The 57,671-nt window shown below is 37.9% G+C and carries 49 protein-coding genes and 1 riboswitch (1 of these 50 only partly in view); of the genes, 19 read left to right on the top strand and 30 right to left on the bottom strand.

The features are described from left to right. On the bottom strand, positions 1–755 hold the 5' portion of the coding sequence (locus tag AC4D4B_RS07250) for a DEAD/DEAH box helicase (RefSeq protein ID WP_490995107.1). 445 nt of this gene lie to the left of the window's left edge; the window shows 755 of its 1,200 coding nt (coding positions 1–755); its start codon is at positions 753–755; the stop codon falls past the left edge of the window. 134 nt (positions 756–889) lie between these two features. After that, positions 890–1,249: a DUF4183 domain-containing protein gene (locus AC4D4B_RS07245; protein ID WP_490995108.1), complete on the bottom strand. Its 360-nt coding sequence runs from the start codon at positions 1,247–1,249 to the stop codon at positions 890–892. Positions 1,250–1,415: 166 nt separating this feature from the next. On the opposite strand from AC4D4B_RS07245, the gene AC4D4B_RS07240 reads away from it, so the two are divergent. After that, positions 1,416–1,796 (top strand): DUF4183 domain-containing protein, encoded by a 381-nt coding sequence (locus AC4D4B_RS07240; RefSeq protein WP_490999540.1) that lies wholly within the window; start codon positions 1,416–1,418, stop codon positions 1,794–1,796. Between the two features lie 229 nt (positions 1,797–2,025). After that, a complete protein-coding gene (locus AC4D4B_RS07235; RefSeq protein ID WP_490995110.1) occupies positions 2,026–3,675 on the top strand; it encodes a glutamine--tRNA ligase/YqeY domain fusion protein in 1,650 nt (549 codons plus the stop codon). Positions 3,676–3,748: 73 nt separating this feature from the next. Here AC4D4B_RS07235 and AC4D4B_RS07230 read toward each other — a convergent pair whose 3' ends face one another. After that, on the bottom strand, positions 3,749–4,618 hold the full coding sequence (locus AC4D4B_RS07230; RefSeq protein ID WP_490999539.1) for an AraC family transcriptional regulator: 870 nt from the start codon (positions 4,616–4,618) through the stop codon (positions 3,749–3,751). Positions 4,619–4,736: 118 nt separating this feature from the next. On the opposite strand from AC4D4B_RS07230, the gene AC4D4B_RS07225 reads away from it, so the two are divergent. Next, on the top strand, positions 4,737–6,002 hold the full coding sequence (locus AC4D4B_RS07225; RefSeq protein WP_490995207.1) for a dicarboxylate/amino acid:cation symporter: 1,266 nt from the start codon (positions 4,737–4,739) through the stop codon (positions 6,000–6,002). 541 nt (positions 6,003–6,543) lie between these two features. Here the strand turns inward: AC4D4B_RS07225 and AC4D4B_RS07220 are convergent. Then, on the bottom strand, positions 6,544–7,257 hold the full coding sequence (locus AC4D4B_RS07220; RefSeq protein WP_490999538.1) for a class I SAM-dependent methyltransferase: 714 nt from the start codon (positions 7,255–7,257) through the stop codon (positions 6,544–6,546). Between the two features lie 159 nt (positions 7,258–7,416). Here AC4D4B_RS07220 and AC4D4B_RS07215 point away from each other — a divergent pair, with 159 nt between their 5' ends. Continuing rightward, positions 7,417–7,647: a hypothetical protein gene (locus AC4D4B_RS07215; RefSeq protein WP_490995113.1), complete on the top strand. Its 231-nt coding sequence runs from the start codon at positions 7,417–7,419 to the stop codon at positions 7,645–7,647. A gap of 38 nt (positions 7,648–7,685) precedes the next feature. Here AC4D4B_RS07215 and AC4D4B_RS07210 read toward each other — a convergent pair whose 3' ends face one another. Next, positions 7,686–8,891 carry a class I SAM-dependent rRNA methyltransferase gene (locus AC4D4B_RS07210; protein ID WP_490995114.1) on the bottom strand — a complete coding sequence of 402 codons (1,206 nt, stop codon included), beginning with the start codon at positions 8,889–8,891 and terminating at the stop codon, positions 7,686–7,688. Positions 8,892–9,040: 149 nt separating this feature from the next. Between AC4D4B_RS07210 and AC4D4B_RS07205 the strand changes: the two genes are divergently transcribed. After that, positions 9,041–9,706, top strand: coding sequence for a lysoplasmalogenase (locus AC4D4B_RS07205; protein ID WP_490995115.1), 666 nt, complete (start codon positions 9,041–9,043; stop codon positions 9,704–9,706). A gap of 89 nt (positions 9,707–9,795) precedes the next feature. Here AC4D4B_RS07205 and AC4D4B_RS07200 read toward each other — a convergent pair whose 3' ends face one another. The 6 genes from AC4D4B_RS07200 to purU form a co-directional block, all read right to left on the bottom strand. Further along, on the bottom strand, positions 9,796–10,980 hold the full coding sequence (locus AC4D4B_RS07200; protein WP_490995116.1) for a NupC/NupG family nucleoside CNT transporter: 1,185 nt from the start codon (positions 10,978–10,980) through the stop codon (positions 9,796–9,798). Positions 10,981–11,167: 187 nt separating this feature from the next. Next, entirely contained in the window at positions 11,168–11,566 is a 399-nt protein-coding gene (locus tag AC4D4B_RS07195; protein ID WP_490995117.1) for a cytidine deaminase, read from the bottom strand. Between the two features lie 30 nt (positions 11,567–11,596). Further along, entirely contained in the window at positions 11,597–12,271 is a 675-nt protein-coding gene (gene deoC, locus AC4D4B_RS07190; protein WP_066109538.1) for a deoxyribose-phosphate aldolase, read from the bottom strand. Between the two features lie 30 nt (positions 12,272–12,301). Continuing rightward, a complete protein-coding gene (locus tag AC4D4B_RS07185; protein WP_490995118.1) occupies positions 12,302–13,603 on the bottom strand; it encodes a pyrimidine-nucleoside phosphorylase in 1,302 nt (433 codons plus the stop codon). A 256-nt stretch (positions 13,604–13,859) separates the two neighbouring features. Then, a complete protein-coding gene (gene deoR / locus AC4D4B_RS07180; RefSeq protein WP_490995119.1) occupies positions 13,860–14,798 on the bottom strand; it encodes a DNA-binding transcriptional repressor DeoR in 939 nt (312 codons plus the stop codon). Positions 14,799–14,846: 48 nt separating this feature from the next. After that, positions 14,847–15,746 (bottom strand): formyltetrahydrofolate deformylase, encoded by a 900-nt coding sequence (purU, locus tag AC4D4B_RS07175; protein WP_490999537.1) that lies wholly within the window; start codon positions 15,744–15,746, stop codon positions 14,847–14,849. Positions 15,747–16,141: 395 nt separating this feature from the next. On the opposite strand from purU, the gene AC4D4B_RS07170 reads away from it, so the two are divergent. Further along, complete coding sequence (locus AC4D4B_RS07170; protein ID WP_490999536.1) at positions 16,142–17,605, top strand: alpha-amylase; 1,464 nt, start codon at positions 16,142–16,144, stop codon at positions 17,603–17,605. Positions 17,606–17,714: 109 nt separating this feature from the next. Here AC4D4B_RS07170 and AC4D4B_RS07165 read toward each other — a convergent pair whose 3' ends face one another. From AC4D4B_RS07165 to AC4D4B_RS07155, 3 genes are read right to left on the bottom strand one after another with little or no spacing between them, the layout of a single operon-like run. Further along, entirely contained in the window at positions 17,715–18,497 is a 783-nt protein-coding gene (locus AC4D4B_RS07165) for an ABC transporter ATP-binding protein (protein WP_490995122.1), read from the bottom strand. 17 nt (positions 18,498–18,514) lie between these two features. Further along, the gene (locus AC4D4B_RS07160; RefSeq protein ID WP_490999535.1) at positions 18,515–19,519 is read right to left on the bottom strand and encodes a FecCD family ABC transporter permease; all 1,005 of its coding nucleotides are present in this window, start codon (positions 19,517–19,519) and stop codon (positions 18,515–18,517) included. Then, positions 19,516–20,544, bottom strand: coding sequence for a FecCD family ABC transporter permease (locus AC4D4B_RS07155; protein WP_490999534.1), 1,029 nt, complete (start codon positions 20,542–20,544; stop codon positions 19,516–19,518). Before AC4D4B_RS07155 ends, AC4D4B_RS07160 begins: the two co-directional genes overlap by 4 nt. Positions 20,545–20,706: 162 nt before the next feature. Between AC4D4B_RS07155 and AC4D4B_RS07150 the strand changes: the two genes are divergently transcribed. Further along, positions 20,707–21,648: an ABC transporter substrate-binding protein gene (locus AC4D4B_RS07150; protein ID WP_490995125.1), complete on the top strand. Its 942-nt coding sequence runs from the start codon at positions 20,707–20,709 to the stop codon at positions 21,646–21,648. Between the two features lie 53 nt (positions 21,649–21,701). Here AC4D4B_RS07150 and AC4D4B_RS07145 read toward each other — a convergent pair whose 3' ends face one another. The 6 genes from AC4D4B_RS07145 to AC4D4B_RS07120 form a co-directional block, all read right to left on the bottom strand. Then, a complete protein-coding gene (locus AC4D4B_RS07145; RefSeq protein ID WP_490999604.1) occupies positions 21,702–22,484 on the bottom strand; it encodes a carbon-nitrogen family hydrolase in 783 nt (260 codons plus the stop codon). Between the two features lie 143 nt (positions 22,485–22,627). Next, entirely contained in the window at positions 22,628–23,656 is a 1,029-nt protein-coding gene (gene galE / locus AC4D4B_RS07140) for a UDP-glucose 4-epimerase GalE (protein ID WP_490995126.1), read from the bottom strand. A gap of 176 nt (positions 23,657–23,832) precedes the next feature. Beyond that, positions 23,833–25,041, bottom strand: a complete 1,209-nt coding sequence (locus tag AC4D4B_RS07135) for a M20 family metallopeptidase (protein WP_490999533.1) — start codon at positions 25,039–25,041, stop codon at positions 23,833–23,835. A gap of 56 nt (positions 25,042–25,097) precedes the next feature. Further along, entirely contained in the window at positions 25,098–25,967 is an 870-nt protein-coding gene (locus AC4D4B_RS07130; protein WP_490995128.1) for a MetQ/NlpA family ABC transporter substrate-binding protein, read from the bottom strand. Between the two features lie 20 nt (positions 25,968–25,987). After that, the gene (locus AC4D4B_RS07125; RefSeq protein WP_490995209.1) at positions 25,988–26,638 is read right to left on the bottom strand and encodes a methionine ABC transporter permease; all 651 of its coding nucleotides are present in this window, start codon (positions 26,636–26,638) and stop codon (positions 25,988–25,990) included. A 17-nt stretch (positions 26,639–26,655) separates the two neighbouring features. Further along, positions 26,656–27,675, bottom strand: coding sequence for a methionine ABC transporter ATP-binding protein (locus tag AC4D4B_RS07120; protein ID WP_490999532.1), 1,020 nt, complete (start codon positions 27,673–27,675; stop codon positions 26,656–26,658). A 122-nt stretch (positions 27,676–27,797) separates the two neighbouring features. After that, positions 27,798–27,909: riboswitch (SAM riboswitch) on the bottom strand. A gap of 229 nt (positions 27,910–28,138) precedes the next feature. Here AC4D4B_RS07120 and AC4D4B_RS07115 point away from each other — a divergent pair. The 3 genes from AC4D4B_RS07115 to AC4D4B_RS07105 all read left to right on the top strand — a co-directional run bounded on the left by AC4D4B_RS07115 (position 28,139) and on the right by AC4D4B_RS07105 (position 32,676). Beyond that, the gene (locus tag AC4D4B_RS07115; protein ID WP_490999531.1) at positions 28,139–29,821 is read left to right on the top strand and encodes a YrzE family protein; all 1,683 of its coding nucleotides are present in this window, start codon (positions 28,139–28,141) and stop codon (positions 29,819–29,821) included. A gap of 694 nt (positions 29,822–30,515) precedes the next feature. Continuing rightward, a complete protein-coding gene (locus AC4D4B_RS07110) occupies positions 30,516–31,961 on the top strand; it encodes an amino acid ABC transporter substrate-binding protein/permease (RefSeq protein ID WP_490995131.1) in 1,446 nt (481 codons plus the stop codon). Continuing rightward, the gene (locus tag AC4D4B_RS07105; protein WP_490999530.1) at positions 31,948–32,676 is read left to right on the top strand and encodes an amino acid ABC transporter ATP-binding protein; all 729 of its coding nucleotides are present in this window, start codon (positions 31,948–31,950) and stop codon (positions 32,674–32,676) included. The genes AC4D4B_RS07110 and AC4D4B_RS07105 overlap by 14 nt, the downstream gene beginning before the upstream one ends. 604 nt (positions 32,677–33,280) lie before the next feature. Here AC4D4B_RS07105 and AC4D4B_RS07100 read toward each other — a convergent pair. Further along, positions 33,281–35,455 (bottom strand): bifunctional glycosyltransferase/CDP-glycerol:glycerophosphate glycerophosphotransferase, encoded by a 2,175-nt coding sequence (locus tag AC4D4B_RS07100; RefSeq protein ID WP_490999529.1) that lies wholly within the window; start codon positions 35,453–35,455, stop codon positions 33,281–33,283. Between the two features lie 386 nt (positions 35,456–35,841). On the opposite strand from AC4D4B_RS07100, the gene AC4D4B_RS07095 reads away from it, so the two are divergent. The 5 genes from AC4D4B_RS07095 to AC4D4B_RS07075 all read left to right on the top strand — a co-directional run bounded on the left by AC4D4B_RS07095 (position 35,842) and on the right by AC4D4B_RS07075 (position 41,352). Beyond that, positions 35,842–36,666, top strand: coding sequence for an undecaprenyl-diphosphate phosphatase (locus tag AC4D4B_RS07095; protein WP_490999528.1), 825 nt, complete (start codon positions 35,842–35,844; stop codon positions 36,664–36,666). Between the two features lie 192 nt (positions 36,667–36,858). Next, on the top strand, positions 36,859–37,551 hold the full coding sequence (locus AC4D4B_RS07090) for a response regulator transcription factor (protein WP_066109590.1): 693 nt from the start codon (positions 36,859–36,861) through the stop codon (positions 37,549–37,551). Beyond that, complete coding sequence (locus tag AC4D4B_RS07085; protein ID WP_490999527.1) at positions 37,548–38,555, top strand: sensor histidine kinase; 1,008 nt, start codon at positions 37,548–37,550, stop codon at positions 38,553–38,555. Before AC4D4B_RS07090 ends, AC4D4B_RS07085 begins: the two co-directional genes overlap by 4 nt. 102 nt (positions 38,556–38,657) lie before the next feature. Further along, entirely contained in the window at positions 38,658–39,419 is a 762-nt protein-coding gene (locus tag AC4D4B_RS07080) for an ABC transporter ATP-binding protein (RefSeq protein WP_490999526.1), read from the top strand. After that, positions 39,409–41,352: an ABC transporter permease gene (locus tag AC4D4B_RS07075; RefSeq protein WP_490999525.1), complete on the top strand. Its 1,944-nt coding sequence runs from the start codon at positions 39,409–39,411 to the stop codon at positions 41,350–41,352. Before AC4D4B_RS07080 ends, AC4D4B_RS07075 begins: the two co-directional genes overlap by 11 nt. Before the next feature lie 1,050 nt (positions 41,353–42,402). Here the strand turns inward: AC4D4B_RS07075 and AC4D4B_RS07070 are convergent. Beyond that, positions 42,403–43,416: a CdaR family transcriptional regulator gene (locus AC4D4B_RS07070; protein ID WP_490995139.1), complete on the bottom strand. Its 1,014-nt coding sequence runs from the start codon at positions 43,414–43,416 to the stop codon at positions 42,403–42,405. A gap of 202 nt (positions 43,417–43,618) precedes the next feature. On the opposite strand from AC4D4B_RS07070, the gene AC4D4B_RS07065 reads away from it, so the two are divergent. The 3 genes from AC4D4B_RS07065 (at position 43,619) to AC4D4B_RS07055 (ending at position 50,652) form a co-directional block, all read left to right on the top strand. Further along, entirely contained in the window at positions 43,619–44,914 is a 1,296-nt protein-coding gene (locus tag AC4D4B_RS07065) for a GntP family permease (protein WP_490999524.1), read from the top strand. Between the two features lie 14 nt (positions 44,915–44,928). After that, a complete protein-coding gene (locus AC4D4B_RS07060) occupies positions 44,929–46,068 on the top strand; it encodes a glycerate kinase (protein ID WP_490999523.1) in 1,140 nt (379 codons plus the stop codon). Between the two features lie 1,068 nt (positions 46,069–47,136). Further along, positions 47,137–50,652, top strand: a complete 3,516-nt coding sequence (locus AC4D4B_RS07055; RefSeq protein ID WP_490995142.1) for a bifunctional 2',3'-cyclic-nucleotide 2'-phosphodiesterase/3'-nucleotidase — start codon at positions 47,137–47,139, stop codon at positions 50,650–50,652. A 47-nt stretch (positions 50,653–50,699) separates the two neighbouring features. Here the strand turns inward: AC4D4B_RS07055 and msrA are convergent, their stop codons facing one another. The 3 genes from msrA to AC4D4B_RS07040 form a co-directional block, all read right to left on the bottom strand. Next, positions 50,700–51,662 carry a peptide-methionine (S)-S-oxide reductase MsrA gene (msrA, locus tag AC4D4B_RS07050; protein ID WP_490999522.1) on the bottom strand — a complete coding sequence of 321 codons (963 nt, stop codon included), beginning with the start codon at positions 51,660–51,662 and terminating at the stop codon, positions 50,700–50,702. 242 nt (positions 51,663–51,904) lie between these two features. After that, complete coding sequence (locus AC4D4B_RS07045; protein WP_490999603.1) at positions 51,905–52,375, bottom strand: PaaI family thioesterase; 471 nt, start codon at positions 52,373–52,375, stop codon at positions 51,905–51,907. 130 nt (positions 52,376–52,505) lie between these two features. Then, entirely contained in the window at positions 52,506–53,240 is a 735-nt protein-coding gene (locus AC4D4B_RS07040; RefSeq protein WP_490999521.1) for a DUF2238 domain-containing protein, read from the bottom strand. A 197-nt stretch (positions 53,241–53,437) separates the two neighbouring features. On the opposite strand from AC4D4B_RS07040, the gene AC4D4B_RS07035 reads away from it, so the two are divergent. Then, entirely contained in the window at positions 53,438–53,911 is a 474-nt protein-coding gene (locus tag AC4D4B_RS07035; RefSeq protein WP_490999520.1) for a hypothetical protein, read from the top strand. 63 nt (positions 53,912–53,974) lie between these two features. Here AC4D4B_RS07035 and AC4D4B_RS07030 read toward each other — a convergent pair whose 3' ends face one another. The 5 genes from AC4D4B_RS07030 to AC4D4B_RS07010 form a co-directional block, all read right to left on the bottom strand. Then, entirely contained in the window at positions 53,975–55,195 is a 1,221-nt protein-coding gene (locus tag AC4D4B_RS07030; RefSeq protein WP_490999602.1) for a glutathionylspermidine synthase family protein, read from the bottom strand. Beyond that, on the bottom strand, positions 55,188–55,649 hold the full coding sequence (locus AC4D4B_RS07025) for an RNA helicase (protein WP_490995146.1): 462 nt from the start codon (positions 55,647–55,649) through the stop codon (positions 55,188–55,190). Before AC4D4B_RS07025 ends, AC4D4B_RS07030 begins: the two co-directional genes overlap by 8 nt. Positions 55,650–55,667: 18 nt before the next feature. Continuing rightward, positions 55,668–56,066, bottom strand: a complete 399-nt coding sequence (locus AC4D4B_RS07020) for a DUF350 domain-containing protein (protein ID WP_490995147.1) — start codon at positions 56,064–56,066, stop codon at positions 55,668–55,670. Positions 56,067–56,089: 23 nt separating this feature from the next. Next, complete coding sequence (locus tag AC4D4B_RS07015) at positions 56,090–56,425, bottom strand: aminotransferase yhxA (RefSeq protein ID WP_490995148.1); 336 nt, start codon at positions 56,423–56,425, stop codon at positions 56,090–56,092. A 217-nt stretch (positions 56,426–56,642) separates the two neighbouring features. After that, a complete protein-coding gene (locus tag AC4D4B_RS07010; RefSeq protein ID WP_490999519.1) occupies positions 56,643–57,638 on the bottom strand; it encodes a hypothetical protein in 996 nt (331 codons plus the stop codon). Positions 57,639–57,671 lie beyond the last annotated feature (33 nt).

Genomic DNA, 57,671 nt, shown 5'->3' with positions numbered 1-57,671 from the left:
CCGATGTCCTTTCCAAACACCAATGCACGCATTTCAGGCATTTTCACCAATTTTTCAAGAATATTGATTTTATCGCGCGCCTCGGTGACAAAATAAATATGATCCACCTTTGATTGAACGGTATCTTCCTTTTTAACCCGTACTTTAACAGGGTCATTCATCCATTGTTCGGCTTCTTCCTCTAACCCAGCCGGCAAAGTAGCTGAAAACAAAACGATCTGACGGTCTCTCATTGTACTTTTAATGATTGTCCCAACAGTTGGCAAATGCTCAGGAATCATGAGCTGGTCCCCTTCATCCAGCACAATTGTTTTCACTTCATGCATTTTTAGTTTTTTCTGCTTAATCAGTTCTTCTAGTCTGCCTGGTGTTCCAATGACAATATGCGGATGCTTTTTCAGCTTTTCCAATTGACGCTTTGGATTAGCACCACCGATAAACGAAGCAGCCGTAATGCCTGTTTCTTTCGCCCATGCTTGTACAACTTCAAAAATTTGCATAACAAGCTCTCTTGAAGGGGCAAGAATAACAGCCTGTACCTTTTGTTCGTCTGCTTTTATTTTATTTAAGATTGGCAGAACATAAGCAAGTGTCTTTCCTGTTCCAGTTGGTGACTCTGCCAAAACATCATTTCCTTCATATATAGGGCCAAAGGTCTCCTTCTGGACTGTAGTTGCTTCTTTAAACCCGGATAACTCCCATTGTTTTTTTAATCCATTTATTAACTCATTGACGATTGAATCATTTGTATTCATTAATTTCTCCTAACTAAACACATACTTGTATGATTCTTATTATACATATGCCAAACGATGATTATCAATAAAGGAGAGGCCCCTCTAAATAATAAAGAGGTCTCTCCTTACAAAGCCATTTTTATTTTAGATTTTTAAACCTTAACCATTTGAAGAATTAAAATGGTTTTTTCCAACGGTAAATCAACTGTTTTAAGTATTAATTTATCTTTTACCACTTTATAATTTTTAGCCGGCTGCAGAACTCCATTAATAAATAGATTCGTATATGATACGTCCTCTGGTGAAGGGATTTTGCTATCTCGATACTCGTTCACCTGATCACAGTAAGAGAAAACACGCTGGTTTTCTTTAGCATACATATAAAATTCATATAACTCGACCTTTTTCGGAATTTTATACCTATATGTCTCTGTCTCCAACATTGGATGCATAAGTAATGGCTTTGGCAAGGATGCGGTATAACTATAACAATCGATATCCGTTTTTCTCATTAGCTTCACTTCCCTCGTTATCTCCTCACCTCAAAATGGTTGCTCACTTATCCCATGAGGACAATTTCATTAAACCTTTTTATTCCTTTTTCATATATATACACATGGGTTAAAAGTTTAGTGAATAAAGATATTTTGCATTACCTGTTAGAAAGGAGTGTTTATTTTGCCTTTAGTAATTATGAAATTGGCAATTGATGCTACAACTACCACTGCGGTATCTCCTGTATCTACACGGTATTTTACAGTCGTAACAGGTGATGTTGCCGGGGGTGCTACACTTACGATTGATACTGCTGAATTTTTTGATGATGCCGGAAATACGCCAGCAGGCTTGCCTGCATTAAATCCAGATAATGCTGCCACTCAATTATTTATAAATGGGGTACTCCAAATGGATGGAATTTATGTCTATACACCGGGTGCTACAGGTGCAGGAAGTGTAGTGATTACCGTTCCTGAAGCGGGGTCTATTCTGGCTGGAAGTCCAATTGTGCTCGAAATTGTCAACTATACTCCTACTTCCATTACAGATGTCTCCACATAAACAACAAATAAAATGAATGATTATAGTCCGGATGGCTTGCTCCGGGCTATATTTTTAAGCATTATGATGTATTGGCAGGAGGAAATACAGTTATACTACATATAAACAATAAAATTACTATATTAGAAGAACGCACAAATAGTGAAAATGTAATTATTTTTAGGCTTCTTGCGACATGTGATTATTTCCATTAGAATGAAACTACTAGTTTATGCGAAAGAGGTTGAAGATGGTGGAGCACAATACGTCAAATTTTATTCGTAACATCGTTATTGATGATATAAAATCAGGTAAAACAGATCAAATTATTACTCGTTTCCCTCCTGAACCAAACGGTTATTTGCATATTGGACATGCAAAATCTATCGTTTTAAATTTTGAACTTGCTGATGAATTTAAAGGAAAAACAAATCTACGTTTTGATGATACAAATCCGTTGAAAGAAGATACGGAGTATGTTGAATCTATTAAAGAAGATGTCAAATGGCTTGGATTTGATTGGGACAACCTCTTCTTTGCCTCTGATTACTTTGAAGAAATGTATAATCGCGCAATTCTTTTAATTGAAAAAGGATTGGCCTATGTGGACGATTTAACCGCAGACGAAATTCGTGAATATCGCGGTTCTTTAACTGAACCAGGTAAAGAGAGTCCCTACCGTAATCGTTCTGTAGAAGAGAATTTGGAGCTATTTAAACGTATGCGCGATGGCGAATTTGCCAATGGTGAAAAGGTACTTCGTGCCAAAATTGATATGAGTTCACCAAACATTAATTTGCGTGACCCGGTTATTTACCGAATCGCTCATGCAACTCACCATAACACTGGTGATAAATGGTGTATCTATCCTATGTATGCTTTCGCCCATCCAATTGAGGATGCTATTGAGGGCGTCACTCACTCCATTTGTACGTTGGAATTTGAAGACCAGCGTCCTCTTTACGACTGGGTTATTAAAGAATGTGAGATGGAAAGCACACCAAGGCAGTATGAGTTTGGACGTTTAAATTTAACAAATACAGTTATGAGTAAACGTAAGCTAAAACAATTGGTTGAGGAAGGCTTTGTAGATGGTTGGGACGACCCAAGAATGCCTACTATTTCCGGTCTGCGAAGAAGAGGCTATACTCCAGAAGCAATTCGTAATTTCTGCCGAGAAATTGGTGTCGCTAAAACAAGCGGAATAGTGGATGAGAAAATGCTCGAGCACTTCGTAAGAGAAGATTTGAAATTAAAAGCACCAAGAACGATGGGAATCTTAAAACCATTAAAGGTGGTTATCACCAACTATCCGGAAGGACAAGTTGAAATGCTTGATGCAGAAATCAATCCAGAAAATCCTGAGATGGGAACTCGCCAAATTCCTTTCTCAAGAGAAATCTATATTGAGCAAGAGGATTTCATGGAAAATCCTCCAAAAAAATATTTCCGACTATTCCCTGGAAATGAAGTGCGTCTGAAGCATGCTTACTTCATCAAATGTGAAGAAGTTATTAAAGATGAGGAAGGCAATGTGATCGAGCTTCGTTGTACCTATGACCCTGAAACAAAGAGTGGAACTGGTTTCACTGGACGTAAAGTAAAGGGAACTATTCACTGGGTTGAAGCTACACAAGCTATTCCAGCTGAATTCCGCTTATATGAGCCGCTTATTCTTGATGAAGAAGCAGAGGAAGACGGAAGCTTCCTTGATCATGTAAACCCTAACTCTTTAATTATAGAAAACGGCTTTGTTGAACCAAATATGAAGGATGTTCAACCAAATGAGAAATTCCAATTCTTCCGTCATGGGTACTTTAATGTTGATCCTAAAGATACAACAGCTGAACATTTAATCTTCAACTTAATTGTATCTCTGAAGAGTTCCTTTAAAATCTAAGGCTATAAACACTGAAGGACCGTGGTCATACACGGTCCTTTGTCATGTTGATTTTGAATTGGAATCATGATTATTACTCATAATTGTTTGCTTTTAAATACTCCCTCGGTGACAGCCCAAATTCCTTTTTAAAGGCCCTTACAAAGGTTGAGTAATCATTAAAACCTGCACTTTGGGAAATATGTGTCATCGATTCTCCCTTCGAGAGCATCGATTTTGCCAGATATAATCTCTTCTGCAGGATATACTGATGTAACGTGTACCCTGTATAGGATTTAAACTTTCTCATTAAATGATACTTACTTAAATAACATTTAGAAGCTAATACAGGTACCGAGAGATCCTCATTTAAATGTTGATTAATATACGTTAGGACGTCTGTTATATTTTTATCAAAAAGGATATCCTGTGAATGTGTTGTTGCTTCATCATGGATAAAAATACGATTAAGAATAATCAGCAATTGCATTAACAGAGCTGATTTTAAAATATCGTCTCCAAAAGCAGCCTCCCGTTCAGTCTCTATTAATTCCTGAACAATGCTTTTAATTTTTTCAAGCGGCTTATCCGAAATCCGCATTAGATTAATTTCACGGCGGGCAGCCAAATTAAAACACATCAACAAATTGCTATTTTCTCTGCTATGCTTGGAAACCATAGCTGGGTCGAACCAAATGATAAAACGCTCATATTCTTCTGTTGGGTCGATAATAGGCTTATGGATTTGTCCATGCCCTATGATGAGCAAATCCCATGGCTTCAGTTTATAAGCTTTTCCTTCTATCATGTAAGTGACGTTTCCTTTAATAAAGATGATGATTTTATTAAAATCATGATAATGATATTCGAATTCATTCACAATTTGGTCCTTAATGTGAAAGACTTTTATTTCCTGATTTAGGATTCCCCTTCTCTCTGATTGCCATCTATTGAATTCATGCATGATATGATATTCCTCCTGTTTAAGAGCACTTTTTACCATGTTTTAAGCAATATTTTCATAGAACGTGGTAAAATAGTCAAGTATGCTTAAAGTACTAATTATTTGAGAGGCAGTGAAAATAGTGAAACAAGTTTTTTTGAATTATAAAGGTTCCATCATCTTACTGCTGGCGATTGCGATTGGTGGGGTAGCGGGATATCTTATCGGTCCCGATATAGCAGTTATTAAACCATTCGGAGATTTATTTCTGAACCTATTATTCATGATTATCGTTCCGCTTGTATTTTTCAGTATCACCTCCGCTATTGCAAATATGAGTGAAATGAAGCGTCTCGGGAAAATCATGGGCAGTATTGTCATCGTATTCTTCACAACCGCTCTTATTGCGGCTGTACTCGGCTTCATCGGTACAACTTTTATGAATCCAATTGGCGATTCCGATGTATCATCCATTAAGGAATTAATGTCAAACACTGAAGTGGTTGACACAGAAGAAATTTCTTTCCTGGGCCAGTTAGTTAATACTTTTACAGTAAGTGATTTCTCAGAGCTCTTATCCAAAAATCATATATTACAATTAATCGTATTTTCCGTATTAGTTGGATTGGCTACAGCTATGGCTGGGGAAAAAGGTCGGCCTGTTGCACAATTGATGAGCTCAGCAACTGAAGTATTAATGAAGGTTGTCAAAATTATCATGTACTATGCCCCTATCGGATTAGGCTGTTATTTTGCCACAATTATTGGGGAGCTTGGGCCGCAAATTCTTGAAGGATATGCCCGTTCATTTGCTCTGTATATGATTTTAAGTATCATCTACTTCTTTGGTTTCTTTACTTTATATGCTTATATAGCAGCAGGCAAAAATGGTATCAATGTATTTTGGAAGAATGCCCTTCCTCCATCCGTAACTGCTATAGCAACATGCTCAAGCGCTGCTTGTATACCTATCAACCTGGAAGCTACTAAGAGAATCGGAGTTCCAGACGATATTGCTGAGACAGTCATTCCTCTTGGTGCCAATACACATAAAGATGGATCTGTCTTTGGAGGGGTTTTGAAGATTGTCTTCCTATTCAGCCTCTTCGGCAAAGATATGACAAGCGTATCAAGCATTTTAAGTATTCTTGCTGTTTCCTTCCTTGTCGGAGCTGTCATGGGGGCGATTCCTGGCGGCGGTATGATAGGAGAAATGCTCATTCTTTCTGTATTTGGTTTCTCACCAGAGGTGCTGCCAATTATCGCTGTAATCAGCACAATTATTGATATTCCTGCAACCTTGTTGAACTCAACCGGAAACACAGTATGTGCGATGCTCGTAGCTCGTCTAGTTGAGGGTAAAAATTGGCTGCAAAACTCACTTAGTAAAACAGCTAAAGCGTAATATCTTCTTATGATTTCAGTGAATTAAAAAAACAGCAGACAAACTTCCTATGTGAAAGAAGTTTATCTGCTGTTTTTTCTATTGCTATAAGTCCCATTACTCTTATCCTTAAAAATCACATGTCATAGAAAAAGGATGGGACATAACTTATAAACAATCCAGAAAAGACGAACGATATCTAATTTATCGACTTTGTTACTTAAAGATTTAAGTTGGAAGAAAAGTTCGTTCCATTACGCTGCAGCCACTCGCTTTCCGCGGGGAGTAAGGCTTTAGCCTCCTCGGCTGCGCCTTGCTCAGGTCTCAGCCTTTCCTCTATTTCCCGCAGGAGTCGGTGGCTTCCGCTCCATTCCACTAAGTTTAATATAGGTATACAGAAGTAACCAATCTATTGAAAACAAATAAAAATCCGATCTATTAGGCGAAATATTTATTAAAATATCACCTAATAGGTCGGATTTATCATTGACTGAAATACTTATGTCCCAGCCTCTTTCTTCTATGAAACAATCTGCTTATAAAATCAGGGGCTGCTAGAACCTTATTTTTGTGCACGAATTATCCGATAGCCCATTGCTTCACGATATTGATGCAAAAACCTTTCATGCTGTTCCAGTAATTCAAATAAAGCATCAGGTATATCCTCTGATGGCTGAAATTCTGTCAGAGGATCATAATCATCATAAAAGGAGGGCAACTTTCTAATTTGTACGTCCGCAAACCCAGCCTTTTTCATAGCATCTTTCCATCTATCCTCGTTCCACATCTGTTGAAATCCATAAAACTGTCCAATCTGTTTTTGTTCTATTTCAGAAAGAGGTCCTTGCATGGTCAGTTCTATGGCATACAAAACACCATCAGGCTTTAATACTCTTTTTAATTCTCTAAGTACTGGCACTATATCAACAAAGGATAGAACGGATTCAGCCAGACAATAATGAACAGATCCCTCATCCATTGGGATGGCTTCCAATGAAGCCTCTACTGTCTGTATAGGTAATTGCAATTGCAAAAACCTGTTTTTCGCTTTCTGAATCATGAGCGGATGGGCATCGAGCGCTATGATGTTCGCATGATACGTATTATACAAATAAGCACCGGTTTGTCCCGTACCACAGCCCGCATCAAGAATGACGGTGTCTTGATTAATAGGCTCACCCTTCAGCATAATTTCTGTTGCCCTTAGCCCTCCCGGATGAGCTCCTCCAATTCCAAGCTTAGATAATAAATCCATATACGTAAATGTGGTCATCATCCACCTCTGTCAGTGTTTTACACATTGTATGCCTCTTCTTTTTTTTGGTTCTTGGCTTAGCATCGGATTTTTATTGGAATTATAGGTAAACAAACAGTCAAGTTGTCCATCTATCAATACAATACAAAGAAGACATTATTTGAAAGGGGCATCAGGTGAATGAACTATTACAATCTTTGCAATAAACATATTGGTAGAAATGTTCGCATAACTGACCGTCATAATCGTGTTCATGCCGGGACAATTACACGAGTCACTAGAAGTCATGTATGGATTAAGCCGCATGGCGGACAGTACGGCTATGGCTATTGGGGATGGGGCGGAGGATGGGGCTATCCAGTTGGACTTGGCCTTATTACCGGCTTTGCTCTCGGAGCTTTATTTTTCTAAAAAGAAGGCCTCGTATATTCATTACGAGGCCATTTTTATTATCTTCCTAATTGGATAAACACTACTTTTAAGTAATTACCTTCTGGGTATTCATTGATTGTTCTAAAATCATCAGGCAATGAAAATTCTTCAACAATTTTATATTTCTGATGCATTTCCTTACATGCACTATCGATAAAGGATTTAAATTTATCCATTCCAAACAGACTGCAGTTTGTTGAAGCAACAATCAGACCACCTTTTTCCGTGATTGCGATTGATTCCTTCAGTAGATTTGTATAATCCTTAGCTGCACTGAAGGTAAATTTCTTCGACTTGGCAAAGCTTGGCGGGTCGAGAATAACCATATCAAACTTTAACTCTTTTCTGCGTGCATATTTAAAATACTTAAATACATCCTCTACAATGATATCCTGTGCTTCATAATCAATGCCATTTACACTGAACTGTTCGATCGTTTTCGCCCGGCTTCTATTGGCAAGATCCACACTGGTCGTCTTTTTCGCTCCACCTAATGACGCAAACACAGAAAACGCTCCCGTATAAGAAAACATATTTACAACTGTTTTTCCTTTAGCATATTGGTCCCGGATTGTTTTGCGTACATCACGCTGATCTAAGAAAACACCTACCATAGCACCATCATTTAGATTGACTGCGAAGTTTACGCCATTTTCCTTTACGATGATCGGAAACTCACCTTCTTGTCCCTCAACGAAATCATCATCTTCAATGTATTTTCCTTTTGTATCGAAGCGTTTTTTTTCATAGATTCCTTTAAAATCTGTTAATCTGCGTAAAGACTCTAAAACATATTCTTTAAATGAGTAAATCCCTTGGCTGTACCATTGAATGACAAAGTAACCATCATAAAAATCGATAATGAGACCGCCAATTCCGTCACCCTCACTATTAAATACACGGAAAGCTGTCGTATCTTCCTGTTCGAAATAGTGCGCTCGCTTATCCAGAGCCTTTCGGATTTTTTCATCAAAGAAAGCTTGGTTAATAGATTCATTTTCCTGTCTTGTTAATACCCAGCCATATCCTTTGTTCTGCTTTCCAAAATATCCTTTGGCAACAAAACGACCTGAATCATCAACAAGCTTAAGAATTTGACCTTCCTCCTGCAGTTTTTGAGGAGACACAATAGCCTCCTTTAAAATAAGCGGAAATCCATTTCTTAATTTTTTGCTATCTCTTGGTTTTACTTCACAAATTATTTCCTTATTACTTGAATTCATCTATATTTCACATACTCTCTTTTAATCTTTTCTACTTACAGTATATCGAAAACTGCCTTCCTCTCAAAACTAATACTAAGCAAAATGAAGGATTTTCCGCTTTCTCCATCAAATACTTTATGTTACATTCACAGGAAGGAGGGAATTACATGAAGGTTAAATTACTTACTCTTCTCATTTTAGCAATGAGTATTATCTATATTTTTTTCATTCCAGCTGAGCCGTTTGGAATCAAAATGCTATTCAAGCTAATACCAATGTGGTTAATTATCTACTTTGCCTATCTTCAAAAACCTGCTGAAGGACACAAAAATAAAGGACTCATCCTTACCGGCCTGTTTTTTTGTATGCTCGGCGATGGACTGCTTCACTGGTTTATAATTGGGCTAAGCTTCTTTCTGATTGGACATCTCATTTATATTGCAGGTTTTCTAAAGAGATGGAATTTCTCTAAAATCCGCCTTTTATCCATTATCCCGCTCCTTACATTTGACCTAATCATCGGCAATAAACTTATAAATGCTCTTCAAGATGCGGGAAATGATGGGTTGATTATTCCTGTTGTTATCTATATTGGCGCTATTTCTTTTATGGCATGGGCAGCCTTCATGACCGGGAATATGTATGCGATAATCGGCAGCTTACTCTTCGTCATTTCTGACACTATATTATCATGGAATATGTTTATATCTGATGTTCCATACTCGCATTTTTTAATCATGTCAACTTATTATGCTGCTCAATACACAATAGCTTCCAGTATTAGCAAGACATCTGGTCTCACTTCTTTACGTATAAAGCAGTTAAGGGGATAATTTCTTAGTACTGTAAACTTCAAAATTTCAAAACCTATCAAAAAAAAAGCAGATTCGCACTCGAATCTGCTTTTTTCTAACTTATATGATTAGAGAACCAACCCTACAATGATACCGGATAATACGCTTACAAGCGTAGCTCCAAAGAGTAATTTTAAACCAAAACGTGCTACAACATTTCCTTGCTTTTCATGTAGACCTTTCACGGCACCGGATATAATTCCGATTGAGGAGAAGTTTGCAAAGGAAACAAGGAATACAGAGATAATTCCTAGAGTACGTTCACTAAACGTATTAGCTATTTCTGTCAGGCTGATCATTGCAACAAACTCATTAGTTACTAGTTTAGTAGCCATAATTCCACCTGCGGATACTGCTTCAGACCATGGTACACCCATTATGAAGGCAAATGGTGCAAAGATATATCCAAGTATTTGTTGGAAGGATACACCAATAGTCATATCAAACAAGGCATCTATACACGCCATTAATGCCACGAAACCAATTAGCATGGCACCTACGGTAACTGCGACTTTAAAGCCATCCATGATATATTCGCCAATCATCTCGAAAAAGGTTTGTTTTTCGCCCTCTTCTGCTACAACGAGAATATCATCTTTATCATCGACTTCATAAGGATTGATCAGTGAAGCAATAATAAATCCACCAAATAGATTGACCACTAAAGCGGTTACGACATATTTTGGATCGATCATTGTCATATATGCGCCGACAATCGACATTGAAACTGTAGACATAGCCGATGCACATAAAGTATATAAACGGTGAGGCGGTAACTGCCCTAATTGTTTTTTCACCGTTATGAATACCTCTGATTGTCCGACCATAGCTGAGGCAACTGCATTGTATGACTCAAGTTTACCCATTCCGTTCACTTTACTTAACAGAAGGCCAATTCCCTTCATAATAAAAGGAAGTATTTTGAAGTGCTGTAATATTCCGATTAATACGGATATAAAAACAATTGGCAATAGAACTGTGAGGAAAAATGGTGCTTCTCCTTCATTTGCCATTCCGCCAAATACAAATGATATCCCTGCTTCTGCAAATTCCAGTAAGTATCCAAATACAGTGGCAATCCCCTGGATTAAAACAAAGCCGAATTTAGTATTTAATAACAAAGCTGCTAATGCAATCTGAATAACAACCATTAACCCAATATATTTATATTTGATTTGTTTTCTGTTTGAACTCACTAACAAAGCCAATCCTACCACTGCAAGTAACCCGATGATTGAAATTAAATATCTCATAATTCCTCCACTAAGATGTTTAGATTGTTTTACGTACACCTTAACTAAAAAACCCATTCCACTTTACAGAATCCGGCTCCAATACTACTGTTTAGAGATTGGAGCCGAACACTGCTGTTGGTTAATGATTTAAATTATCCCGTTCAACTATTGGCCGGTGGGACCCCACCGAGGCATTAGTTTCACTTTATTTCCCCATGTCCGTCGATTTAAAAAATCCTGGCAGTAATTCTGCAATTGAAGTTTCCAACAAATCACCCTTCAAGTTGGATAGATAGACTTTTGTATTGTTATCACTAAACTCAGCTATTACTTGTCGGCAAGCTCCACATGGTGAAACCGGACCTTCCGTATCAGCAACAATAGCAATTGCCTCTACTTTTGGTTCACCTTCTGAAACAGCTTTAAATATGGCTGTGCGTTCAGCACAATTTGTCAGGCCGTATGATGCATTTTCGATATTACATCCACGGAAAACACGTCCACTTGTAGTTAAGACAGCTGCTCCCACCTTAAATTTAGAATAAGGTGTATATGCCTGTTTACGTGCTTCGATTGCTTCGTGAATTAAACTGTTTTTATCCATTAGGGAACCTCCCACATACTTCTTCTTTAATTAATAGTCTGAGTTTGCTGTTTCGCCTTTTGCAATAGAGACCCCAGAGCTTGCACCAATACGTGTAGCACCAGCTTCTGTCATTGCTTTAGCATCCTCAAGACTTCTAACGCCGCCGGAAGCTTTAACGCCAATTTCTGCTCCAACTGTTTTTCTCATTAGAGCGATGTCTTCCACTGTTGCACCGCCTGTAGAAAATCCAGTTGATGTTTTAACAAAATCTGTACCAGCAGAAACAGCCAGCTGACATGCTTTCTCAATTTCTTCTTTTGTTAATAGGCATGTTTCGATGATCACTTTTACTAATGCTTTACCTTTTGCTGCATCAACTACAGCTTTAATATCAGCCTCAACCTCGTCATAACGGCCATCCTTCATAGCACCGATATTGATTACCATATCGACTTCGTCTGCACCATTTTCGATTGCATTAGTCGTTTCAAACGCTTTTACTTCAGGTGTATTCGCTCCAAGAGGGAAACCAATTACTGTACATACTTTTACTTCCGGTGTATCTTTTAGCATTTCTGCACATTTTTTTACCCATGTTGGATTTACACATACAGATGCAAATTTATATTCCTTTGCCTCTTCAACAATTGTCGTTACTTGTTCTTCTCTAGCATCCGCTTTTAATAACGTATGGTCGATTAAAGATGTTAATTTTGTAGTCATGTCTTAATTCCTGCCTTCCAAAAACTTATATTAATGAATTTCTGTATAAATTAATGTTGGAGCTTGTACTTTTTCAGCACTGATGTTGTATGCTCCATAGATTTTTTCCAATACATTCGCGATTTCTTCTGAGTTGGAATGTACAGTTACAAGTGATTCGCCTTCCGCAACTTCATCGCCAACTTTTTTATTCAAAACAATTCCAACAGCCAAGTCAATTACAGATTCTTTCGTAGCACGGCCTGCTCCAAGCATCATGGCAGCAACACCAATTTCCTCCGCCTGAATACCAGCAACATATCCAGAAGACTTTGCAGGGACTTCAATAAGGTATTTAGCCGTTGGAAGTTTGGATGGATCATCTATCACAGATGCATCTCCGCCCTGTGAAGCAAGGAATGTTTTGAATACTTCAAGTGCTTTTCCATTATGCATAACTTCCTCAAGCATGCCACGTGCCTCTTCAGTTGTCTCAGCTTTACCAGCTAGTATAACCATATGGCTTCCCAATGTTAAGCATAGTTCATGTAAATCAGCTGGACCTTTACCTACTAACGTGTCGATAGCTTCTTTGATTTCCAATGCATTACCAACTGCAAATCCAAGTGGTTGACTCATGTCTGAAATGATAGCTTTTGTATTTCTGCCAACTCCATTCCCGATATCAACCATTGCTCTTGCCAATTCTTTTGCATCATCAAGGTTTTTCATGAATGCGCCATCGCCTGTTTTAACATCCAGGACAATAGCATCTGCTCCAGCTGCAATTTTCTTGCTCATGATGGAGCTTGCAATTAGAGGAATAGAATCTACTGTAGCTGTTACATCACGTAATGCGTATAACTTTTTGTCAGCTGGTGTTAAGTCACCACTTTGTCCAATAACAGCGATTTTATTTTTATTTACAAGATTAATAAAATCCTCATTTGAAATTTCTACATGAAATCCTGGAACAGCTTCCAGCTTATCAATGGTTCCGCCTGTATGACCCAGACCACGTCCGGACATTTTCGCAACCGGTACTCCAAGTGCCGCTACTAAAGGTGCCAACACAAGTGTAGTTGTGTCACCAACACCACCAGTGCTATGCTTGTCTACTTTTACGCCATTTATTTGTGAAAGATCAATTTGATCTCCTGATTCAACCATTAGCTCAGTTAGGTTAACTCTTTCTTCTTGAGTCATACCTTGAAAATAAATCGCCATAGCAAATGCTGACATTTGATAATCGGGTATACTTCCATTCGTAAATCCTTCAATAACAAACTGGATTTCACTTTTATTCAACTCATGACCGTTACGTTTCTTTTCAATAACGTCAACCATCCTCATGATTTTACACCTCATTTTTGAATTATCGTAAAATAGCCACCATTACTTGGAATAACCATGTAAGTGAAAATATTGGTAGCACTTACAAAACTAACTATACCATATTAATTGAACAAAAGTAACATTAAAGTATGAACAAATGTAAAACATTTTGTAGGCGTATCCTTATTGACCCCTTTATCCAATTTTTAACACCAAAAACCCCCTATTAGGATAAACAGGAGGTTAGAACCATATTCATATATAGTTGATATATTTATTTATCCAAAATAAACCTTGCCGTATATTGATCGGTGATTAATACATTGGCGAATTGCCCCTTTAGAGCCGCATGAATAGAATCTACCTTTTGGATGCCACCGGCAACCAATATTGAATATTCTTTTACCTTCAGCTCCTCGAGTTCGATTCCCAATGTACGTTGGTTCAATGAGTTGTTACATATATTCCCTTTTGAGTCAAAAAAGCGTGAGCAAATATCACCCACAGCCTTGGAATAAAGCATCTCCAAGTCTTCTTCCGTAAAATACCCAAGTTTAAAGAGCAGTGACTCTGGTTTAACCGGCCCACACGTGAATAATGCAATATTGGCCTCTTTTCCAGTATCAATGATGCCTTTAATATGTCTATCTGCCATCATTGCTTGTTTAACAACTACCTGATCGACGATCGCCGGTAAAGGTAAATGAAATGGTGTAGTATGGAAAGCCTTCCCGAATAAATAAAGAATTTCCGATACATACGTATGCGTCTCGGAATGGCTGATTCCACCTTTAAGCTGCACAATCTTCACATTATTTACTGCCTTTTTCTTCAACTCCACTGCTACATGATAGATAGTCGTTCCCCACGTTACTCCTATGATGTCCTCATCCTTGACGATTGTATCAAGATATTCTGCAGCCTTTAATCCGATGGAAGTTTTAATAATGTGATCCTCATATTGCGGTACAGGTGTTACTACTACCTTTTTCAACTTATATTTTTCCTTAAGTTTAACCTCTAGATTCTCCAAATTTTCTTCCATATCATCTATTTTAATTTGGACAATCCCTTCTCTTTTAGCCGTTTGCAGCATACGTGAAACTGTAGGCCTTGAAACACCGAGTTTTTTTGCAATTTCATTCTGTGTATAATCCAGTAAATAATAAAGTTTAGCTGCTTCTATCACTTTACTTTTTTTATCCGCTTCCATTTTGGTCCCCTAGTTTTCCACTAATTTTCACTCATTTATATGATTAGCCTAAAAAACAATTGTTTTATTCCCCTGAACAATAATCTTATCCTGCAAGTGCCATTTCACAGCCTTGCTTAGCACATTTCTTTCAATAGATTGTCCTATTTTCTTCAATTGCTGGACATTATCCTGATGATTAACCCGCATAATATCCTGTTCAATGATGGGTCCTTCATCCAAATCATCCGTTACATAATGACTGGTTGCTCCAATCAATTTAACCCCACGAGCAAACGCTCTTTCATACGGCCGTGCTCCCATAAACGCCGGCAGAAAGGAGTGATGAATATTAATGATTTTATTCTTATACATTTCAACAAAGCTTGGCGAAAGAATTTGCATATAGCGCGCTAACACGATCAAATCGATTTGATGTTTATCGAGTAGTTCCTTCTGCTTTTTCTCCGCATCATCCTTTGTTTCCTTTGACACAGGTATGTAGTAATAAGGGATGTGCAGCGATTCTACCAGCTCTTTAGCAGCCAGATGGTTACTGATTACGATTGGAATCTCTGTCAATAAATCCCCTGATTGCCACTCCCATAGCAGCTCTCTTAAACAATGAAGCTCCTTTGAAACAAATATGGCCGTTTTCTTTATGTGATAGTTAAAAACTATATCCCACTTCATCTTAAACTTATTCGCTATTGAAAGAAATTCTTCTTTTAGTTTCTTCTCGTTTTTAGCCAGATCAGGACATTCGAATTCAATCCTCATAAAAAATGTACCGCCATTACTGTCTGTTGAATATTGATTTGATTCCAGGATGTTAGCGCCTTGTTTAAACAAGACATCAGATACAGCTGCCACAATTCCTTTTTTATCCGGACAGCTAATTAGCAAGCGCCCTTTATCTCGCTGACTCTCTTTATACAGATTTACATGCTTTTCAGCGATTGTTTCCATTCCCTCACCATCCTGATCTGTCACAGATATATATTTTTCTGCTTACATTTTATCACAAATATTCCATCCTACCTGTTGATATATTTTTATACGAATAAATTAGTTATTTCGGTAAAAAGGCAAGATGAAGCGCTTCCTTACCATATCGTTATAATCGCTGATTTACCAGCATTATAATTTTATTCACTAACTTACTATATTTCACCATGTGAATGTTAATTCTTTATACATTTTGTCTATTTTCTTATTCCATCTTAAGAGATGCACTTCTCAAAACAAATACAATTTTTAATTATATTTTCATTTCATGTTTCTAAAGGTATGCCTTGTGGGTAAATAGGTAAATATTGTTTTATTAGCTGAAGCTGCTAATAGAGAAATGTGAGGTGGTACAAATGGGGCATAATCATACAATGATGCAATTTTTTGAGTGGCATATTTTACCTGATGGTACTCATTGGAAACGGTTGAAGGAATTAGCGCCAGTATTAAAAAACTGCGGAATAGATTCTGTTTGGATCCCACCCCCAACGAAAGGACAAACACCTGAAGATACAGGTTATGGTATATATGATTTATATGATTTAGGGGAATTTGATCAAAACGGCTCTGTACGCACGAAATATGGTACGAAGGATGAGTTGATAGAAGCAATTGAAGCATGCAAAGAGAATGATATTTGTGTGTATGCAGACATCGTTATGAACCATAAAGCAGGTGCAGATGAAACAGAGAGATTTAAAGTTGTAGAAGTTGATCAGAACGATCGTACACAAGAGATTTCGGAACCATTTGATATTGATGGCTGGACGAAGTTCACGTTTCCTGGACGCGGCAATACATATTCTGATTTCAAATGGAATATGGAGCATTTCAATGGAACTGATTATGATGAAGGAACCATTCGAACAGGTGTATTTAAAATTCTCGGTGAACATAAAGGCTGGAATGAACATGTTGATAAAGAATTTGGAAACTATGACTATTTAATGTTTGCCAATATTGATTATCGCCATCCAGATGTACGAAATGAAATGAAAAATTGGGGAAGATGGCTCGCTGAAACAATTAAATGTGAGGGATATCGCTTAGATGCCGTTAAGCATATTGATTATACCTTTATTAAGGAATTTGCCATTGAAATGAGAGAAGCTCACGGTGATGACTTTTATATGGTAGGAGAATACTGGAATCCCGATTTACAGGCATGCCAGGAGTATTTAGAAAAAGTTGATCATACACTTGATTTATTTGATGTGCCTCTCCACTATAAATTACATCAAGCTTCTCAAATGGGACGAGATTTTGACCTTACAACCATTTTTCATAATACTCTAGTAGAATCTAATCCATTAAATGCCGTTACCTTTGTAGACAACCATGACTCACAGCCGGAAGAATCTCTGGAATCATGGATCGAAGATTGGTTTAAACCGTCTGCTTATGCACTCATCTTACTTCGCCATGACGGTTACCCGTGTGTTTTTTACGGGGATTATTATGGCGTTGGCGGCGAAAACCCAGTTGGGCGGAAAAACAAACTGATTGATCCGCTTCTTTATGCCAGGGTCCATAAAGCCTATGGAGAACAGGTCGATTACTTTGACCATCCAAATACTATTGGTTGGGTAAGATTAGGAACGGAAGAAAAGGAGAACTCTGGCTGCGCTATTGTTATTTCAAACGGTGACGAGGGCGAAAAAAGAATGTATGTAGGAGCTGAACGAGCCGGGGAATTATGGACTGATTGTACAGGCAACCGACCAGATAAGATTGAGATTGACGAGGAAGGCTGGGCAACATTCCATGTAAATGGTGGCAGTGTTTCTGTGTGGACCAAGCCTGACCCAGAAGAATAAAAAGCTTAAGCTAGAGTAGCATCCAGAATTTATATAAACAGGGGGCTTATGAGTGATGAAACACTGTTTACTGCAGTGTTTCATCACTCATAGCCCCTCATATTTTTCATCATTTCACTAAATCATACGATATGATTGCCGGTTTACCGGTTCTGGGATCCTCTACAATAGAAGCATCAATCTGAAACACTTCTTTTAATACTTCCGCACTCATAACTTCATTAGAACTCCCCTGTAAAATTAACTGCCCCTTTTTAATGGCAACCAATTCATCTGCAAACCGGCTAGCATGATTCAAATCATGGATTACCATCACAATGGTTCGGCCATCCTCGTGATTCAGTTTTTTTAAAAGCTCAAGAACCTCCAACTGATGTGCCATATCCAAATACGTGGTTGGCTCATCCAGTAACAATAACCCCGTCTCCTGGGCAATTGCCATTGCAATCCACGCACGCTGACGTTGCCCGCCAGATAAGGAGTCCACTGCATGATCTTTAAAATCGCTTAATCCGGTAACACGAATCGACCAATCGACCATTTCTCTGTCATGTTCAGTTAAGCGTGAGAAACCGCCCTGATATGGAGTTCTTCCATAAGAGACCAAGTCGGCTACAGATAGACCGTTAGGAGCCTCCGGTGACTGGGGCAGGATGGCCATTTTTCTGGCAATTTCCTTTGTAGGTGTATTCTTAATATCTTTTCCATCTAAAATAACTGATCCATACATAGCAGGATGTAATCTTGCCATTGTCTTCAAAATGGTCGATTTCCCACAGCCATTTGGACCAATAATGGCTGTAATCGCTCCTTTTTTTATATCTAAATTCAGTGAAGGAACAATTACATTCCCGTCGTAGCCTATTTTTAAATTCCGAGCTGACAAATCCAAAAGGTTTACCCCTCCCCCTACTTTGATTTCATTAAAAGATAAATAAAATATGGAGCACTGATAATAGAAACAATCATCCCTGAAGGAATATCAACACGGAACATATTTTTACCCAGCATATCTGCCAACAGTAAAATAAAGGCTCCAATCATAGCTGAGGCTGGTAAAAATGCCCCATGTTTAGGGCCAACAAGCTTCCTTGCAATATGGGGTGCTATTAGTCCAAGAAAAGCGATCCCCCCACCAACTGTCACCCCTAACCCAGCCAATGCAACGGCCGCTCCAATTAAAACTAAGCGCTCTTTTTCTGTACGAATCCCCAGTCCTGTCGATACAAGATTCCCAAGATTCAATATATTTAGTGTGTGTGATTTATATAAAATAAATGGGATTAAGATTAAAAACCACGGCAGCAAGGCCCACACATATTTCCACTGAGTAGCCCAAAGATCTCCGGATAACCAGACCATCGCTTTCATGAAATCATGCGGATTCAATCTGAGCTGCATGGCGGTTAAGACAGCTGCAAATCCAGCATTAATGCCGATTCCAACTAAAAGAAGGCGAATCGTGTGCAGCCCTTTCTTCCAAGATAATGCTAATATCAATACGGCCGTAAGCATGGCTCCGGCAAATGCAAATAAAGGCATCATAAATGTGCCTATCTGGCTCTGACTGCCAAGCGTAGATTGAAATACAGTGATATAAATTAATACAGCAAGACCAGCTCCGGCATTAATTCCTAAAATCCCGGGCTCCGCTAATTCATTCTGAGTAACTGTTTGCAATACCGCTCCCGATATAGCCATTCCTGCTCCTACCAAAATAGCCAGTAAGATAGCCGGCAACCGGATCTCAAATAAAACAAGCTCCTGCTTAGCTGTACCGTTTCCTAATAACGTTTGCCACACCTCTGCTGGTGAAATACTGACTTTTCCTACATTCAGGCTGATTAAACTGACCACAACAATTAGTATGAACAGAGCAATCCATACTTTTGGCAAAGTAGCGATCTTCTTCAAAACAATTGCCTCCCTTCACTGCGAACAAGGTACAGGAAGAAAGGAACTCCAATAAGTGCCGTCATAACACCAACAGGAGTTTCATATGGAGGATTAATCACTCTTGAAGCGACATCGGCCAACAATAACAAGGCACTTCCAAGAACAGCTGCGAGAGGCAATAACCTTCTATAATCAGTTCCAATCAGCATCCTGGTTATATGCGGAATAACAAGACCAATAAATCCAATCGTCCCAGAGACCGCAACCGAGCTGCCAGTCAGTAATAAAATAACGATAATTCCTAAAGCTCGGACTAGCTTGATATTAACCCCAAGCCCCTTCGTTACATCCGTACCAAGCGATAATAACGTAAGCGAATGTGCAATACTAAGTAAAATAGGTAATCCTATTAAGCCAACTACTGCTATTATTTTCACCTCAACCCAATGACTATTCGCCAAGTCACCTGCATACCAGAAGCTAATATTTTTCGTGACATCAAAATATAAAGCCATGCTGGTTGTCAAAGAGCTTAAAAACATCCCGGTTGCCATACCCGCCAAAGCCAATTTAACCGGTGTTGCCCCTCCTCTGGATAAGGCAGATAAAGAAAATACCAATAAGACCGCCAATCCTGCTCCAATCATGGAGGCAATAATAGAACCCATTATGGATAATCCAGAGAAAACCGTTAATGATAAAACTAAGGCAAATGCAGCCCCATTGGATACTCCCAAAAGAGATGGTTCAGCAAGTGGATTTCTAGTCAATGCCTGCATAACAGCACCAGAAATAGCTAAGTATGCACCAACAAAACTTGCCATCAGTGCCCTAGGCAATCTGATTTCCCAAATAATCTGATGTGTCACATTATCAGGATTTCTATGAAACAAAGCCTCCCATACTGTTGAAAGGTCTAACATTTTTGTTCCAATTATTAATGAAGCAATAAAAATAACTAGTAGTAATAAAAGAGATAGCGGGAGGACTATTCGAATCCGTTCCCTGCGAGATGGAATATTTCTATCCTCGTTCTTCTGCACGTACGTTCAGTCCTTCAAAATTATAATATGTAGTCCAAAGGAATCCACATTTCTAGTGTTACCTTAAAATGAATAGGTATGAATTTCCTTTGACCCTTCAAATGAGAATGATTATCATTAATAGTAACGAATTTATTTTACATACTAAAGGAGGATATAGCAATGGTAATAAATAATAAATACACACGTCTTCTGGTATTAATGCTGTGTGCAGTATTATTGCTTGCGGCCTGTGGCTCAAATGACAATGATACTTCTAACAAGAAGCAGTCTGACAAGAAGGTTACAGATGCAATCGGTGAAATGAGCTTCCCAAAGGATCCTAAAAAAATACTGGCACCAAATTTAGAGGATTATTTAGTCACTTTGGGCATTAAACCTGCTGCTCAATGGTCAATTGGTACAACTGTTCATAATTATTTACAGGATGAACTTAAGGATGTTCCTTTGATTTCATGGGATATGCCGATTGAAGATGTAATCGAAGCGGAACCAGACTTAATTATGTTCGAATCTGAAGCTGCTATTCAGGAAGGCCAGTATGAGGAATATAAAAAAGTAGCTCCAACCTATGTATTTAAGGAAGAAGATGCGGCTGACTGGAGAACTTTACTGACAAAAATGGGCGAGTTGTTCGGTAAAGAAGATCAGGCAAAAGAAGCAATTCAAGACTATGAGGATAAGGCTGCGGAAGCTAAAACAGCAGTTAAAGAAAAAATCGGAGATGAGTCTGCCGCCCTGATTTGGGTAACAGGTGGTCAGTACTTTGTTTTCGAGGGTGATCGTTACGCTTCAAATGTACTCTATAATGATTTAGGAATTAAGATGCCAACTTATATTAGTAACCTTGGTGAAGCACAGGCAACATGGCAGGGTACTTCACTTGAGGCATTAGCAGATTTGGATGCAGACCACCTCTTTATTGCTGCAGCTAGCGGAGAACCAGGAATGGAAACATTGGAAAACAGCTCTATTTATAAGTCCATTCCGGCTGTCCAAAAAGGAAATGTTTATACATTTGAAGATTCCAGCAACTGGACAACCAATGCTAAAACGGCCAATGATAAAACAATCGATTTAGTGCTAGATTCCTTAACTAAATAATAAACAAAGGGGGCTCTTTTTAAGAAGCCTCCTTTTTATTGTATGTCTGATCCTTACTTTCCTCTATTATATAAATCCTCTCTTCGGTCCTCAAAAGCGGAGATGCGCGTTCGTACCTGATCGACTTCCTGTATGTTTAAATCTGCATAAAGGATAGACTCTACTGTAGAACCAATTGCAATTGTTTCGCCCCATGGATTGATGACCATGGAAATCCCACCGAATGTATTATTAGGATCATTTCCGACTCGGTTGACAGCTATAATGAAAAGCTGGTTTTCTATGGCTCTTGCCTTCAATAGCGTTACCCAATGATCTACTCTTGCTTCCGGCCATTCTGCCACTACGAATATAATCTTTGCTCCCGCCAAAGCATGTTTTCTTACCCATTCGGGAAAGCGGATATCGTAGCAAATCAAGCCCCCGCTCAAGTTTCCATCCATCTTAAATAAATTCTCTTTTTGTCCCGCTATAAGATATTGATGTTCATCCATTACGTTAAAGAGATGAACTTTATCATACTCAGATATGACCTCTCCAAAGCGGTTGAATACATACATTCTATTAAAATACCCTTTGGAGGTTTTCACAGATACAGAGCCGCCAACAATATTAACATTGTACTTTAAGGCCAGTGAGGAAAGCAGCTTAATCGTTTCCTTTCCTTCAAAATCAGCAAGTTCCCCCAGCTGTTGCAGTGCATAGCCTGTATTCCACATTTCAGGCAGCACAATACAATCCGCACCATTATCAGCCGCCTCAGTGATAGACTCTGTTACATGCTTAAAATTTTCTATTGGCTTTCCATACTCGATATCCATTTGTACACAGGCGATTTTCAGGTGGCTTCCCCCTCTCTCTTCTATTAAATAGGTTATTTCAATACATGGCTGATAGCAACTTTGATGCTATCTGTTTACCCAATATGTAATAAAAATGGAATCGAGCTTTATCATCGACTCCATCATCCAATTCTTCACTAAGAATTTATAATTGTCTGTTCATAACCATTCGGATTTTGCCTTTGCCATTTCCATGAATCTGTGCACATATCCGTCAGACTCTTTTCTGCTTTCCAAACCAGTACCTTTGCGGCCTTTGCGACATCAGCATAACTAACAGCCACATCACCGGGCCTACGTTCCACTAAATCGTAAGGGATTTTCCTTCCGCTAACACTTGCGAACGCATCCACCAGGTCCAGGACACTGTATCCTTTTCCTGTCCCAAGGTTAAATGCTTCTACTCCGGATCTACCCTGCAGATATTCCAATGCCTTCAAATGGCCCTTCACTAAATCAACTACATGGATATAGTCGCGTACACCGGTACCATCATGAGTTTCATAATCGCTGCCAAAAACGGATAATTTATCTCTTTTTCCAATGGCAACCTGTGTGATATACGGCATTAAATTATTGGGAATGCCATTTGGATTCTCACCGATTCTTCCTGATTCATGAGCACCTATAGGGTTGAAGTACCTCAGCAAAGCGATACTCCATGCTGGATCGGAAACATGCAAATCACACAGGATTTCCTCTATCATTAATTTTGAACGGCCATATGGATTGGTTGCTGATAATGAAAAGGACTCATCAATCGGTACCCGATCCGGCATACCATATACAGTGGCAGAAGAGCTGAATACCAGCCTCTTTACCTGATGCTTCGCCATAACTTCGCATAGTCTGATGGTACCCGTCACATTATTTTCATAATATTTCAGAGGCATCGAAATAGACTCACCTACTGCTTTTAAACCGGCAAAATGGATAACTGAATCAATATCATATTTTGCAAACAATTGGTCAACAGCTTCCTTATCTACTAAATCTATATTATAGAATGGAAAGTTCTTACCAGCTAACTCTTTCACTCTTTCAATTGCTTCCACATGACTATTGAAGAAATTATCCAGCACTACAATATCATAACCCGCTTTTAAGAATTCAACTGCCGCATGGCTGCCTATATAACCGGCACCACCTGTAATGAGTATGGCCATCCATGATCCACTCCCCTGTTTCATCCGATTGGTAATCAGAAACATGCATATGCTAATTTTACCTTATTTAGGATTATGTGGTATTTAATTTCTTTATGAATTAAAAATATCAAAAGAAGAACAGGGTAGTGGATACTCACAATTTATATTGTCGTGAGTCGATTTTTAGGCTTGTTTTAGAAATCACCTGTTTTAGCTTTAAGGAATTCATCCTTAATCTTTTGCAGTAAAAACTGATCTGTCAGAAGGCGATAACCTGTATTAGCCAAGGCTTTTGCACCAGTAATGACAGCTTGGTCTCCCAACTCTGATATAGCACATTCTCTAAACTCTTCTGTGTGGGCTATTAAATCATTCGGGCCAATTTTGATATAAGGATGAGCTGTCGGAACAACATGGCTTACATTTCCTGCATCTGTTGAACCGGATGCATTCCGCGTACCTTGCACAACATCCTCACCTAGAGCTGCCAGTTCTTCTCGTAGTACCTCATCAAGAGCCGTGTTCAGAACGAAATCATGAACTTCATTTTGAAATCTTTCTATTTTCACATTAGCTCCGGTTGCCAACGCCGCACCTTTAGCAATCTGACTAATCCTTTCCGATATTTCCTCACAACTTTTCCAGGTTGACGCTCTAATATAGAATCTTGCAGAGGCATAATCAGGAATGATATTAGGCGCATCTCCTCCATTTGGAATAATGCCATGAACCCTTATATCTGTCGGCAGCTGCTGTCTCAATGCGCCAATCCCATTAAATAATTGGATGACCGCATCAAGTGCATTAATCCCTTCCTCTGGTGCTGCTGCAGCATGCGCCGGTTTCCCATAAAAATGAAAATCAAGGGGATTAACAGCCAAGAAAGGCTGAGTTGTTCTCGTTTGACCAGAAGGATGAATGATAATAGCTGCATCCACACCGTCAAACAGTTGATGCTTTACATAACTGCCCTTCGCACTTCCATTTTGTCCCCCTTCTTCTGCCGGGGTACCGTAAACAAGTACCGTTCCCCCTATTTCCTCGAGTACTAAACCAAGCGAAATTCCAGCTGCTACACTGGTGATACCAATGATATTATGGCCGCACGCATGGCCAAGACCAGGAAGCGCATCATACTCGGCAAGAAAAGCTATCGTAGGTCCCGGCTTTGAGGATGACTTCCTCGCTATAAATCCAGTTTCATGGCCAGCAATATCCTGTGTTACCTCAAAGCCCGCATCAATTAATACCTTGGTCAGTGTTTCAGATGCAAAGAATTCCTCATTCCCTATTTCTGGATTTTCATGAATTTGGTGGCTTATATTTATATATTTGTTTTTCTGCTGATCTATATATTCATTGATAATATCTTTATGAAAAATGCGACCTTCGTTTTTAATCATTGCTCTGCCTCCAATCTCTCTAATAATCTTATACCTATGTTAGTATCCGAAGTAATTCATTGATCGACTGCCGGGCTGGTCCAGGCATCCTGATAATTAACCAATTCTTCTATTGAAACAAAAGCCGGAATGGTATTCCCTTTAAATGTTTTAAGGATAAAATCCTCCACTTCCTCGGAATGATAAATATCTGCCAGTTTTTTTAGCTCTGCGCGGTCTTTATCCCCCTTTTTTACAGCGATAATATTAATATATGGTTTGGCCGTTGCACTTTCATGGAACAAGGCATCCTTTAATGTCAATCCTGCTTCAACCGCAAAGTTATTGTTAATAATCGATGCATCTACATCTTCAAGAAAACGCGGTGTATTCCCGGCAGCCACCAGTTCGAGTTTAATATTTTTTGGATTGGATTTAATTTTTTCCAAAGAACCTATTCCATCAAAATTATCTGTCAGTGTAATAAAGCCAGCCTCCTGCAAAAGAAGCAGCGCCCGGCCAAGGTTTGTACCTTCATTAGGAACAGCAATTTTAGCCCCATCAGGCAATTCCTTTAACTCCTTATGCTTATTTGAATAGATCCCCATTGGCGCAATAACAGTAGAGCTGAGTGGCTCAAGATCTAACTTTCTCTCCTCCACTTGTTCTTCAAAATAAGAGATTGTTTGGAATGCATTAGCGTCCACTTCGCCATCATTTAGAGCTGTATTCGGCAAAATATAATCACTGAACTTTACAAGCTCTATATTGAGCCCCTTCTCCTTAGCAAGATCAGCAATATAATCCCATATTCTTGTGTCCCCGCTGCTCACTCCAACCTTAATGGTGGAGCTGCCCTCTTTTGCACTGCCTTTTGAATCGCTCCCACATGCTGCTGTTACGACAGTACATGCAATTATTAAAATAGTAAGAAATAGTTTTTTCATTTTGTCCATCCCCTTCTTTATCATCGTCTTCTTATTTTTCTAGCGAGCATATTGCCTATGGATTGTAAAAGCTGCACAATGATCACCAGTGCTGCAACAGTTACAATCATGGTGTTAGTGTCGAATCTCTGATAACCATAGGTGAGGGCGAGATCTCCAACCCCTCCAGCACCAACTGCCCCTGCCATTGCTGAGGCTCCAACCAGTCCAATAGTCGCTGTTGTAAAGGTTAAAACAAGAGAGCTAAGCCCCTCGGGTATTAAAAACCGAAAAATAATCTGCCATTCAGTCGCGCCCATTGACTGAGCTGCTTCAATAATTCCCTTATCAACTTCCAATAATGAATTTTCAACCAATCTGGCAATATAAGGACCTGCATAAAATACAAGCGGTACAATGGCGGCATTCGTTCCAATCGCCGATCCAACAACCAATCGTGTAAATGGAATCAAAGCCACCAATAAAATAATGAAGGGAACCGAGCGTAAAATATTAATGATTGGGTTCAATATATTAAACACCCACTTATTCTCCAGAATGTGACCCTTTCTCGTTATGACGAGTAAAATCCCTAAAGGCAATCCAATCACGGCCGCGAATAGTAAGGAGAAGAAAACCATATAGAGTGTGTCACTGAATCCAATCAGTAACTGTTCAAGTGTAATTTCCATTCCTAAAAGCTGTTCATTCATGATAGCTTAACCTCCTGCAAGAGCACATCCTCACTCTCTATGTATTGGATCGCCTTCTTTATTTCTTCTGTTTCACCGATGACCTCAACGATTAAATTCCCAAAAGGGGTTTCCTGTATTTCAGAAATATTGGCAGAAAGAACACTTAAATGGACATCAAAACTTTTCGCCACTGTTGAAAGTAGATGCTTGCCAGACGAAGATCCCAAAAAATTAAGTTTCCAAACTGCTGGTTTATTCTCCTTTAAGGATTTCAAAAAGCTCTGCGGAATCTCGTCGTGAATGACTGTTCTAACAAACCGCTTGGCAACCTCAGTGGTTGGCTTGGAAAAAATATCAAGAACAGGACCCTGCTCAACAACCCTCCCATTTTCCATGACAGCGACCTTATTGCATATCTCTTTAATCACCGACATTTCATGTGTAATAAGCAAAATTGTTATATTGTATTCTCGGTTTATTTTTTTCAATAGCTCTAAAACATCCCTTGTCGTCTGCGGATCCAATGCCGATGTAGCTTCGTCACATAGCAGGATAGATGGGTTCGTGGCCAGAGCTCTCGCAATTCCAACCCTCTGCTTCTGTCCACCTGACAATTCATCCGGGTAACTTCGACCCTTAGCTGATAACCCCACGAACTCCAGTAATTCTCGAACTCTATTTTGAATCGTTTCTTTACGAACGCCGGATAGTATCAATGGAATCGCTACATTATCAAATACCGTCTTAGATTGAAGTAAATTGAAATGTTGAAAGATCATCCCGATTTTCTTTTTCTCTGCCCTTAATTCCTTTGCTTTGAGACTGGCAAACGATTTACCATTCACAAGGACCTCCCCCTCAGTAGGCCGTTCAAGCATATTAACTAAACGCAAAAGTGTACTTTTCCCGGCCCCGCTGTATCCTACCACTCCAAAAATATCCCCTTTTTCAACCGTTAAATGAATGCCTCTCAGAGCATCTACGCTTTGACCATTTGCTTGATATGACTTTTTTATGTTTCGAAACTCAATCATGTTCTCTCCTCCAGGTCTAAAAAATTCGAAATGCAAAAAGCCCCTTCTGTCATTAGACAGAAGAGGCTTTGTATGAACATATACATAAAAAGACAAGTAGAAATATGTTCGCTTAAAGCTTCCTCTTATCTCTCAAACAGATGTTTGTTGGAATTAGCACAGTATTTTTACCATAGTAAAAATCCGCTGCCGAAGTATCATAGGGCCAAATCCCTCCACTTCTCTCGATAAGAATCGCTTGCTATTCAATTAAATTTGATGTTTCCAACTATATCCTATCTTGTTTAGCAATGTCAATAATAATTTATAATATTTAAAATATTTTTGATTTATAATAAAGAATACCCTAAATCAAGTTACAGCAACTAAAATTCATGAATATTTCCAATTCATGAATCATTGTGGTTAGTTATTCGTATAGGATATTAAGGGAAATTATGAAAAAAATAAGGAGGGGTACTTTGTGGGAAATATCTTCATCTATTCCATTATCATTGGGGTTATATCGGCACTTATTCTTGTGCCATTCAAAAATAATGAAAAATTACGTATCCACATGAAGGGGAAAACAAGGCTACTTGTTTTTGTCAGTTTAGCTGCATTAATCACAATTGGAGCATTTTTATTTTATTACTTCACCCTTTTGGATCAAACTATCTCCTCTCTTTGGATTTACGTCATCATACTAACTCTATTGGGTTCAATGATTGCTACGGGTATGGAGAGAACTATTAAAGGTATTTTATTTGCAGGTAGTTTGCTTGTCGGCCTCTATTTTTTAACAGCATTTCTGTTTAATGCTGATGAAAAGTATACAATAGCCAAAATGGACGTCAAAGAAGAAATACAAACATTTGATGAAAATAAAAAGCCGGCCAGCGTGCCTCCTCAATACGCCCGCAATAAAATGAAAAAAGCATTTGGCCAGGTACCAAATACGAGCTACTACGAATTAGGAAATTTGCAAATCCAAAAAGTAAATGGTGAGTATGTTTATATTGCTCCAGTCGAATTTTCAGGATTCTTCAAATGGCTGAAAGGGAAAGTAACTCCTGGATACTTTATATTAAGTGCCACAGATTCATCAGCCAACCCTAAATTTATTGAGGCAGAAATGATCTACACTCCTTCTGCATTCTTCAATAAAGAAACAGAGCGCCGTATTCGTCTACAGTACCCATCCTACATATTCTATGGGGATTCACAGCTTGAAGTAGATGATAATGGCACACCATTTTATATTCGTTCTTATGGTGATTTTGTCTCTGCCAGAAATGGCTTCCAGGTAAAAGGTGTTGTAGTGATGGATGCCAAAACTGGGAAGTCCAACTCTTATACCCTTTCTGAAGCGCCTGAATTTATTGATGGTTCGGTTGCACCAGAGGTCGTCAGTACACAAAACAGCTACTTTGGAAATTATATTCATGGATATTGGAATAGCCTGTTTGGAAAATCAGATGTTAAACTGCCTTCTGATGAGGGTACCGAGGCGAATGTAAGTCCGATCTTTGATGAAAATGGAGATATGTATTATTTCACTGATTTCACGAGTCCTAAAGAGGGCGTCGATTCTATGCTCGGCTATGCGCTCACAAATTCCAGGACGGGTAAAGCTGTCTATTATACAGGTAATATGGAGGAATCCTACATGGATTCACAGGGCGCCCTGCAAATTATCGAGAAGAAATTTATAGAAAAGAAATGGGAAGGAAAAATGCCTATCATCTATAATTTTTACGGTGAAGCCAGTTGGTTAACAGGAGTACTGGATTCAAATGGATTCCTACAAAATTATTTCATCGTATCTGCTGCCAATCCTGAAATAACAGCATACGGGTCAACACCAAATGAAGCCTTAAAGCTATACAAAACTGCTCTTCAAAAAGGCGGCGGAACGGTTAACGGCACCTCTACAAGTGTTGAGAAGAAAATTGAAGGGAAAGTTATAAGAGTTTATAAAGAAAAATCAGGTGAATATACCGTTGTTTCGTTCCTTCTGGATAATGGTCAAAGCTACAATATGTCTTCTGAAAAGGACCCTTTGATCATTTATCTGCAGGAAAATGATCAGGTATCTGTAACGTACCTGGATACAGGGGAGAACTTTTTACCTGTAAATAGTATTACAATTAAAAATTTACAATAATATATCCTTGGCGAAAATAGATCATCCTCACTCGAGGATTGATCTATTTTTTAACAACTGGACTAATTTTATTACCCATATTTAAATTATTGTTAAATATATAGTTAGAATCGTGTTGAATAGGGTAAATAAAATTAGTCATAAATACTCATAATAGGTAGTGTTTACATTCATTAAGAGGAGGGCTTTGGGGTTAAATTCTACAGATCAATACCCATACTGGATGTAGTTCCAAAAGAATTAGAGCGCAAATGGAAACAGGAATTTTTTATACTTTAGAATTCATTATTCAGAGCTAAAATTTTGCTTAAAATACACTTACATGGTTAAAGCATTTTCAGCTGTTTTCCATACATACTTAGTATAAATATGTGAGTCAGATTATTTTCACATAATGTTAGGAAGTACTTTCCATTTACAAATCTCTATATATTTTATTAGATTAAAGTAAGTATAATCCTGCTCTTTTTTTGTTTTCTCCACACTTTTTTACATCTTTTTCTTCACAACAAATAATTGGAAATCTTATAGTAATCTAATATTATTTGGTAAGTATTGATTGCCAAAAAACCGTATCTTTATATATACTCATAGAGATACATACATTCTGTTATAAGATTAAAACATCCCTTTTAAGCCGCCCCCATTGGACATAGAGGGTTTTTAAACGTTACTTATATGAAGGAGGTTCACAATGAAGAAATTTTCAAAATTCACATTTCTAATAGCAATGGCTATTGTCATGATTGCTTCATTTATATTCCCGGCTTTAAACACGAAAGCAGAAGGAAAAAAATATGAGATTGCAACAGATATTACATTTGCTCCATTTGAATTCCAGGAAACGAATGGCGAATTTGTCGGTATAGATATCGATTTACTCAATGCTATAGCTGAAAACCAAGGGTTTGAAGTAGAAATTAAGCCACTTGGATTTAATGCAGCTGTACAAGCTCTAGAGTCCAATCAAGTAGACGGCGTTATTGCCGGAATGAGTATAACTGATGAAAGAAAACTAAAATTTGATTTCTCCGATCCCTACTTCGAATCTGGTGTCGTAATGGCGGTTGCCGAGGGAAATGAAGAGATTAAATCCTATGAAGATTTAAAAGGAAAAAAGGTAGCCATTAAAACCGGTACAGAAGGTGCCAGCTTTGCAGAAAGCATAAAAGATAAATATGGTTTTAAAACAGTAACCTTTGATGATTCAGCCAATATGTATGACGACGTTAAAACAGGTAACTCTGCAGCTGTTTTTGATGATTACCCTGTTCTAGCATATGGGATTACACAAGGCAACGGATTAGAAATCGTAACTGAAAAAGAAAAAGGCGGTTCCTATGGGTTTGCTGTCGCTAAAGGACAAAATGCGGAATTGATTGAGCAATTCAATACCGGTCTTGCCAATTTGAAAGAATCAGGCGAATATCAGGTTATCATGGATAAGTACTTGAAGGCAGAAAAAAGTACGGATACTAATAACGGTTTCTTCGGCTTATTAGAATCAAGTATGCCAAGTCTGTTAAAAGGTCTTCAAATGACCCTGATTTTGACTGTCGTATCTCTTGTTATAGCATGTATCCTCGGTATTATATTTGGTCTAATGCGCGTGTCCCATCTAAAAATCTTAAGGGCAATTGGCGTCATTTACGTAGATATTTTTAGAGGAACCCCACTGATTGTTCAAGCTTTCTTTATCTATTTTGGTATTCCTGCAGCACTTGACTTCCGAATATCTGCCGTTGCTGCCGGTATCATTACACTAAGCTTAAATGCCGGTGCCTATATGGCTGAAATTGTACGCGGTGGTATCGAATCTGTTGATAAGGGACAAATGGAAGCTGCCCGAAGTCTTGGTCTTCCGTATAAAAAGGCAATGGCAAAGGTTATTCTTCCACAGGCAATCCGTCTAATGATTCCGTCTATCATTAACCAATTTATCATTACATTGAAGGATACCTCTATCCTATCCATCATTGGTATTAATGAATTGACTCAAAGCGGAAAAATCATCATCGCCAGAAATCTGGAGTCCTTCCAAATGTGGCTGATTGTAGGGTTAATATACTTTATCATTATTATGATTTTAACTAAGGTATCAAACCGTATGGAAAGGAAGATCCAAAATGGGAAAGCTTAAAGTAAAAGGATTAAAAAAATCATACGGGAAGCTGGAAGTACTAAAAGATATCAGCCTTGAGGTCAAAGAAGGCGAAGTTGTTTGCTTAATTGGCCCTTCTGGATCCGGTAAAAGTACACTGCTACGCTGCCTCAATTTACTTGAAGAAGTAAATGAAGGTGACGTAACAGTTGATGATAAACATTTAACTGATAAAAACACGGACATTAATAAAGTTAGGGAAAATATCGGAATGGTATTCCAGCATTTCAATCTCTTCCCGCATATGACTGTACTTGATAATATTACACTGGCTCCTATTGAGCTGAATAAAGCTTCAAAAGAAGAAGCAAAAAAAATCGGCTTAAAGCTATTAACTCGTGTTGGTCTTGAAGATAAGGCCAATGCCATGCCAGCTCAATTGTCCGGCGGACAGAAACAGCGTGTTGCGATTGCACGAGCTCTTGCCATGAACCCTGACATCATGCTGTTTGATGAGCCTACGAGTGCACTTGACCCCGAAATGGTCGGTGAGGTTCTGAATGTTATTAAACAGCTTGCGCAAGAGGGTATGACGATGGTAATTGTAACTCATGAAATGGGCTTTGCTCGTGAGGTAGCTGATCAGGTCATCTTTATGGATGGCGGATATGTTGTGGAAAGAGGAACACCTGAAGAAATCTTCTCCAATCCAAAAAATGAACGAACTAAGGATTTTCTTGATAAAGTTTTATAACCCGAGTTAGGGGCTGTCTCTCTTAAGTCCCTCTCTTTAAAAGAGGCTGGGACATAAGTATTTCAGTCAATGATAAATCCGAACTATTAGGTGATATTTTAATAATATTTCGCCTAATAGTTCGGATTTTTATTTGTTTTCAATAGATTGGTTACTTCTATATACCATTATTAAACTTAGTGGAATGGAGCGGAAGCCACCGACTCCTGCGGGAAGTAACGGAGGCTTAAGACCTGAGCAAGGCGCAGCCGACGAGGCTAAAGCCTTCCTCCCCACGGAAAGCGAGTGGAGTAAGCGCGCAATGGAACGAACTTTTCTTGTAACAAAGTCGATAAATTAGATATCGTTCGTCTTTTCAGGATCGTTTATAAGTTATGTCCCAGCCTCTTTTTTATTCACGTAAGCGGGCAGCCATTGGTCCATTACTTCCTATTGGACCTGTACCGCCCTAAATTATTGATAAAGATTCAGCTTTCCGCTCTAGCTCTCCCTATAAAAGCCGGATAAGCATTTAAATGTTTTTAAGACGGACATCCTCCTAAATCATCTGATACTAAACAAAGGCCTGCTTTAATGAGCAGACCATTGTATTATAATCACCTAATTATTTGAATACAGTTTCGACAACTTTACTAGAGGCAGTACCATCATCCCAGTCACAGAATTGCTCATAAAAAGCAGCATACTTTTCTTTATATTGATCCTCTACTTGATCAATATTTTGCACAGCTTCAATGATTTCATCCGTTGTTTTTAATAGCGGTCCAGGTACTTCAGATTCCATATTAATATAGAATCCCCGTAACGTATCCCGATATTTCTCCAAATCATATGTAAAGAATAAAATCGGCCTTTTGAGGTTTGCAAAATCAAAGAAAACAGAGGAATAATCTGTAATCAGAATGTCAGAAATTAAATATAGCTCAGAAATATCATCATAGTTGGAAAAATTATACACAAAGCCTTCAAGACCTTCTGTTCTAATATTCTCTGCAATTAAATAATGTAATCTTAAAGCGACAATATACTCATCACCGAGTAATTCCTGCATTTTCATTAAATCAAGCCGTAGATTAAATTTATATTTACCCTTTTCATAAAATTCGTCATCTCGCCATGTAGGTGCGTATAAAATCAATTTTTTATTCAATGGAATATTCAGTTTCTCCTTCAATATTGTTATATCCTGTTTAGTATTATGCGTATACAGTACATCATTTCTTGGATATCCAACATTCAACATCTCTTTATCAAATTGAAAAGCCCTTCTAAAGATTTCTGTTGAATATGCATTTGGAGATACTAGGTAATCCCATTTTTTTGCTTCCCTTGTGAAATTCCTTTTATACTTTACTGTGTTTGTGCCCGGCATTGAAACCTCGTCCATATCATTAGCAAGCTTTTTAAGCGGTGTGCCATGCCATGTTTGCAAATAGATGGTCTCTTCCCTTTTTTTCAGATGCAGCGGTAATCGAGCATTACTCACCCAATACTTTGCTGTTGCCAAATGATAATAATATGCTAAACTTAAACCTTTTACCTGTTTAGGGTTTCCCGGAATCTTCTTACCTGTTTCATTAAAAATCCAAATATACTGATAATCATCTTTATTATTCAGTAAATACTCATATATATATTTAGGACTATCTGAATAATTCTTTCCTAAAAAGCTCTCAAGAACTACCTTCCGTTCATTAACAGGCCATTTTGTAAAGAAATATTTGTATAGATAGATTTTCATTTTCTTTTTGCTTTTATAAGCACGTTTAAGTTCCCTGGCATGATGATGAAACCAAATCGTTCTTTTAAACGATTTAAGCTTTCTATTCCTAAGGGAATATAACTCTCTTCTGACGACAACATTTAACTTGTCTATTCTTTTCTCATCTAATTGATCTGCTGCATTTGCTAAATCCTCATAATATAAGGGAATACTTTTTGAATCTGCCAATAACAAAATCATGTTTTTTCGATAAATACTTATAAATCTACCATCTAAGAACGAACAGATTCTTGGATAATTCGAATACTCCGCCTTCAGTACGCGATAGACTTTTAAGAAGTCAGTTACCTTTTCCCCTCTCGTTCTTTGCATGATAGCTGGGTTAGTGATTGGATTATTTCTCACCCTCTTAAAATAATAGGCATCTTTAATTGTTGGAATTTTATTCATATGATCCATAATTGGCGCAATAAAAACCAAGTCTGAATAGCATTCTATATCTTCTGCAAACCTTAAATTGAGCGTTTTAATCATATCTACGCTAACCAGTCGTCTGATAATAGATAAGTCTCGAAAATGGCTCTTTACTTTTCGGAATTTAATAACTCTTTTTCCTTTTTGCAAGTGACCAGCTTCTATCAATTGGGTCTCATTAATCTCAGTATTATGCTCAATAATACTGTCTTCATATTTTCGAATCGTCTTTTTCTTTCCAGCTATTATTCGTTCATCACCTATATACTTGACCAATAATTCAATTGTATTTTCTGCTATAAAATCATCACTATCTAAAAAATACACAAACTCTCCAGTGACTTTTTGTAAGCCAATATTTCTAGCATATCCAACACCTTTTCTGCTTTGGAGTTGTATACTTGCAATCCGATCATCCATATCCTGATACTCTTTAATTATTTCATTAGACTCGTCGGTTGATCCATCATTAACAAGTATAATTTCCAGTTGTTTATATGTTTGATTAACAACCGACTGAAGACATTCCCTTAAATACTCTGCCGTATTATATATGGGAATAATAATAGATACCTTTTTCACACTAATTAAACTCCTTATTTGCGTCAATATTATGGTTTTATTAATTTAATTATCAAAATATAATATATCACACAAAATGACACTTTATTTACAAAACCATACTTATTTATCCATTATAAGTTATTAACCACTTATATTCCGTTTTATTCCATTCACTCTACTATCCATATTTTCTTTTGCTATACTGTTGTTTTTTCCTTTTATTCCCACTTTATACAATCATCATAAAAATTTTATTAAAATTCTATTTATGGACAAAATAATATTTATTGTAATTTAGACTACCTACAATTTTTGAATTTTCCAGTTTCGAACCGTTCTCTCCAAATGCTATTATTATTTTAGTATAATAAAAAAAGAAAAAGCTATACAATAGGAGTGTTAGAATGGATTCAATCAGCTTTATAGAAATAATACAATTTGTTTTTTTAGGATTACTGCAAGGTCTTACTGAACCAATCCCTGTATCTTCAAGTGGCCACTTGGTCATCTTTCAGCATTTTTTCGGACTTAACATCCCGGGATTAAGCTTTGAGTTGTTTGTAAACTTTGCTTCCCTGCTGGCCGTTATCTTTATTTATCGAGCAGATTTAATGAAGTTGATTAAAAATGGATTTTCCTATTTAACAGGCTCTGATAAGTCCACCGCCATGAAAAAGGATTTTTATTTTATTCTTTACTTAATTGTTGCTACAATTCCAGCTGCATTTATCGGTCTCTTCTTTGAGGATCAAATCGCATCAATTTTTAAGGGTGTGCGTGTCATTGGCTTTACACTGATTATCACTGGTATTGCTCTGTGGCTTATCCGTAATTTAGAGGGCAGGAAAGCTGAGGGAGAACTGACATTTAAGGATGCTATTATTGTGGGATTATCTCAGGCTGTTGCTTTAATACCTGGAATTAGTCGATCCGGTGCAACGATTGTATCCTCCATGGCTATGGGAATGAATCGTGAAACTGCGTTGAAATTCTCATTTTTTCTATATATCCCCATCAGCCTTGGCGGCATGGTCTTTTCAGTATCCGATATGGTGAACGATCCGGATTTAGGAAGACTGCTCGTTCCGTATGCATTGGCATTCATAGCTTCTCTCATCGCTTCCTATTTTTCACTGCGTTGGTTTATGGATATTATGAAAAAAGGGAAATTGGGGTACTTCTCTATTTACTGTTTTATAGTGGGAAGCCTCGTAATCATCTTCGGTTAACTTATTAAAAAGGAGAACAAGCATCTACGCTTGTTCTCCTTTTTGTATTTGCGAGTCGTTTTTATAGTACACTTATATTTATATAAACTATACATTTTGAGCTTTGCCGTGACAAAACATCTATTACCTGAAAATAGTTCGAGTTCCTTTCCCACTATTCGCATTCCTAATAAATAAAGAACGGTGATGGTTATGTTTAAAATTTTATTAATTGAAGATGACACCAGCCTTTTTAAAGAAATTAAAGAGAGGTTAACCCAATGGTCTTATGAAGTATATGGTGTTCAGGATTTCGGAGAGGTACTTAATGAATTTACGGACATTCAGCCTGACTTAGTCCTTATTGATATTCAATTGCCTAAATTTGACGGTTTCCATTGGTGCCGGCTGATACGGACGCACTCCAATGTACCCATTCTATTTTTATCATCCAGAGACCACCCCACTGATATGGTGATGTCTATGCAACTTGGTGCCGATGATTTTATACAGAAGCCTTTTAACTTTGATGTTTTGGTTGCAAAGATTCAAGCCATTTTACGAAGAGTTTATAATTATAATGCTGATCAAACACAGCTGAAAATCTGGTGCGGAGCGACCATTAATTACGAAAAGAATACGGTTGAAAATGAACTCGGATCAATAGAGCTTTCAAGAAATGAAATTTACATTTTAAAACAGTTGATCGATCATAAGAATAAAATTATCAGCAGAGATACTTTAATTCGCAGTTTATGGGATGATGAGCGGTTTGTCAGCGATAATACATTAACGGTCAATGTGAATCGGCTGCGAAAAAGACTGGATGAACTTGGACTTGGACATTTTATAGAAACAAAAGTAGGTCAAGGATACATGGCAAAGGAGACGGCAGATTCTTTATGATAAAAAGCTATTTAATTGAAAAAAGAAGCTGGATTATCTTATTCCTGTCTATTCATCTATTCATACTCTTTGTGGCTTATATTGACCAGTCTATCCCTTTTCATTCAATTGCTTATATCGTCTTTTTATCATTAATTTCATTTACTATTTTCATAATCATGCGCTATAAAACTGAAACGCGATTTTATAGAAGTTTAGATAAACGAGATACAGATTTAGACATCTCCACTCTGCCGGATGCAAGAAGCCCTATTGAACGAATTGTTCTTAATAGTATCCTGAATCAAACAGAGCAACTGAAACATGCAACTGCACATAGCCAAACCTTAATTGAGCAAGAAAAAGATGACTTACTTTCCTGGATTCACGAGGTTAAAACTCCACTAACAGCCATGAATTTAATTATTGATCGCCTAGAGGATGAACGAACAAAATCTGAGCTAACCTATGAATGGATGAGAATTCAACATCTGCTTGATTCTCAACTTTTCCAAAAGCGGCTTCAATTTATTGAAAACGACCTTTTAATAGAGAATATAGATTTACGTAAACTTGTCTATAAAGAAATAAGAGAATTGCAGAGTTGGTGTATCCAGAAAAGGATCGGCTTTGATCTTCATTTGGATATTACCGAAGTTACAAGTGATGCCAAGTGGTTAAGCTTTATTATTAGACAGTTATTAACGAATGCAGTTAAATATAGCCAGGACTCTGATATTATTCTTTCGAGCCACCCACTGCCAAATGAACATATCATTTTAACCATACAGGATTTTGGACGCGGCATTGATCCGAAAGATTTGCCACGTATCTTTGATAAAGGCTATACTTCTGCCGTGGAACATACCGATAATGCTGCGACAGGTATGGGCTTATATTTAGCTAAAAAAGCAGCAAAGCCTCTTTTGATTGATATTGGAGTAGATTCAAAATTAGACGAAGGCACCCGTTTTACTCTTACCTTTCCAAAGAAAAATGATTTTGTTGAGGTCATTAGCATGTGACAAGAATGTCACATGCTTTTCTATTTTGTTCGGAGAATAGAAGGATTTGAACAGAACGTCCTCTATATAATGAAGATATCAATTAAAGGGAGACGATTCCATATGAATATATTAGAGGCACATAAAATCCATAAATCATTTGGTAGCAAATTTAATCAGCAAGAGGTTCTGAAAGGTATTGATATTACTATAAAAACAGGAGAATTTGTTGGAATAATGGGCGCCTCCGGCTCAGGAAAAACGACTTTACTTAATGTATTATCTTCGATTGATAAAGTCAGCACAGGAACCATCAGGATTAATAATACAGAGATGACAGCAATGAAGGAAAAAAAGCTCGCAGAATTCCGCAAGCATCATCTTGGCTTCATCTTTCAGGAGTACAATTTATTAGATACCTTAACCGCTAAGGAAAATATTCTTTTACCATTATCTATTAGCGGCTTATCCAAAAAAGAGGCTATTAAGCGGTTTGATGAGGTAGCTAAGGACCTTAGCATCCTGGACCTGAAGGATAAATACCCAAATGAACTCTCAGGCGGCCAAAAGCAGCGGACATCTGCAGCAAGAGCGTTTATCCATGAACCAAGTATTATTTTTGCCGATGAACCTACAGGTGCTCTTGATTCTAAATCAGCATCCGATCTGTTAAATAAACTAAGTGAATTAAATCAAAAGAGGAATGCAACAATTGTTATGGTTACACATGACCCTGTAGCAGCCAGTTATTGCAATCGCGTTATTTTTATTAAGGATGGACAAATCTATACACAGCTAACTAAGGGCCAAGAAGATCGTGAATCCTTTTTCAAAGGCATTATCAAAACACAAGGAATCTTGGGTGGTGTTAAGGATGAGCGTTAAAACACTCATATGGAGAAACCTCAAGAAAAATATAAATAACTATTATCTCTATGTATTTGCCTTAGTTTTCAGCGTTGCCCTTTACTTTTCATTTGTTACTCTACAATTTGACCCCGCAATGGATGCTGCTAAAGGTTCAATAAAAGGAGGGGCTGCACTTCAAGTAGGATCTCTTTTGCTCATTAGCATCGTACTTGTATTCCTGCTCTTTGCCAATAGTATTTTTATTAAAAGACGGGGCAAAGAAATTGGTCTATTCCAGTTAATCGGTATGACGAAATCTAAAATATTCCGTATTTTAAATATGGAGAATGCGATTCTCTACTTCGGTTCATTGGTGGCAGGTATTTTTATTGGATTCTCCATTTCAAAGCTTATTATGCTTATACTAATTAAATTAACTGGTGTCGAGGATATAGCTGCTCTGCGTTTTTCAGGAGAAGCGCTAATCCAAACCATTATTGTGTTCAGTGTGATTTATCTACTAATCATGTTATCAAATTATCTCTTCATTAAAAGACAAACTATATTATCATTATTTAGAGTATCTTCTTCCACTGAAGTAAAAGTCAAAAAAATATCTAAATTTGAAATCACAATCGGTATACTTGGTCTTTTTTTAGTAGGATCTGGATACTATATTTCAACTAAACTTTTCGGTGAGGATTTATCTACTAGTGATGAGTTAATAGCAGCAATGTTATATATTCTTGGGGCTGTGATAGTTGGAACCTATTTGTTTTATAAAGGCTCTGTAACCTTTATTTTAAATAGTATTCGTAAAAAGAAAGATGGTTATTTAAATGTGTATGAGGTTCTCTCTCTCTCATCTATCATGTTTCGCTTGAGGTCGAATGCTATGTTATTAACAATCATCACAACTGTTTCAGCACTTGCAATTGCTTTACTCTCATTAAGCTATATTTCCTTCTATTCAGTCGAGAAAACAGCGAAGAATAGTGTTCCAGCTAACTTCTCCTTTATGAATGAAAAAGATGCTGATCATTTTACAGGTGTCCTTCGTGAAAATGGCATTGCTTTTAAGGAGAAGAAAATTGACGTTATTCAATCGAGAGTTAATATTGAGCAAATTATAGAAACCAGCCTTAATGTACTGGATCTTCGACTGAATTATATGCCAATGCCTGTTATCAGTGAAAAGGCAATTGACGATTTTGAGTTAACTGCCCATGAGGCTTATTTCACCGGTTATAGCGACATGCTTAAAAGTATGTTGGATTTTAAAGATACAGGTGACATCCAAATAATAGGTAACAACATAACGATTGACCAAAAATATAAAGGCCTAAATAGGGATTATGTGATTTCCTGGAACTTTACAATCGACGGTATACCTGCTGTAGTTGTGGATGAATCTACGTTTCAAAGATTAAAGGATGATATAGCCCCAGCTATCCAGGATGCTGACTTACTCTATATTGGGATTGATATCACAGATAATAAACAGCTTCCAGAAGCAAATAGTCTATTCAATCAATTAGCTACTCAGGATGATACACATGAATCCCGTATTAACATGAGCCAAGATAACAAAAAAAGAATGGGATTAACGATGTTTATTGTCGGATTTCTAGGTTTAACATTCCTTATTACATCTGGCTGCATTCTTTACTTTAAACAAATGGATGAAAGTGAGGAAGAAAAGTTAAACTTCTCTATCTTAAGAAAACTTGGATTTACCCAACAGGATCTTTTGAAGGGTGTTAAGCTAAAACAATTATTTAATTTTGGAATACCACTCATATTAGGTCTTTGTCATAGCTATTTTGCAGTTAAGTCAGGTTGGTTCCTATTCGGAATAGAAATTTGGGCACCGATGTTACTAGTAATGGTGTTGTATACAGTATTCTATTCTATATTTGGAGTATTATCTGTTTCATATTATAAGAAAATCATAAAAGAATCGTTATAAAATTATTTATGGAGCTCTTGCTTTAATAGCGGGAGCCTTCTTTTCATTTTGAAGAAAATAATTCGAGGGAAATTCTATAGATAGTGTGTTTTAGTGATGGGAATTTAAATTTATGGTGCATACTCTAAGCGCCTTTGTCTATTCATTTTAGATAAAGGCATTTAATGAAGTATACACCATTCCTAAAGTAGCAACTTTAGAGATAAATGTTATAACAATTACTTTCACATTAGATCCTCCCTTGTTTTTCAATATCAGTTAGTCAAATACCGCAATGGCTAATTACATTATACAAATAACATAATAGCCATTGTTACAAATTTAAATCCAAATACAACTCCTAATGCTTTCATTCATCCTTCCTCCTATCTTTTTAAAATTCTTGCAGTCTTATATTAAGTTTTGCATTGCTAAATAAAAGCAAATGCTTCTACGTACATTATTAATTACATTACATAAATAACATCAAAGCCATTGTTGCAGCTTTAAATCCAAATACAATTGCTAATGGTTTCATTCTTTCTCCTCCTATTTTTTAATTACAGATTGTCCTATTACATAAAAATTTGCATTGCTGTATAAACTAACAATAATGATCCCGCTTTAAGCGCAATTGTTGATACCACACTTTTCAATTTCACAATCTCCTTTTCAAAAATAAATGATCTTTCAAGTTGATTTCTCAACCTTACAGATACAGTATAGTCCAAAATGACTATAACAGTCCAGTGAAATTTTCAAAAAAAGTTTGTGAAATAGTTCACTTATATTTTGTTAAGCACACCGTTTAATCTATTGGTATACATAGTTGTATACAAGTATTCATAGAGAAATATGATTGTGAAAGCAATGAAAACACTTCCAAAATCATGTGATATTTTTCACAAACTGTATTACTCTATAAAAATATAGACTATAACAGTTTTGTTATCTGGATAAATTTTTTCTAGGATTTATTCACAAACTTTTGTCTGTCTGCATCCAATTAATTCAACCTTCGATCTCCAATAAAAAACCTAACCGAATGTTAGGTTTAAATGAATGGGGATTTTAATCCTTTAACATAATAAAAATCAACTCAAACAACTCAAATATTTGTTTAGGATCTTTACTTGTTATCTCCTTAATTTTATCCAAACGATATTGCAGCGTATTTCTATGAATATGTAACTCTTTTGACGTTAATGTCATATTGCCATTGTTGTTAATATAGATCTGCAAGGTCTCCAGCAATTCTGGCGAAGAGATAAGAGAACCTTTAATATAGGAGTAATTAATAAACGAATCTATATCTATCTCGCTGATTTTGGATAAAAAGCATACATCTATATAATGTATAATTCTCTTTTGAAGATTTAATTTTCCACTAATTTGCATAGCACTGATTGCTTGATGAAAGCTCTCAGAAATAGTGTCTACATGACTCCCAACACTGATCTTTATAGTCGGATTTTCACTAGTTAACAGCTCAGCCAAGGATTTGATTCCACTATTGTCCTGTAGCAGGATAATGGAATACTCATCTTCTTCAAAAACAGGATAATTGATTCTTTTAGGACTTGGCTTTGGTTTTGCAATCAGGACAGACGTTTTTCTTGTCAGATCAAGCTGGTAATTCAGAGCTTCCCTTTTTATTTCATCTGAGTATTGGTACTTCGTTTCTACTAATAACTTAAGAAACGCGGACTTCTTTTTACTAATCTCCTCCATACTCTTCAACGCAATTTCTTGTTCAATTAACAGAGAGACTGTGGTTTTGACTAGTTTGCAAAAAGGGATTACCTCACCCGGCTCGCCACTAATCCCAATAACACCTACCATCTTTTGATTAATGACAATCGGTTCATTTGTACCCTTTTTTTCATACTTATTATCCTCTGTTATTGTAATCATCCTGCCTAAACGTAAGGCTTCGACCGCTCCAGTATGGAAGGTTCCGATTCTTTCCTTACTCCCGCTGCCGATAATGATGCCCTTTTCGTTCATAATATTGATATTATACGGAATATCCGCCATCATTTTATCGACAATATGTTGTGCCTGTTTATTTGTTAACTGATACATGGTGAACAAAACCTTTCTTCATTTCTGTACCCTACTTATCTAATAATTCATAAATCGTCTCCTATATTTCCATTATAAACTAACAAACCTCTCCTCCCTTTCTTTGTGCATTTGCACAAAGAAAATCATCTATCCATCAATAGAATTGTAAACGCTACCAAACTATAATAAACGTATTCAACACTACTCAGGAGGTTACAGGATGGACGGGATTATGATTAGTTGGATTGGGGCTTTAGCTGGTCTGGCAATAGCCATTATCTTAATCTTAAAAAAGCTGAACCCGTTGTATGCTTTATTTTTAGGAGCCATACTCGGATGTTTAATAGGTGGAGCTAACCTTGAGGAAACCATCAATATACTTGTTGGCGGCACTCAAAGTGTTATGGGGACTGTTATTCGTGTTCTTGCCGCTGGAGTTTTAGCTGGCGTCATGATGGAGTCCGGGGCTGCAGAAACAATCGCTCAATCTATTGTTTCTAAATTAGGGGAAAAGAAGGCTCTTATTGCATTAGCTCTTGCGACCATGATTATTACAGCGGTTGGGGTATTTATCCCTGTAGCTGTCCTGATTGTAGCACCTATCGCTTTATCAATTGGTAATAAAATGGGCATTTCAAAAATTGCTCTATTATTAGCACTATCCGGAGGAGGAAAAGCGGGTAACATCATCTCGCCAAACCCGAATACAATTGCAGCAGCCCGAGGCTTTGATTTAGAACTTAGCGATGTAATGATTGCGGGTCTTATTCCAGCAATTTTCGGCTTAATTGCCACTGTCCTCATCGCCACTTTAATCAAAAATAAAGGCGAAAAAGTTTCAGATAATGAGGTTGTGGATCTTGATCATGGTTCAGCTAACTATCCTCCACTGAAAAAAGCAATCGTAGCTCCATTAGTAGCCATTATCTTATTAATGATTAATCCAATCGGTTCAATTTTAAATATAGAGGTCTTATCCAGCTTTAAAGTAGATGCTATGTACATTCTCCCCCTTGCAGGCATCATTGGAACAATAGCTATGGGGAAATCAAAAAATTTATTGAAATATACAGCATCAGGCTTGGATAGAATGACAGTAACTGTGTTAATTCTAATTGGCGCAGGTGCCATCGGAGGATTAATTTCACAATCCAATCTATCCGCACAGGTTGTTTCATTAATCGAGGCCACCGGTATCTCTGGTACATTCCTGGCGCCTATAGCAGGTATTTTAATGGCAGCAGCCACTGCTTCTACATCTACTGGCGTTATTATTGCCACAGGATCATTCAGCGAAGCTATTTTAGATATGGGAGTTGCACCACTTGCTGCTTCAGTTATGGTTCACTCAGGAGCAACAGTAATTGATTCATTACCGCACGGAAACTATTTTCATGTTACAGCGCAAAGTATGAACATGTCCATTAAGCAAAGGATGTCCGTAGTCGGCTACGAAGCAATTGTCGGTGCAACCATGACGATTGTAGCCACCATTTTATTCGGATTTATTTTATAACAGGAGGGGTTACAATGAGTAAAACGTTTGTACTTGCACCGGATTCTTTTAAGGAAAGTATGACAGCGAAAGAGGTATGCATCGCAATGGAAGCAGGGATTAAAAAGGTTTATCCAGATGCAGACTTTATCCATGTCCCGATGGCAGATGGCGGAGAAGGCACCGTCCAGTCACTCATTGATGCAACAGGCGGCACCCTCTATTCATTAGATGTTACGGGTCCACTTGGCAATCCCGTAACGGCTCGATATGGAATTATGGGTGATCAGGAAACCGCAGTTATTGAAATGGCAGAAGCCAGCGGTATTCACTATGTCACCCAAGAAACAAAAAATCCACTCATCACCACTACATATGGTACAGGTGAATTAATTCGCGCCTGTTTAGATAAAGGGATTAAGAAAATCATCATTGGAATTGGCGGCAGTGCTACTAATGACGGAGGAACAGGTATGGCCGAGGCGCTGGGTGTTCAATTTCTTGATAAAGAGGGAAACTCTATCCCTAGAGGTGGCGGCTACTTAAATCAATTGCATACAATTGATACATCTAAAATCGATTCACGTCTAGCTGATGTAACCATGATCGTTGCCTGTGATGTGACGAACCCTTTATGCGGCGAAACTGGAGCATCTCATGTTTTCGGGCCGCAAAAAGGCGCCACACCTGAAATGGTCAAACAGCTGGATCAGAATCTAGCGCATTATGCTGACATCGTAGAACAGCAGTTAGGACAAGCGGTTCGGAACACTCCAGGCGCTGGAGCTGCTGGTGGACTGGGTGCTGGCTTACTCCTGTTCACAAATGCCACTCTTCAAAAAGGAATCGACATTGTAATCGAATTCAGTGGGTTACGAGAAAAACTCAAGAACGCTGACTACGTGTTCACAGGTGAAGGCGGCATTGACTTTCAAACTCAATTTGGCAAAACACCTTATGGGGTCGCACAAGCTGCAAAAGAGCTGGACAAAAAAGTAATAGCAGTTGCCGGATACATCGGAGAAGGTATTGAAGAGCTTTACGACAAAGGAATCGATGCCATCTTCGGAATCATCCCAGAACTCGCTCCCCTAGACCAAACCCTAAAAAACGGCCCTAAAAACATAGAAAGAACCTGTGAAAATATATCCAGAGTGCTGAAACGGCTCGTTTAGAAGTGAGGAGCATAAGACAGGAGCACGGAGGGAGGCTCCCTACCCTCCCGCAGAGGTCATGCTTATGTCCTGAGCTTCTAGCCGTTGAAGCCAGACTACCAGAGTGCTGAAGGGCCTTGATCAGACGTGACAAGCATAAGAGGAGGTGCGGAGGGAGAGCGCTTTTCTCTCCCGTAGCAGCTACACTTATGACTCGAGCGTCTAGGCCCTGAAGCAGGACTATTTAGAGTGCTGAGGCGACTGTTCAGCTCCGACAAGCATAAGGAGAGGCATGTAGGGAGACGCTCTTCTCTCCCGTAGTGGCTATCCTTATGACCTCGAGGAGCTAGGAGCCGAAGCCAGACTACTTAGAGTGCTGAAACGGCTTGAATAAAGGAATAAAGACTAAAAACACCACAGTTTACAGACCTTCAAAAGACCTTTATAACTCTTATCTCGGAGGCTTCTGACACGCATTTGTATGCGATTAGGAACCTATGTAAGATCTGATAAGCTTTAGTCTAGATCTACTATTAGCAAACAATAAAAGAGGCTGAGTCATAAGTATTTCAGTTAATGATAAACCCGAACTATTAGGCGATATTTTATGGATATTCGCCGGCTAGTTTGGGTTTTATTTGTTTTCATCATGCTGCATACCATTATTCATATCTAGTGGAATGAAGCGGACTTTTTTCTCCAACTTCACTCTATAACAAGCAACATAGTCTAGTAGAATTACTTTAGATATCATCCGACTTCCAGCATTGTTTATAAGTTAGTGTCCCATCCTCTTTTAGTGATTATAATCCCCTTCTCCCTACTGATAGTCTCTACCTATTCTTTTTTATGATATCTCAAACTAATTCCTCATATATATATCCCTAGTAACTAATTACCACAGCATCCATAATACCTATGATTTGTTTTACACTGAGTAATGATAACTAGTTTTTTAACCTGAATAAATATAATTAATGGTAGTATTTAACTGTTATCCTAGATACCTATCCATATACTACTTTAAATTTGATATATTTGTAAGCGGAGCCTAAAACTCTCAAAAAATACAAAGGATAGGTGCCTCGTATGAAACTATGGAGTAGTATCAAAGGTCGAATCTTTTTAACAAGTACAATGGCAATCAGTTTGGCAGCAACCTCTTTTATGACAAGTGAAGCAGAAGCTACCAAGCACAAGCATCACAAGCCTAAGGGACAATCACAAGTAGAACTTCGTATTATGGAAACGACAGATATTCATACTAATCTTTTAAGCTATGATTATTATAAAGATAGCTCCGCCCCTAACATAGGATTAGCTAAAACAGCTACTCTCGTAAAAAAGGCACGTTCAGAAGTAAAAAATTCCGTATTAGTTGATAATGGCGATTTAATTCAAGGGACACCTCTTGGCACTTATAAAGCTAAAATCGATCCGTTAGAAAGAAGAGAAACACATCCAGCCATAAAGGCTATGAATATCATGGATTATGATATAGCGACTCTTGGAAACCACGAATTTAACTATGGGTTGAAATATCTGAACGAAGTATATAATGACGCTGATTTTCCCGTCATTAATGCAAACGTATACATTGATGATCAGGATAACAATCCACGGAATGATGTTCATAAATTCCAACCTTATAAAATCGTCAATAAAAAAGTTAAAGACCAATCTGGAAAAACCAAAATCATTAAGATCGGCTATATCGGATTTGTACCACCACAAATCAACGAATGGGACAAGGCTCATCTTGATGGCAAGGTCATTACAAAGGATGTTGTAGCAACTGCTAAAAAATACATTCCTGTCCTAGAGAAAAAAGGTGCGGATGTGATTGTTGCTATGGCTCACTCCGGTTTTAATGGGAATCTCGATAATACGGAGGATACCGTATATGCCTTAAGTAAAGTACCTGGTATTGATGCTCTCACTTTTTCACACACACATAAAGTATTCCCAGCTAAAACCGTTACTGAATTAGATGCTTTATTCAAAGATTCTGCAGGAAATCCTCTTCCTGGTGTTGATAATACTAAAGGAACCATTAATGGCGTGCCTGCTGTTCAGGCAGGGTATGGTGGCGCTGCACTTGGAATTATTGATTTGACATTAAAGCAAGTAAAAGGTGAATGGGAAGTATCTAAATCTCATTCCTCCACAAGGAGTGTTGACGAGTCCGTACAACCTGATAAATCGATCGTTCGTGCTGTTCAAAAGGATCACGAAGGTACGTTGAAATATATTGATACTCCTATCGGTACTACAACTGATGATATTTACAGCTACTTCGCACTGGTTCAGGACGATCCATCTGTTCAGGTCGTTACGAATGCACAAAAATGGTATGCAGAAAAGTACATTGAATTAAATAAACCGGAATTAAAGGATCTGCCTATTTTGTCTGTTGGTGCTCCATTTAAAGCAGGCCGAAACGGTGTTGATGAGTTTACTGATATTAAAAAAGGCGATTTAACCATTCGAAGCGCCGGTGATTTATATCTCTACGACAATACATTGAAGGCAGTTAAGATCAAAGGCTCCGTAGTAAAAGAATGGATTGAAATGTCGGCAGGTAAGTTCAATACGATAGACCCTGCCAAAGAAAGTGAACAAGAACTATTGAACCCTTCCTTTGCGGTTTATAATTTTGATGTCATCGATGGTGTCAATTATCAAATTGATGTGACGAAGGCTCCAAAATATGCAGCAAACGGTACTCTTATAAACCCAGAATCAAGCCGCGTAATTAATCTGGAGTACAACGGAAGTCCAATTGATCCAGATCAGGAATTTATCGTTGTGACAAACAACTATCGTGCCGGTGGCGGAGGTAACTTCCCTGGATTAAAAGGCAGTGAACTGGTCATTGATTCAGCAGATGAAAACCGCCAAGTTCTAATGGATTACATTTCTGAAGTAAAAGAAATTACACCAACTGCTGACCGCAACTGGTCTATTGCTCCAATATCCGGCGATGTGAATGTCACATTTACAACTTCACCAAAGGCAGAAGAGTATATTACAGATGAAACACCATTCACGTACACTGGAAAAACAGACTCCAAAGGCTTCGGCATCTTCACTATTGATCTAAATCGTGGAGTCAATGTTCAGTTACTGGGATTAAACGATTTACACGGACAGTTAGATACTGTCACTACAGTTGGAGATTTACCAACAGGACCTATTTCATATACAGCGGCAGCATTAAAGAAAGAAGAAGCTACAAATCCTAATACATTTCTAGTGCATGCCGGGGATATGATTGGAGGAAGCCCGTTAGTCTCCGCTTTATTTCAGGACGAGCCTACCGTTGAAATCTTAGAAGCAATCGGATTTGATGTCGGAACATTTGGCAACCACGAATTTGATGAGGGCATTGATGAACTAAAGCGTATGATGAATGGCGGCGACCATCCTAAAGGCAACGCTGACTATGACGGAATGAACTTTCCATTAGTTGCAGCCAATGCTTTTGACACTAGAGATGGGAATTTAATCACCCAGCCCTATACAGTTTTAGAAGCTGAGGGCGAAAAAATTGGTGTTATTGGTGTTGTAACTCAGGAAACGCCTACTATGATCGTAACAAAAGGAAATGAATCATTAAAAATCACAGATGAAGTAGCTGCCATCAACAAATATACAGATGAACTTAAGAAACAAGGAATTGAGGCTATTATCGTACTTGCCCATAATCCCGCAACTCAAACTGGCTATACTGATTCCTTCGATGCAAGCCGGATTGCAGAGCAGATTAATGATGAAGTCGATGTGATTTTTGCGGCTCATAACCACGTAAACGTGAACCGTGTTGTTGATGAAAAATTAATTGTTCAAGCTTACTCCTATGGAAATGCTTTCTCTGATGTAGATATCACCATTGATCCACTAACAGGCGATATCGTCAGCAAAACAGGGGAAATTAACACTGTTTACCAAAAGGATTATGCTCCAGATTCTGAAGTCTCATCTATATTAAAAAAATACTCTGATCGAGTAGAGCCTATTAAGGCGCAAATAATAGGCAAAAATACTGCTTCTCTTGAAAAAAGCTACCCAACTACAGCAAGAGAATTCAGTGATATTGCCCTCGGTAATTTAATTGCAGATGGTATGAAGGCAGCCATGGATTCAGATTTCGCCTTAATGAATGGTGGCGGTGTACGCTCTCCATTAGACGCAGGCGAGGTGACATTTGGAGATTTATTCGCCATCCAACCCTTTGGTAACGTATTAAACAAGGTAAAGCTTAGCGGAGCTGATTTAGAAGTTATTTTAAATGAACAAATCACCGCAAGAGGTTTAGATTACCACGTGTCCGGTTTTAAATATACGTACACATATGACGACCAAGCGAAAACTGGTAAAGTAGTCGATATCCTTTTACCGGATGGCAGTAAAGTCGATCTGAATAAAGAATACACAGTCGTGATCAATAACTACATGTATGGAAATATCAGTACGAGCTTTGGTAAGCTATCAACAGATATGGAAGTTGGACCAGCTGATATAGATGCAACTGTTGAGTTTGTAAAAACCTTGCCTTCCCCATTTGAGTATAAGGCAGAGGGTAGAATTCAAAAAATAGATTAACAAATGATTAAAGGACTGCCAATTTCATAATAGGCAGTCCTTTCTTATCATTCATTTTCAAATAAACTCAAATATTGACCATATCCCTTTTCCTCTAACTGATCTACAGGGATAAATCGGAGGGCAGCGGAATTAATACAATAACGTGCCTGGTCCGGTCCAGGCCCATCATCAAAAACATGCCCCAGATGAGAGTCTGATGTTTTGGACCTTACTTCGATTCTTCGCATCCCATATGAAGTATCAAGCTTTTCTTCCATTTCATGTCGCTGTATTGGTTTCGTAAAACTCGGCCAGCCACAGCCAGCATCATATTGGTCAAGTGAACTAAATAAAGGTTCACCCGAAATGATATCTACATAGATTCCCTCTTCCTTATTGTCCCAATATTCATTTTGAAATGGCGGCTCGGTTGCATTATTCCTTGTTACCTCGTATTGGAGCGGTGTTAATTCCGCTCGAAGCTGCTCATCACTTTTTGTATTCTTCCAGTTATCTCTTATAAATCGAGCACGGCCCGATCCCTCTTTATAGATATTATAGTGAAAAGGATTCTTCTTATAATAATGCTGGTGCTTCTCTTCCGCTCTGTAAAACGGGCCAGCCGGGAGTATCTTTGTTACAATTTCCTTCTGAAATCGTCCACTGTTGGCCAGTTCCTCCTTAGAATCCTCGGCTAAGCGATGCTGCTCTTCATTATGATAAAAAATGGCTGTTCGATAAGAATCGCCTCGATCATTAAATTGCCCTCCGGCATCTGTCGGGTCAATTTGCTGCCAATACTGTTTAAGCAGTGTTTCATATGACATTTTTTCAGGGTCATATGTAATTTGAACAGCCTCATAATGGCCTGTTGTATCGCTGCAAACCTCTTCATATGATGGATTCTCCGTATGGCCACCCGTATAACCGGATACGACTTTTATAATTCCCGGCTGCTCGTCATATGGTGATACCATACACCAAAAACAGCCGCCCGCAAATGTTGCCAGTTCCAACTGATGATCCATTCAGTATACACCCCACTATCATTATTTTGGGTAATCAACCCTACTATCTTTTCCAACCCTACTTCAATCGTATTCAAACTCATATGCGTATTTATATAAACAGAAAACAAATGATTTCTATTATGTATCTTATCTCTCAATTAAAAAGGCTGCTCTAAATGATTTTATATTAGAGCAACAATAAAGGCAGTGCAAACAAAAGGTCTCAAAACCCTTTGTTTAACACTGCCTCTTTAATTCATTCATCTTTTAAATGTACCAGGCATAACGACTGCTTCGACGACTCCCCTGGCACAAAGTATATCTTCGGCGTAAACCTCTGTTTCCACTTTCCACTTTTTCGGATGGATTTCAGTTAAAGTACCGATTGCAATCAATGGGACTCCCTCAGGTGTAGGCTTCATAAAATCAACATGTAATGAAGCAGTTACAAATCGAGGTGGTATTGCACCATCTCCCACATCGCATCCGTTCTTCCGATGGAGGGCCAGAGAGGCAGAGCCAGTCCCATGGCAATCAATTAAGGATGCAATGATTCCCCCATAGACAAACCCTGGTATTGCCATGTGAGCGGATTTTGGCTCATATACGGTTTTTGTCTTATCACCATCCCAGCCAGTCCGAAAATGATGTCCATCTTTATTCAGTCGCCCACAGCCATAGCACCAAGCAAAATCGTCCGGATAAATATCCTGGATTGCTTTTTCAACCATCTTTATCACCTAATCACTCCTTAATAAAATGAGTAGCTAAAGATTTTTTTCAGTTCAATATACATATAGATCTAAGCACATTAACCTTTGCTTGGTTAATGACTGCAGGTGCAACTTCTTTTTGCCATACTTAAGAACCAGTCTTTTCAGATTTACTCCATATCTGCTGTTCTTCATCCTCTATGATTCTACTTTTTTGTTGCTTTTTTAAATTAATATAGCCAATTGCGGTGACAGTGAATGCACCGAGAGCATCTACAATAATATCTCCCATCGTATCCATTACAGCGTCTCGTCCAATCAAGACAACACCCTCTCCGGTAATGAATTTTTGCATATTTGTTCCTAAGACACCATCAGCAAGAAACTCATAAATTTCCCAAACGGTTCCACAGGTTATTGCAAAACAAAAGGCGAATAAAGCCACAAAAAAGGGACTTAAATCAATTGTTTTCTTGGTGTTGTTAAGGAAATTGACAATAATGAATCCTAACGCTCCCAGCATAGCTGCACTAAAGCAATGTAGAATTAAATCCCAGTAAGGAACCTTATAATAAAAATTTCTAACCTCACCAAGGTAGATCGCACAAAATAAAAAGATAAAATACATAATTTCCATGATATCCGGTATATCTATGCGGAAGCGATGTTCAAGTTGGGATGGCAGGAAAATAACTATACATCCTGTTAAACATTGCAAAATCATTAATACATAATCACTTTTCACACGTTCATATTCATTCTGGGCAACGGCTGATGGGGCATTGATTAACATGTATATAGCATAAATGACTGATATCGCGAGTAATAGCAGAACTACTCTAAAAGTCCAGTTTTTTCTTTTTTCATATTTTATGTATTCCACTTTAACCCCTCCTCTCTCTTATTTTACCTTTATTTCTCTACATATTGGTATGGCAAATGGATACATTGCTATAAAAAGAGATTTTTAAGAGGATTCCATGCAATATTAGTCACTAAAAAGCTATCGGCTAAACTAATTGTATGGTAGACTCTCTTTAATTGGTCAATAATACGTAAGATATCTATGGCGGTGAACAGATGAGGCTTCCTAATGGGGTAACTGGATTCTCCGATTCAGCAGATAATCAACTGACGCCAATGGATGAAAAGCAGTTCAAGCAGCTCTGTTATTCTATTGTTAATTACAATGGCGGAACGCTTAATAAATGGAGAGATCCTGCATATCCAATGAGTTTTTATCATGCACATATATCATTTAATAATGAGGAATTACATATTTTACTGAATAAGCATTATCCCTTGCTTACTTTTGCCTCAAGTGTTGAGTATGAATCCATTGAATTCATTGATCTCCCCCATCTTGTCGAGATATTTTCCTCGTTTTATAAAGTACTCCATACAAGTGAGCTGAACCAGCCTGCCATTATAAAAAATCATTTAAAGCATGATTTTTTTCAAAACGATCATGACTTAACCTTCGCTGAATTAGACATAATTAAGTATTGGAAACCTAATATAGTTGGAGAGATTATTTTTAACTTTTGGAATTAAGAAACCAGGGGACCCTATATAGGGCCTTCCTTGGATAATAGTAAAGACAAAACAAGCAATCTATCAATCACCTATACCAACAGGCAAGTAATAGGAAAGATTATTGGTAATCATTCCGCCAACCCTGTAGCCGAAGGCAGATGATTTTCCATTAAGCAGGAAGCTTCCCAAGAGCAACCGGCCTTCCTGAAGACCCTTTTCACTTTGGTATTGTACAGTCGGCTGTTCCATATAAAGTTGATAAACTGAGGTGTACTCAGAATATGACTTTTGGCTATCTGCGTACATTAATCGGCCATCTTCACTAAAGATTTCAACTGTGTCGCCCTCACGCCCAAAGGCTGGTTTTTTCACATAAGGCAGTTGATTTTTCAAAAAGGGCTCAGCTTCAAGGTATGTCGGCAGAAAATAATCCTCTATCCACTTATGTTCCTCCTCCGTAAAAAAGGGATGTCCCTCTTCATGCAATCCCCAAATGACAGCCTGAACTGCTTTATTTTGCAGCAAAAATGCCGATGGTGGATTCAGGATGGATAGCTTCCCCTCTTCCACCAACTCTAGCAACCATAAGCCAATTGTATTCCCATCTTTGTCCTGATCCATAATAATATTTTCAATCGGAAAAGTTTGCCGATAAAGGATATCAATCCTGACGCCAAGCTCATCGAATAAGCCTACGCCTCTTTGGATTTGCAGCTTATGCAAGGGAGTGAACTTGGATGAGGGTACAGCCTGTTTAAGATACTGAACGGTTTCTCTATCCTCAATATGATCCTCATGAGCCGTAAACACGATATGAGGAGCTTTCCCCTTACTGACTTGCTGGATACTATCCTGAACTGCCTTATACAACTGCACCTCCAAGCCATCATTTGGATTCTCTGTTCCAAACTCTTTGCAAATACGTCCATTTATATGAAATAATTCCTTAATAAATGTGGGAGTATCTGAATTAATCTCGATACACTTATAACCATCTCCGTATGGAATTAGATCCAGGCGCGCGATCACACTTTCAGCCGGGTGAACTTTAAGTCTTAAAAAAGAAATTGTCTCTTCTGGATAACCCATCTCGAGAAAAGTTTCATATGGAACTTTACGTAATAGCGAGGCCATTTTTGAGTATACCTTGCCGATTCGTTCAGTAGCCAGGCGTATATGTGCTGCTTCTTGCCTGTCTATCAGCTTCATATCATATAAGGCATATTCCTCACCATAAAGATTAGCCCAAAAGCCCTCTATATGATCATAAAATTCGCTTCTTCTTTCATGGTACTTATCCATCAACATCATCTAACTCCTTAACATAAATCACATAAACACCCCGGTCTTCATCAATCTCAGTGGACGTCACTAACATCTGCCCGGTGCCCGGTACATCTACTACATCCTTCAAGAGATAGCGGAGTACTTCATAATGACTGTCGTAAGGAGTGCAAGAAAGCAACCGATAATTTTCCCGTAATTCATGATATCGAAATTCAATATGAATCCCTAGACCGCGGTAGTTTTTTTCTTTCTCCCCCTGCAAATTCCTCCCTGTTTCCTTAACCACAAGGATTTCCTCTTCAGCGGACATTTCATTCGATATTAGCTCATATTGTGTTCCTCTCACGATAAAATACGTACAAAGCTGTCTGGCATAGCACTCATCCACCCCAACAGTGGGGAGATTGTATTGATAAAAGGGCTCAAACCGCCCATTTCCTTTATCTAAATAATACGTTAATTGCTTCACTCCACTTACCTGCCTTATTTAATAGGATAAACACTTCGCTAAAATTAACCCAACAGCCAGTGACAATGAGACTAACATGATGCCGACAGCATGATTATCTTCCTCGATTGCCTGATGAATGCTAAACCTTATCGTAAGAACCTCTGCAAGTAAGAACACAACAATTTGTGAGACAATCCCGATAACTCCCCATATCACCATATCCCTAAGTGATACGGAATATTCAATTGCTGCCCCAAGTACGATTGAGAGCCCAACGATCTTACCGCCGAGTGACATGGCTGCTGTAGAGTTCTTCTCAGAAATCAACTTGAATTCCCTCAGCTTCGGCGTACTTACGGCAAATAGAGCAATTCCTGCAGCAAGCAATAACAAGGCTACTCCTAAATATGAAAGAAAATTAAGATATAAATTCATATAAATCCTCCCTTTTCAAAGACTTAACCTCCAAAAGATTTTGTTCCGCTGCCAAATCCCGAACTAGCCTTAATCCCCCCCTTAAAAGAGGAACTATTTTTATAGGATTGGTAACCCTTATTGTTCAGAAGCATGCTTCGATTTCCAAAAAAATAACCGCCATAATAATAATGGCCATGATACCTCGAGTTGTCATCATCACACTCCCAAACACCATCATCATCATCCCATTCCCAATCTCCGCAGTCTGAATCTGTGGGTTCTGGAGGAAGATCCGCATTTGATGTCCCACATCTGACCAAACCTATGGTCAATGCAGTTACAGTCACACCAATCATGATTTTTTTGGTTTTATTCAATCATCTCACCTCAAGCCCTCTTTTGTTATATTTTACTAAACACTTCCAATAAAAAGTATAATAATTGGAAGAAGTATTTATGTCTTTCCTTTAAGTTAGAGATTTTGATTATGCAGGATGCTTGTAAAAATTCCAGAAATAAAAAAGCCTCTAAAACTTGAATGTCTTAGAAGCATTTCGTGTAGTATTTAAAATAGTTATGTATTAAATTATTTAATTATCTATTTAATATCTTTAATTTGGCTTTCTCCCTTCGAAAGCACGCAAAGATTGATAGAGTTAGAATTAAAATTTCACTTTGAACGATATTGAAAATCAATGAAGCGTCACCATCATAAACCCAGCTATTTTTGTTCACAAGCAAAAGTACTACAAAAAAAGTTAGTAACATATTACTTTTTACAAAAAACAATATCCCTCTTTTAAATGAAAAGAATTTATTTTTCACCCTATTTTCTTTCAATGTGTGAAATTCAGTGAAAGTATCTATTATAAGTCTCTCAAGCTTTTGTATATATGATCTACTTCCAATAGATGCTATAGTTATTTCCTTATTCTTTACGTTTTCATTTTCCACAAACCAAATATAATCTTTCCCTGGAAGTAAAAATTCAGTGAAATCTGTAAGATTTTCATTCATGAATGTAATTTGGCTCATCTTTTGTTCATTATCTTTAAAGGCTCTTAAAAATTCTTTTGTTAGCTCTGCTTTCCCATCCTTTATTATTTCATTCAACTTCTCCTCTATAAATTGTTCTAACTCCTCCTCAGGAACAGTATGGATTAAGTCATAAAAATTGAAATCGATTTTTATAGCATTAGGAATGCTCAGATTATTTCTCTTAATGTCTATACCATAAAATTCTGCCAATATATTCTTTAAATCCGAAGCTAAGGCTTGAATGGAGAATGTATGCTTATTATCTTCAATAACTTCAACTAACAGGTTACCCTTTATATACGGGTAAAGAATAAGCTGTTTTGCATCCAACTTACATATTATCTTCTGTTTTGTACTTACTATGTATCTCAGAATATTTACTAAATCTATTGGTAAGTTAATTTCCTTACTTGAAGTACTCAGTACTTTTTTCAGTTCTTGATGCTCTAAATTTCCCTTACCAATTTCCTTAGCTTTTTTCTTATAACCCAAGCTTACCAATTCACTTATCAAATCTTGTGTGGAAATAGAAAATCCGTTCATTTCCTCCATAATGGTTCCCCCTAAACTAAACAAAGTAACCGA

The sequence above is a fragment of the Pradoshia sp. Z6_59 genome (assembly GCF_058267515.1).
Note: the sequence above shows the minus strand (reverse complement) of the source record. Positions and strands in the feature narration are given on the sequence as shown.

Bases quoted from the DNA above. Each gene is read 5' to 3' on its own strand.
- AC4D4B_RS07105 (WP_490999530.1), top strand. From the start codon at position 31,948: ATGGGAAAGCTTAAAGTAAAAGGATTAAAAAAATCATACGGGAAGCTG.
- AC4D4B_RS07055 (WP_490995142.1), top strand. From the start codon at position 47,137: ATGAAACTATGGAGTAGTATCAAAGGTCGAATCTTTTTAACAAGTACA.
- msrA (WP_490999522.1), bottom strand. From the start codon at position 51,662: ATGGATCATCAGTTGGAACTGGCAACATTTGCGGGCGGCTGTTTTTGG.
- AC4D4B_RS07010 (WP_490999519.1), bottom strand. From the start codon at position 57,638: ATGGAGGAAATGAACGGATTTTCTATTTCCACACAAGATTTGATAAGT.
- AC4D4B_RS07230 (WP_490999539.1), bottom strand. From the start codon at position 4,618: ATGCATGAATTCAATAGATGGCAATCAGAGAGAAGGGGAATCCTAAAT.
- AC4D4B_RS07200 (WP_490995116.1), bottom strand. From the start codon at position 10,980: ATGAGATATTTAATTTCAATCATCGGGTTACTTGCAGTGGTAGGATTG.
- AC4D4B_RS07090 (WP_066109590.1), top strand. From the start codon at position 36,859: ATGTTTAAAATTTTATTAATTGAAGATGACACCAGCCTTTTTAAAGAA.
- AC4D4B_RS07125 (WP_490995209.1), bottom strand. From the start codon at position 26,638: ATGGAAATTACACTTGAACAGTTACTGATTGGATTCAGTGACACACTC.
- AC4D4B_RS07020 (WP_490995147.1), bottom strand. From the start codon at position 56,066: ATGAATTTATATCTTAATTTTCTTTCATATTTAGGAGTAGCCTTGTTA.
- AC4D4B_RS07075 (WP_490999525.1), top strand. From the start codon at position 39,409: ATGAGCGTTAAAACACTCATATGGAGAAACCTCAAGAAAAATATAAAT.
- AC4D4B_RS07030 (WP_490999602.1), bottom strand. From the start codon at position 55,195: ATGGATAAGTACCATGAAAGAAGAAGCGAATTTTATGATCATATAGAG.
- AC4D4B_RS07205 (WP_490995115.1), top strand. From the start codon at position 9,041: ATGAAGGTTAAATTACTTACTCTTCTCATTTTAGCAATGAGTATTATC.
- galE (WP_490995126.1), bottom strand. From the start codon at position 23,656: ATGGCCATACTCATTACAGGTGGTGCCGGTTATATAGGCAGCCATGCG.
- AC4D4B_RS07095 (WP_490999528.1), top strand. From the start codon at position 35,842: ATGGATTCAATCAGCTTTATAGAAATAATACAATTTGTTTTTTTAGGA.
- purU (WP_490999537.1), bottom strand. From the start codon at position 15,746: ATGGAAACAATCGCTGAAAAGCATGTAAATCTGTATAAAGAGAGTCAG.
- AC4D4B_RS07185 (WP_490995118.1), bottom strand. From the start codon at position 13,603: ATGAGGATGGTTGACGTTATTGAAAAGAAACGTAACGGTCATGAGTTG.
- deoR (WP_490995119.1), bottom strand. From the start codon at position 14,798: ATGGAAGCGGATAAAAAAAGTAAAGTGATAGAAGCAGCTAAACTTTAT.
- AC4D4B_RS07120 (WP_490999532.1), bottom strand. From the start codon at position 27,675: ATGATTGAGTTTCGAAACATAAAAAAGTCATATCAAGCAAATGGTCAA.
- AC4D4B_RS07235 (WP_490995110.1), top strand. From the start codon at position 2,026: ATGGTGGAGCACAATACGTCAAATTTTATTCGTAACATCGTTATTGAT.
- AC4D4B_RS07045 (WP_490999603.1), bottom strand. From the start codon at position 52,375: ATGGTTGAAAAAGCAATCCAGGATATTTATCCGGACGATTTTGCTTGG.
- AC4D4B_RS07130 (WP_490995128.1), bottom strand. From the start codon at position 25,967: ATGAAAAAACTATTTCTTACTATTTTAATAATTGCATGTACTGTCGTA.
- AC4D4B_RS07065 (WP_490999524.1), top strand. From the start codon at position 43,619: ATGGACGGGATTATGATTAGTTGGATTGGGGCTTTAGCTGGTCTGGCA.
- AC4D4B_RS07035 (WP_490999520.1), top strand. From the start codon at position 53,438: ATGAGGCTTCCTAATGGGGTAACTGGATTCTCCGATTCAGCAGATAAT.
- AC4D4B_RS07215 (WP_490995113.1), top strand. From the start codon at position 7,417: ATGAACTATTACAATCTTTGCAATAAACATATTGGTAGAAATGTTCGC.
- AC4D4B_RS07195 (WP_490995117.1), bottom strand. From the start codon at position 11,566: ATGGATAAAAACAGTTTAATTCACGAAGCAATCGAAGCACGTAAACAG.
- AC4D4B_RS07220 (WP_490999538.1), bottom strand. From the start codon at position 7,257: ATGATGACCACATTTACGTATATGGATTTATTATCTAAGCTTGGAATT.
- AC4D4B_RS07245 (WP_490995108.1), bottom strand. From the start codon at position 1,249: ATGAGAAAAACGGATATCGATTGTTATAGTTATACCGCATCCTTGCCA.
- AC4D4B_RS07080 (WP_490999526.1), top strand. From the start codon at position 38,658: ATGAATATATTAGAGGCACATAAAATCCATAAATCATTTGGTAGCAAA.
- AC4D4B_RS07060 (WP_490999523.1), top strand. From the start codon at position 44,929: ATGAGTAAAACGTTTGTACTTGCACCGGATTCTTTTAAGGAAAGTATG.
- AC4D4B_RS07150 (WP_490995125.1), top strand. From the start codon at position 20,707: ATGGTAATAAATAATAAATACACACGTCTTCTGGTATTAATGCTGTGT.
- AC4D4B_RS07070 (WP_490995139.1), bottom strand. From the start codon at position 43,416: ATGTATCAGTTAACAAATAAACAGGCACAACATATTGTCGATAAAATG.
- deoC (WP_066109538.1), bottom strand. From the start codon at position 12,271: ATGACTACAAAATTAACATCTTTAATCGACCATACGTTATTAAAAGCG.
- AC4D4B_RS07170 (WP_490999536.1), top strand. From the start codon at position 16,142: ATGGGGCATAATCATACAATGATGCAATTTTTTGAGTGGCATATTTTA.
- AC4D4B_RS07110 (WP_490995131.1), top strand. From the start codon at position 30,516: ATGAAGAAATTTTCAAAATTCACATTTCTAATAGCAATGGCTATTGTC.
- AC4D4B_RS07085 (WP_490999527.1), top strand. From the start codon at position 37,548: ATGATAAAAAGCTATTTAATTGAAAAAAGAAGCTGGATTATCTTATTC.
- AC4D4B_RS07210 (WP_490995114.1), bottom strand. From the start codon at position 8,891: ATGAATTCAAGTAATAAGGAAATAATTTGTGAAGTAAAACCAAGAGAT.
- AC4D4B_RS07135 (WP_490999533.1), bottom strand. From the start codon at position 25,041: ATGATTAAAAACGAAGGTCGCATTTTTCATAAAGATATTATCAATGAA.